Here is a 41,817-nt window from a genome sequence, read left to right as displayed (position 1 = left end):
GCATGCTCAGCAGTGTGGCTACACGGTGGTTCGTGAGTACTGCGGTCACGGCATCGGCACGCAGATGCATGAGCCGCCGCAGGTGCTGCACTTCGGGCGGGCAGGTGATGGCCTGGAGCTAGAGGAGGGGATGACGTTCACTATCGAGCCGATGATCAACCAGGGCAAGGCAAAGGTGAAGACGAAGAAGGATGGCTGGACGGTGGTCACGGCGGATAGAAAACTCTCGGCGCAGTGGGAGCATACCGTCGCAGTTACCTCGGATGGGGTCGAGGTGCTCACGCTCAGGCAAGAAGAAGATTGTCGGTCTGCGTGACACGGGGTCTGCGAGAGGGTGATTCCGCCATTCGGCGAAGAGAACCTGATCCTACGAGGGTGATGAGTCTCGCCCCATGACGATCATAGGTCGAGGTACTCTTAGCCGGCGAGCCGCTCGATACCTGTGGCAATTGGCCGCCTGGCGCAACTCGCCGTCCGCACACACGGACTGACCGTGCGCTATACGGTCGCGACAACAGCGGCTCATCAGCATCCGGTGGAGTTTCGTCTCTTCGCGCCTGGCTACGTGCGCAGGCGTCTGCAAGCACTCGGCTTTCAGACCAGCCACCGTCGGCTCCCCTACGACGCACGGGCGCCTCGTTGGGTACCGGATGTGTTGGGCGGCCACGACGCCTTCCTCGCCAGTCGCCCGCCGTAGGCAGCAAGCGCGCGGCGGGGGCAGGTCGTCCGCATCTGGCGATGACGCTGCCTTGGTGTCAAAGTGGATGCAGGCACAACGGGTGCTATGCGGGGTGCTGCGAGCCCCGGGCACACTGGCTGGAGTAAGAGATGAAGGTCGGAATTCGACTCAGCGTTTTGGCAGGGCTGACCCTACTGTCAGTGGGTGCACAACAGTCCGCATGGGCCTTCGGCGGTGAGGACGTGGCGAACGGTGCCCCTTGGCATCACCTGGACATGACCTTACGAGCCCTCGACGGTGACGGCGGCGACAACGACCAGGGCGTGCGCACGGAGATCGGCCGCAACGCCATTACCAACGAGCGCTTTCGGCGCGAGGAACCTATCGTGGTCTTCGCGGGGGCAGACTTCGGTCGTGCCGCCGCGATGGACGTGGCCTGGGCCGCGGACTACATCGACAGCTACCTCTACAACCCCATCTGGTGGCTCAAGGCCGACGGCAACTGGCAGAACGGACGCTCCTTCGAACGGGGCGGCCCCGAAGGGCGGATTCGCGCCGCCCTGCGCACGACAGAAGATCTGGCCCGCCTGCATCACGACGACTCGAGCAGCAACGCTTCCCTGCACGACAACTGGGAGCGCTACTTCTACGGCACGCTGATCGGGTTGCACTGGGCCATGGCCATGGATGACGTGGAGATCGCCCGCCATCTGCTCGGGGTGTCGTCCCACGCCGTGCAGGACTTCTACGCGCACTCGAACTGGCTGGACGATCCCGCGCGGCGCCACCTCACCTGGCAGGAGGTGCCCGAGGCGGAGCGCCGCCGAATGACCCTCTACACCGGTGCCTACGAGCAACCGGAAGGCCAGGCGCGCCTCCATCACGGTGCGTATTCGGCAGACTGCACCTTGGTCGATCAAGCGTGGAAGGAGCCCATCCTCGAGCCGCTCTGTTCGGGCCTGTCCCCGGTGCAGAACATGCCCATCTGCGACACCTTGAAAACCTGCGAGCGAGGGCGCCCTGTGGAGTTGACCGTCGCCGGCGTCAGTACCGCCGGCAAGGTGGCGCAGGATCCCCCCGGCATCGCCCTGGACAACACCTGGATCGCGCTTCTCGGCGGGCAGTCGCGGGGGCTTCTGGATGTTGCCGGTGCCTACACGGATGGCACACGCACGCGGTACTTCGATGAGCTGGCCACCATCGTCGGCGGCGGGGATGCAGACCCTCGCCTTGCCGGGCAGCTCTGCGTGTCCGTGCTCAACATCGGCGTTGAGTGCATGCACAAGGAGGCGGCCGATCCGTGTCGCCTCACGGACGAGCCCAACCGGGGGCAGTGTGCCGTCGACAGCGACGATCTCTTCGGCAATGCCAAGGCCGTGGCCACCCGCAGCACCACCCAATGGATGGCTCAGCTCGGCGCCTCGATGCAGGCCACGGAGGAGGGCGCAGCCTTCTGGGAGCGGGTGCGCGCCCCCGACGTGCGGCGCGTGAACGACGGGATGGATCAGCGCCGTCGCCTGCGCACGCGCCCCTTCGAGGATCCCAACCAGGCGGCGTTCCAGTTTCTCTCCGCCGGCCCGTACCCGGTCGCCGTGCCCGGCAGTTACGCCAGCACCTCACATGGCCATTATCTGCGCGTGCATATGTTGACGGCGAACGCTGCAGACGCCGGCACCGATGCGGACATCGTGGCGCGGGTGCGCACCACCGCGGGGCCCATGAGTGAGCATGTGCTCGACATGCTGCCGCGCGATGACAAAGAGACGCGCACCCAGAATCCTCTGCTGGTGCACGATGACTTCCAGGCGGGCGATGCGGCGGTGTACGTGCTCGGTCCCTTCAGCGATCCGCCGGCCCATCTGGAGATCTTCAATCGCGCAGCCGACAGCACGGATGTGGCCGAGGCGGCGTGGGAAGACCTGGGCGCGTCGTTCAGTGCAGCCCTGACCGGCATTCGCCGCGCCCTGATCTCGCCGATCGCTGGCAACCCGGACTGGGTGGGCGATCAGGTGCAGGTGCACACGCCCGAAGCGCTACGCAGCCTTGCCGGCAAGACCACTGCGCTCGTGGTAGATGGCGGCGACGATGGCAAGTTTCGGGTCACCCTCGAGGTGGAAGACCGCACGGAGGAGTTGGACCCCAAGTCGAAGTCGCAGCGCACGACGCGTTGGCTGTTCCGAGTGGTGAGCCTCGAGACCTTGCGCGAGGCGGAGATGGATCGACTCACCACGTCCGACGATCCCTTCTTCTTCCTCTCCTTCGCCCCGATCACCGATCGCGCGTCGCGCCTGGAGGGGTACTGGGGCGGGCCCTTCGAAGATCAGGACACGGGCAGCGTGGTGCGCCTCACCAAGAACAACGAGCGCAAGGTCACCATCGTGGAGAGCGGTGCCGTGGCCATCGCCCTGCGCGTCTACGAGAGCGATTCGGAGAACGAGCAGGATCGCCGGGAGTTGTGGCAAACGTTCCTGACGGGCCTCGATGAGCACACGCGGCGGGAATCGCCGCAGCTATTGGATACGCTAGCGGCAGCGATCGGCCCCGAGTGGTCCCTGGGAAGTATCTCCGCTTACGCCTTCTACCGCGGCGAGCGCCCGATGGCGGGCGAGGTGTTGGCACCCACCTCGGGCGGTTGGCTTGCGGACGATGAGTCCCTCGCCTTCCCGCTGGATACGAGCCGCCTGAAGCCCCTACCGGTGGCCGACGTGGCGATCGAGGAGTTGCCCTACGGGCTGGTGCTTCGGCCCCCGCCCGAGGATGACAGTGAGGCGAAGGAAGGGCGCTAGGCGATCAGCGCTGCACGCCCCTACGTCGCTCCAAGCGATGCCATCAGCGCCAACGGGCGATCGTCAGGGTCGTTGAAGAACGCCATCCACTCCTCCGTCCCGTCCTCATGCCGGTGCACCATGTGCGGCGCGTTGACGAACACGACGCCCGCCTCGCAGAGCGTCGCGTGGGCCGCGGTGATATCGGGCACCCGCAGGTAAAGCAGGGACTCGTCGCCAGGCCCCTCCTCGGATTCCATCAGCATCAGGCGCGTGCCGCCGCAGGCAAAGAAGGCGAGCTTGCCGTAGGTGAACAGGTGGTCGAGGCCCACGACGTCTCGGTACCAGGCCTCGGCCTGCTCGACGTCACTCACCGTGCGCGAGACCTGGCCGATGCCGAGATAGCCGTCGAACGCGTCCATGTTGCTCTCCTGCTTTGCGGCGTTGCTCACGCGAGGGACGCCGACCCAATGCTTGAGTTCGCCGCGGCCACCCAGCTGCAGCTTGGCCACGATGTTGGCGACGTGGAACTTCACACCGTCGAGGCTGATGCCGCAGCAGGCCGCGATCTGCGGGTTGGTCAAGCCGTGGCGCACGAGGTGCAGGGTGCGCCACTCGGCGGGCGTCAACACGTCGTCGTAGGCCGGGCGGCCGCGTCGTCTGCTCATGGCACGAACTTAGCGGGCGAGGGGCGGAATTACACTCCCCCTGGCGTGGCTGCTGAGCCGCTCAGGCGTGCTCAACTTCCAGGCCGATCGTCTCCGTAAGCTGGGAGAATTTCCTGCACAGCAGCTCAATCCGCCTCGGCTCTTCGCCGGAGAAGGTGAGCTGCATCCGCAGCGACTCGCGCTCGTCGACGCACTCGACCACCGTCGGCACCATGTAGACGGTCGCCACCAGCCGCACCACGCAGTGGGCAGGCGACGCGCATGGCGAGTCGTCTTGTTCGACGGCCGCGCGTTCCATCAACACGCCCCGACCGCCGCTCGTAGGCCTTGGCGTGTGGGAAGGGAATGTGCTCGCATGCTGAAGCCATGGGTTGCACCGAAAGAGCGGGCAGTGTATTCGCATTGGCGCGAAATACGTTCTTCGCTAAATCGCTTTAGATCATTTAGTTGATGTGATTTACTCAAGTTATCCTAAAATATTGAATAAAATACACGCTCATGCAGCTCGATAGCTTAGACCGCAAGATCCTGCGCCTTCTGCAGTCCGAAGCCGACATCAAGGCGGCCACGATCGCGGAGCGCGTCGGTGCCTCTCAGGCCACCTGCTGGCGCCGCATGCAGCGCTTTCGCGAGAGTGGACTGATCCCCGAGCAGTTCGTGGCCTTGGATCGCAAGCAGGCTGGCTTTCGGGCCATGGTCTTTGCCCAGGTGAAATTGAGCACGCAGGGACGCGCCAACGTGGCCGCGTTCTCGGACGCGGTTCGCAGCTTCCCTGAGGTACTCGAGTGCTATGTGCTGATGGGCAACGTGGATTTTCTGCTGCGCATCGTGGCGGTGGACGTGGAGGCGTACGAGCGATTCTTCTTCGAGAAACTGTCCAAGGTGCCCGGCGTGCAGGAGATAACCTCGACCATGGCGTTGTCGGAGATCAAACGCACGACGGCGCTGCCCATCTGAAGGCTTCAGGCCAGGCGCGTTATAGAGTAGCGGTTGCTTAGAGGCGCCATCGAGCCGACCGTTTTCAACACCCTCCAGCTGTCGACCACGCGACATATCGGCCGAGCGCTATCGGCTGATATCCGTAGATCTACCTACGCGCCGCATAAGTACCCTGGTGAATCCAAAAGCATGTTGTCAGATGTGATCGGATCCTGACCCGCGGTGGTGTGGACTATCCCTATTGAAGCCCTCTCAGTCGAGGCAGACGCTAACACCATGTCTCAAAGCCAACGACGGGGCTGTGCCATGCGCATCGTTTTCGTTCACCCGAACTACCATTCCGGCGGCGCCGAGATCGCCGGCAACTGGCCACCGGCCTGGGTCGCTTACCTCGCAGGCGCCTTGAAGGGCGCGGGCTTCGATGACGTGCACTTCATCGACGCCATGACCAACGACCTCACGGAGGAGCAACTCCGCGAGCAGCTGGAGCAGCTGCAACCGGATCTGGTAGGTACTACGGCGATCACGCCCGCCATCTACGCGGCGGAGCAGGTGTTGGCCGTGGCGCGGGATGTGGCGCCGACAGCCCTGCGCGTCCTCGGCGGCGTGCACGCCACTTTCATGTACAAGCAGGTGCTCAGCGAGTGCGACGACGTCGATGTGATCGTGCGCGGGGAAGGCGAGGAGATCATCGTCAACCTCGTGGAAGCCTTGCATCGCGGTGAGTTCTTCGAACGTCGCCAGGAGATCCAGGGTCTCGCGTTCCGCGATGGCGAGCAGATCATCGCGACGCCGGCCGCGCCCACGGTCAAGAACGTGGACGCCATCGATCCCGATTGGTCGCTCCTCGAGTGGGAGAAGTACATCTACGTGCCCCTCGGAGTGCGCGTGGCCATTCCGAACATGGCGCGAGGCTGTCCCTTCACTTGCTCCTTCTGCTCCCAGTGGAAGTTCTGGCGCGACTACCGCGTACGCGATCCCATCAAGGTGGTGGACGAGATCGAGCGCCTCGTTGAAGAGCACGACGTGGGTTTCTTCATCCTCGCCGACGAGGAGCCCACCATCAATCGCAAGAAGTTCATCGCCTTCTGCGAGGAGCTCATCGCGCGCGGACTCCCCGACAAGATCAAGTGGGGTATCAACACGCGGGTTACGGACATCCTGCGCGATGAGAAGCTGCTTCCCCTCTACCGCAAGGCAGGCCTGGTGCACGTGTCCCTGGGCACGGAGGCGGCGGCGCAGATCAAGCTCGATCTCTTCAACAAGGAGACCCGCGTCGCCGACAACAAGCGCGCGATCAAGCTGCTGCGCGACGCGGACATCTTCGTCGAGGCGCAGTTCATCGTGGGCCTCGATAACGAAACCCCGGAAACCCTCGAGCAGACCTACCAGATGGCGTGGGACTGGCAGCCGGATCTCGCCAACTGGTCCATGTACACGCCGTGGCCCTTCACGCCGCTCTACCAGGATCTGGGCGACAAGGTGGAGGTGTTCGATTTCTCCAAGTACAACTTCGTGACGCCGATCATGAAGCCCCAGGCCATGGAGCGGGAGGAGTTGCTCGATCTCACGATGCGCAACTACCGGCGCTTCTACATGCGCAAGGCGCTGTTCCACTACCCCTGGCGGGGCACCGGCTTCCGGCGAAGGTATTTGTTGGGTTGCTTGAAGGCCTTTCTGAAGGCGGGTTTCCAGCGCACCTTCTATGACCTCGGCAAGGTGGGCTACTGGGGGCCGCAGTCCAAGAAGAATGTGGACTTCCACTTCGACCGCTCCAAGCGCATCTCCCGTGCCCAGATGGAGGATTGGGAGGGCAGCGCCGACCGCGCCGCACGCCTGCGCGCGCGACGTGAGTCCCGCCAGAAGGGCACGCCGGTCCCGACGGAAACCGCCATCCCGGTGGAGTCCATCAAGGTGTGCGGCGGGGGCGAGGAGCAGCTCGTAGAGGACAACGAGGAGTAGGGCCATGGTGGCGACGCCGCACCCTGGCGCGTCCGACAGCAGCAAGATCGGGCCCAACGCGATCTTGCAGTACCTCCCCGTCCTGGCCGACCAGCTCGGCGACGTGCGCATGCGCGCGTTGCTGAACGCCGCACGCCTGGCCGAGATGCCCGACGGCTCGTCGATGATCGACGAGGCAGAGGTTCGTCGGTTGCATCAAACCGTACGCTGCGCTCTCCCCCAGTCCGCGCCCGCCCTGGCGGCGCGGGCTGGCGCAGCGACCGCGCAGTACATCGTGCGCCACCGCATCCCCGCCTTGGTCAAACCGTTGCTCAGGTGGCTGCCAGCGCGTTTGGCGGAACGTTTTCTGGCCAAGGCGATTCGCCAGCACGCCTGGACCTTCGTCGGCTCGGGGGAGTTTCGCGTGGCGAGCACCTCGCCCCTCGTGTTCGAGATCACCCACAACCCGTTGGTGCGTGGGGAGGAGGCGACGCACACCGTTTGCGATTGGCATGCGGCCGTGTTCAGCGAGTTGTTCACGACCCTGCTCGGACGGCGCTACATGGCTTGCGAGACCCATTGCGAGGCCTTCGGTGCCAGCGTGTGCCGCTTCGAGGTTGAGGCGAGCGCCTGAGCCGCGCTGGATTGTCCGGTTGGGGGATCGAGGGCCGACCGATCTCTCCGGTGCTACACCGCACCATCCGCAACGGCGCGAGGGGAGAGTGTCCTCGCCACCGCGGGAGTCTTTGGGCGCGCTACACTGCGGCAGCGCTTTAGCTTCTGTTGGGACCTTCCCGTGTCGATCTACCACTTCCCCCGAGCACCGCTGCTCCTGCTTCTTCTCGTATCCGCTCCCACGGCGAGTGCAACGGACTCGGATGGTGACACCATCCCCGACGGCCTCGACAACTGCGTCCTCGCGGCCAACCCGACCCAGCTGGACGCCGACGCCGACGCCATCGGCACCGCCTGCGACACGGACCTCAACAACGACTGCGGTGTAAACCGCGACGACTTCCTCCTCTTCCGTGATGCTTTCCAAAGCGATACCCCCGAGGCGGACTTCGACGGCAACGGCATCGTCAACGTGGCGGACCTGCGCATCCTCCAGTCCTACGTGGGCCAGGCGCCGGGCCCGACCGCGTTGATCAGTCCTTGCGCCGTCATCGAGGCGCTCCCCGCCACCGCCACGGCCAGCTCTGAATTCCAACCGGCCAGCTTTGCGGTGGACGACGATCCCGCCACGCGCTGGGAGTCGGTACACGGCATCGAGCCCGTCACCCTGACCCTCGACTTGGGGCGCAGCTACCCCCTCGATCGGCTGGAGGTGCATTGGGAGGCGGCGAACGCGGAGACGTACCGCATCGACGGTTCCAACGATGGCGCGGGCTGGACGCTGCTGGCCTCCCTGAGCGGCGGCCAGTTCGGTGATCGAACGGACCTCATCGACGTGGAAGGGGGCTGGCGCTACGTGCGACTCACGGGCGAGCGGCGCAGCCCGGGCAACGTCTACGGCTTCTCCATCTGGGAGTTCGATGTGTTCGGCGACGCCAACGGCGCCTTCGATGCGATCGTCGACCGGGACGGTGACGGTGTCATCGACTCCCAGGACGAGTGCCCCGATACGCCCCCGGGCGATGAGGTGGATGCCCTCGGCTGCACCTTCCCGCCGCGCCAGGAGGTGGGCGAGCGCAACGGCTGGCTGGCCGGCGGCCCGGACTCAGCGCGCCCTGACTTCACCCTCTACGTCTACGATCGCGATCTCGGCGAGATGGGCGGCCAGTGCAACCGCGCCTGTGCGGACGCGTGGCCGCCCCTGCTGGTGGACGACGGTCGCGCTTCGGGGGTGCCTCGCCTGAGCCGCGTTCAGCGCGAGGACGGCACCTGGCAGGCCGCCTACCAGGATCGCCCCCTGTACTTCTTCGCCAACGACGCCACCCCCGACGATGCCCTGGGCGATGGCCTGCAGGGTTTGTGGTCACGCGTGCCCTTCGATCCTAGCCCGGTCCCGCTCTTCGACGAGAACACGCCCCTCGAGCCTGAGCTGCAGGAGCGCACGGCGACGGAACTCATCACGCGCCTGGCCGATCGCGCCCGCGACCGCCATGCCCGCGAGGACGAGTTCCAGGCCTACGATCACTACCTCTCGTTCTATTGGGAAGATCGCACGGTCGAGATCGAGATCATCGATACCGTGGCTGAGGGCGGCGACACCATCACCTTCAACGTGACCAGCCAGTGGCAGCTCGATCCGGTCACCGCCGAGCTGCGCTTCTTCTACCGCGGCATCACCACGGTGGCCGAGTACTACGACAACGGCGTGATGACGCCCATCGATACCACCCACTACACGCGCAGCATCAGCTACAACCCGAAGATGGGGCGGCCCCTGCAGGTGGGCGATCGCATGGAGTTCGAGCTCAGCCAGTTCCTCTTCGCGCCACCTAACGGGCGATCTAACTACTACGGTACCGCCTTCCTCTACATCGTGGGCGAGGGTATCGTGCCCTGGGAGGCGAGGGGCGTGTTCGGCGACGGCAACACGGAGCGCGAGGACTCCTACCCCATCGCGAGCACAGGGCTCACCGGCGGCGGCACCACCCTGACCTACATGTACTCCGGCGAGCCCCGGCGCCATTACCAGCAGATGCCTACCAACCTCGCCCCGCTCAACGGTCAGGTGTTCGTTCGCGGCCGTCGCGTCCACCACACGGACTTCGGCGACGGCAGCCACGACGAGTCCCCTGACAACCCCGTCTTCTCGGCACTCAGTGGCCTCTTAGGCAACCACTACATCAACCGCTCTTGCGTGAGTTGCCACGCCTTGAACGGCCGCGCCCTGCCGCCGTCGCCAGGGCATGCGCTCGATCAGTACGTCGTGCACGTAGGCGATGCGGCGGGCAATCCTGATCCCGCTTACGGTGCCGTGCTGCAGCCGCAGTCTGTGCTGGGGGTCAGCGAGGGCAATGCCGTGCTGAGTGCGTGGATCGAGGCGGACGGCTTGCGCACGCCGGTCTACGCCTTCACGCCGAGCACGCCTGAGGCCTACTCCGCGCGCATCGCCCCGGCCCTGATCGGCGCAGGCCTGCTCGAGGCCATCACCGAGGCTGACATCGAGGCCCTGGCGGATCCGGACGACGCGGACGGCGACGACATCTCCGGGCGCCTCCAGGTGGTGATCGACCCGCAGACGGACGACTTTCGCATCGGCCGCTTCGGCTGGAAGGCGGGCCAGGCCAAGGTGCTGCACCAGGTGGCCGCCGCGTTGAACACGGATCTCGGCGTCATGACCTCCGTGCGACCTTTCCCCGACTGCGGCAGCGAACAGGACGATTGCGGCACGGGCGGCGCCGAGCTCGCTGACGAGCACCTGGAGGACCTGAGCGCATACGTCGCCCTGCTCGGTATCCGGGCTCGGCGAGATCTCGACGACCCCACGGTCCTCGAGGGTGAGCAGCTGTTCGATACGATAGGTTGCACGGGTTGCCATGTCGCCACCTTTCAGACCTCGCCCTTCCACCCCCATGCGGAACTGCGCGCGCAGACCATCCACCCCTACACGGATCTGCTGCTCCACGATATGGGCGCGGGGCTCGCCTCCTCCCTGGGCGAAGGTGAGGCGAGCGGCGCCGAATGGCGAACGGCGCCCCTATGGGGCATCGGGCTGACGGGCGATGTGTCGGGGGCGGAGGCTTACCTCCACGACGGGCGGGCCCGCTCCCTGGACGAGGCGATTCGCTGGCACGGCGGCGAGGGTGCGTCCTCGCGCGACGCGTACCTCGCCCTCGACGAGGATCAGCGGCAAGCGCTAATCGCGTTTCTTGGCTCCCTGTAAGTCCTGGGTGCCGGATTCGAGGGAGCGCCTCGGGATGAGGTGCGCTAATTCCGGGGGAAACGAGCGATTCTGGGTGTTAGCGGTCGGCATTTAGGGCGCGTAAACTGGCATCGAGTAGGCCCATCGGCGAGATCAAACCGTGGCAAGTAAATTCGAACAAATTCAGAGCGATATAGCTTCCCTCACCAGGGAGGAGCGGCTCGAACTGCTCAGGTCGTTGATGTCGGAACTTGATGGGCCATCGGTTCCCGGGGCGGAAGAGCGCTGGGCGGAGGAAGCGCAGCGTCGGCTCAAGGAAATCGAGGAAGGCCGAGTCAAGCCTGTCCCAGGCGAATTGGTGTTCGAGCGCATCAGGAAGCAACTCGGTTGAACTCAATCGAGTTCCACCCGGAAGCTGAGACAGAATTCGCCGAAGCCACGCTGCGCTACCAATCGAAGGTGCCAGGACTCGGAGTGGAGTTCGAGGCTGAGGTTCGCCGGGCGGTCGGCCTGCTCCAGCAGTTTCCGGAGTTGGGTGCGCGAGTGGCCGGGCAGATCCGGCATTTAACACTCCGGCGGTTCAAACACTCGGTGATCTACGTTGCGCAGCCGGAGAGCCTGCTGATCCTAGCTATCGCACATGGTAGCCGAGATCAGCAGTACTGGCTGTCGCGTGCTGGCCGCTAGCAAGCTGGGCAAGGGTTGCAGACAGTGTGGCTGGAGCCGAAGGGCGCGGCTGATGCCTAGGGCAGTGGTGCGTGAGTGGGATGACCCAGCAGCTGACGCTGTAATGCGGCTCACCCGTTCTGGTGTGCGGCATGCCCGCGGAAAACGGCGCGGTAATCGGCTCAGAATGTCCAGCTCGTTTGGAAGTAGCCGTAAGCGGTGTCAGTACCCTGCCCACCGACTGCCTCTTCCTGGAACCGCCCGTTGAACAGGTAGGCGATCCCCGCCTCCAGGCGTACCGTGCTCTGGCGCAAGTTCCAACGTATCCGTGTTTCGACTTGCTGGCCCAGGTGGCGACCGGATGCGCCGCTCGCATCGGTGATGCTGGCGGCGGTCCAGGTGTCCCGGCGACTCGCGAGCCGCAACGCCCGGGTGGCGACGAGCCACTGAAGGTCGCTGCCGGGTTTGAGCTCGAGCCGCAACTCAGGCGATGCGATGTTGCTGCGGGCGATGGCGCCGTAAATGCCAGTTGGCCCGTACTCGAAGCGGCGTGCACCGAATAGGGTGTCGAAGCGCTGGTTATCGGTGTCGTCCGGGTCACGATCACCGCTCGCGAAATCGAAGGCGAACCGCACTCGGGGAGTCCAGGGAGCGCGGAACGTGTAGCCCACCGAGAGGTGCTGGAACCACGCCTGGTGATCCAGGGAAGGGCCCGTCGCGTCGAGGCGTGAGTTGCCGAATTGGTAGGCGGTCTCGATCTCTATATCGAGCTCGCCGGTGGCGGCCGGGCGTCTCAGGCGCACGCCAGGGGTGATGAGCGAGCGGTGACGTGTTCCAGGGGCGTCTTCCTCTAGACCGTAGACGTAGCCCTCCACCTGTAAGGCACCGATCCTGAGCTTGCGCTCGTAGAACCCGCCGAAGAACTGCACGTCGAGGTCTTGATCGTCGAGCTCGATGACGTTGTCGATGGTCGATGCCAGATCATCTGGGCGTCGCCGAACCGGCGTCGTCCAAAACACGTGCGCCGATGAACGCGTATCCGAGGCGACCCATCGCCAGGACGCGCCGGTAAAGGCGTTGATGGTGTTGCGGAAGTTGTTGCGGGCCACGAGGCGGCGGCTGCCCAGGTCGATGGTCTGGCGACCCAAGCGCAGCTGATGACGGGGAAGGTCATTGCCGTTGGTGCCGAAGCGAAACTCCGCAAAGAGCTGAAGGACGTCTAAGGCATTGACGTTCGAAACACTCAGGGCGGAACCCACACCACCTCCGTAGTGCCGCCCATCCATCGCCTCAACCGTGAAGGCGACCGGTGCTGTCTCTATATCGACTCGCAACCTGGTGCGGGAAAACCCGAGATGATCCGAGTCGGTGAGGCGGTCCTGAGCGCGGAACTGACCATCGATTCCTTCCCAGCGAGTGCGCACATCGCCGCTGAGTCGCAGCCGGCTGTCCTGCCTGAGGACGTCTTGAAGTCGCCAGGGTGCAGGCTCGGAGGGAGCGGTGTCAGCAGCACTAGCGAGTTGGCAGGGCAGGGAGCAGGTCAGGGCAACGGCGGCGGCTAGCGCGGGGCGCGCTGGACGTCGCGTGCTGTCTCTGCGTTGCTTCATTCGCTGTGCTGCTCATAGCCGGTTGGTTTCCCCCGCGCGCCTGCGAGTCTATGGGTTTTGCGCCAGCCGAGAGAAGATCGTGGCGTAGCGAATGATAGGGCGACGCTCCACCGACACGAGCTCGAAGCCCCGCGCCACCAGGCCCGCCTCCACCTCCGGCATGTGCAACGCGCCCCAGGGCACGACGATGTGGGCGTAGTCGGCCAACGCGCCGTCCAGGGTTTGCAGCAGCTTCTCATTGCGCAGGGTGAGGATGTCGTGCTCCAGGGTGGTCGGCGGCGGCTCGGAGAAGAGCGCCAGCCAGTCGTCCATGGTGCGTGTTTGCAGGGTCTCACCCAGCTTGCCGAGGTAGGCGATGGTGGTGGGCGAGAACTCTCGCGCATCCACATCGGCGTGGCGGATGTGGGGCCACTGGCTGTCGCTCGGGGCGTCCGGCGCGTCGTCGATGACATCCACATCGTCCGGCGCTAGCAAATCTTCATCCCGCAGTGCCTGTGGGGCCGGTGTAGGACGGCGCGCGTCGAGCACTTCCTGGATCGCGGGTTGTTGGGTGAGGCCAATCGACTGGGCCAGCCCCTGGTAGGACAGGCCGCCGGTCAATACGGCGTCTTCGTCCGTTACGCCTTCCGTGAGCACGACCGTGCCCTGATTGGCGAGGTCCGAGAACAGGTCCTCGTACGTGTCGTGCTCGCCGAAGTGCACCATGCCGATCAGGTCGACGGAGATGTTCCCATCGTCCGCCTCGAAGCGGCGTTGCTCCACCATCATCGCGTCCTGCGAGAAGCTGACGTAGCCGGCGGTGGCCTGAGCGATACCGCCGAGGATTGCCGACGGCACGGCAAGCACGACGAGGGCCACGCTGGCGACCGTCGCCAGCACCGTCAAGCCGGCGCCGCGCCAGAAGCTGGCACGCTTGTGGCCAAGGTCTTCAGGTCCTAACCACCATCGACCGCCGCTGCGACGGTGAACGAAAGCGATGAGCCCCGCCGCGAGCAACACCTGTACCAGCGCCAGGGACTTCATCATGACGCTCGGCGTCATCAACAAGGCCATCGGTGGGGCCCCGAGCGTTGCCCAAGCGGTGAAGGTGCCCGTGACGACGGCCAGGATGGCGGGCACCCGCGGCGTGATGATCCACGCGATCAACAGCAGCTGGCACGCGATCGTGGCGATCAGCGCCAGCGAGTTTCGCGTGCTGGCGAAGGTGCTGCACTGGTCGGCGCACGCGGCGAGCTCATGGGCGGCGGAGAAGGCCGCGTCGAGGGCGAAGAGCCACACGGTGAGGTTGATGAGCGAAGTCACAGGGGGGTGGGTGCGCAGTGGTGGGAGGAGACATCTACGCTACACCAGACTCGTGTGCCCTGCACTGCGGACCGCGCGGCGGTAGCGCCTGGCAGGCGATCGGTGCTTATGTCGCGTTGGTTGGGTATGTGAGGTGAGCAGGGGTGTTCGGTTACACTCGAAGAAAACGCTGGCGCCTTCGCCTCCGGGCCAGCATCCTGCCACGAGCAAGTGGCCGTCTGGCAGACAGGGGAACCCGAGTGCGTAGCGTAATGGCCTGCGGTCTTGTCATCGTCGTGTTGGCGAATCCGGCGCTTGCGGACGAATGCGAGGTGGACACCGAGAGTGCGCTCACTGCGTTGAAGGTCACCGAATCGAGCGATTCCGACGCCGACGCCACCACCACTCCGGTGACGCGCGAATACACGTGGACGGAGCTTCGGGAGGCGATTCCAGGTCTGCGCCGCTACGAGTTGGACTACGGGGCAAACGAGGATGATGAGGGATGCTCGCAACCCGTCTTCATGTTGTGCGCGCGGGTGTCGGTAACGGGGAGCCGCATCAAGCGGCGGCAGTGCCAGCCCTTGCAGGATTACCTGGACTGGGTCGTGTCGGGCCGCGCGAGCCGTGAGCAACGTCAAGTAGCGATTGATATTCTTAGTAGACCTACGGTTGCGCCGCCTCCGAGTACTATCTCAATCAGCGGTGTTCCTTGAAGAACATGGTGCCCCCACGGGCCTCGCTCTGAGGCGCAACAGGAGCCGCCGATGGGCGTCCAGCATATTCCCTTGCTGCAAACACCAGACGCATTGATCGGCCACGCGGTGACGGCTAGCGGCCTCGCCCCCGAGGACGCCCAACGCCACCTGCAGGCACTCGACCGCGATGCCCTCGAAGCGCTCTGCGATGGGTTCGCGCGCAGTCCGCTGCGTTTCAGTTTCTTCGGTCGCAAGCGCGTAGAGCAAGCGGTCATCGACGCCATCGCCAAGCAAGCGCTGCTGCGCCATCACCAGGCGCAGACCCCTTCGCTGGCGACGACGGTACTGGCACCGACGATCGCCATCGTGGCGCCCTTTCGTAGCGGCACCACGCTGCTGCAACGCCTGCTGGCGCAGGACCCCGCCAATCGCTACACCCGCTCCTGGGAAGTGTTTCAGCCGCCGCCGCGCGATCCGATCCTGCAGGGTGATGGACGTTACTTCGTCGAAGACGCGCGCGTCGCCACCACGCGGCGCTTCGTGGAGGGCCTGCACGGGCGCCACCCGCGCCTCGCCGACCTGCACCCGACGGATCCGATGACCGCAGAGGAGTGCTTCGGCCTCCTCGAGACCAGCATGAAATCGCACAGCTTCCTGCTGCACGGGGCGGTGGAGGGCTACCTTCCCTGGCTCGACGCGCTGGGGGCTGAACGCTGGCAGGAGGCGTACGCGGACTACGCGGATCAGCTGCGCCTGCTGCAGTGGTGGTGCCCGGGCGATCGATGGGTGCTCAAGAGTCCCTTCCACCTGTGGCAGCTGGGCGCGTTCGTGCGCGCTGTGCAACCCCGGGTGGTGGTGCAGATCCATCGTCCCGCGGCGCTCTGCGTGGTGTCCTTCTGCGAGTTGATGCAAGCCACCTTCGAGTCCTTAGGCGCGCCGGTGGACCCGCATTGGATCGGGAGAACGGGGCGCGAGGCCATGCGTCGTGCGCTCGCGCGCAACGCGGCTGATCGCGAGGGGCTGGCGCCTGGGTGCTTCCTCGACGTGGACTATCGCGAGTTGGTGCTGGATCCGATCAACGTCGTGCGTCGGGTCTATCGCCAGGCCGAGTTCAGCCTCGATGAGGCGATCGCCGCGCGGATGCAGCAGTGGTTACGGGAGGGCGAGACCCAACCGCGTCGCGGCCACCGTGCAGCGCCGGCGGACTTCGGGTTGAGCGCGGCCGAGTTGGAAGAGGACTTCCGTTGCTACCGGCAGTTCGCCGCCACCTGATCGCTGCTCAGGGCTTGTCCGCGCCCGGTGTCATCGCCTCGTAGCGCTTGGCGAATTCTTCCGCGCTGTTGTAGTAGAGCTCGCCATCTTTGTTCTGCACGATCCAGGCCCCCGCGGGCACCTCCGCCTCCATCTCCAGCCGGCCATCGATTTCGGTGGTGATGTGGGTGGGCTCGCGCACTTGCATCGCCCGAACGGGGGTGACCTTGATGTAGTGGTGCGGCGTGTCGGGCAGGGGTTTATGGGTGGTGAAGAAAACCTGTAGGTCCACGCCGTACTCGGGGGACTCGGAGGTGATCACCATGTGCGGGCCGTCGAATTCCTGCACGCCCCAGGACAGCTCGTAGCGGCGCGGTTCCCACCGCAACTGAGCCTCCTTCGGCCTCGCCTTGGCCACGTAGTAGTCGCTGTTCGAGTCGTCCAACTGTCGAACGGTGTTCATCGGTGTCAGTGAGTTGCTCAGGAGAAGTTCAGCCTATCACGTGCCGACTCATCAGCGGCCGCGTGCGGCCGACGCACCGCCAGTGGCGGTTTCACCCTGATAGGGCGGCGCTGTCGACGACGTGCACCTCGACGTTGCCTGCCTCCCTGGCGAGCCTCACCATCTGCGCCGTGCCGCCCTCGCCGCCTTCCTGCTGGTTCCACAGCACCAACATGCCCGTGCGCGCCGTACGCCACGCGAGGGCCATGCTCATCACCCAGCGATTGCCTCGCGCCCACGGATCGGTGCCGGACTGGGCCAGCCAGCGGGGCAACCCCGGGCGATCGCTCAGTACGCGTATCGAGCGCTTGCCGCGGTCGGCGAGCTGGATGAAGCGGGTGCGCCAATCGTCGAGTTCTCCGAACACTTCGCCGGCGTAGGCATTCGGTGGCATGGGCAAGCACAGGGTGGTGCGGATGCCGAGCGAATCGCAGATCTCGTGGGCGAGGATGTCGGCCCCCGGCGCGCCGGATGCGAGCACGTGGATCTCATGGGTGCCCTGCAGGCGCTCCTGCAGCGCCGTCAGCTCGGCTTTGAGCAGCGCCTTGGCCTGCGCTTCGGCGCTCGCTGGGAACCGCGGGGGTGCGCCCGGGGCATCGATGGTGTGTCCGCCCATGACCAGCAGGTAGGTGTCCTCGCCCGTGGTGGCGTGCGCCCCGGGGTTCGGTGTCTGGGCAGCGTCGACGGTCGCAATGATTTGGCCGGCGAGCTCGGCGTTCACGCCGAGGCGTCGGAACAGATCGAGCTGCCCTCTGGCGGCGCCCCAGGCGAAGGGGTGATCGGCGGGAATCGCATCCTCGTAGGCCTGCACCACGCGTTGGGGGCGCTCGCCGACGAGGAACTGCACGTCCGCCTTGCTGATCTGTGGCCAGGGCGCGGGCGTGGTGCCGTTGGCGAGGTCTGCCTCGATCGCGGCCGGCACGAGCTGCTCCAGGGCGGCGACCTCGCGCGCGAGCTTGCGCTTGTAGGCGTCTGCCTCATCGTCGGTGTCGAAGGCATCGAACCACGTCGGCGCGTGTTGCAGCTCGCCGAGCACACGCCCCATCTGCAGCGCCGTGAGACCGGGGTAGAAGGCGTTCAGATCTCGTAGGTAGGCGCGCCGGTATCCCTCGTAGGCGCCGATGAGTTCCCGGTTCATGGCCACCGCGCGACTGCGCTCCGGACTGTCTTGTGCCTCCACCCGCTGGCGCCAGCGCGTCTTCAGGTTGCGCGCGCGCAGCGCTTCGGCCTCAGCGCGCAGGCCCTTGCTCAAGTCCGCCTGAGCGAGGATCCTGTCGATGGCTTGATCTGAGTGGAGCAGGGTGTCGGGCTGCTGGTCCTGACGGAACAGGCGTTCGTAGATGTTGGCGAGGGCCAGGTTCGCGTCGATGTCGCTGGGGTCGTTAGCCAGGATGCGCGAGTAGTTGTCGCGGGCACCTTCCCAATCCTCGAGCGCCCACCGCGCCTCAGCGACCAGCTTCAGTCCCGACCACTGAAAGCGCATGCCGTGCACCTCATCGGCGAGCAGCGCCAGCCAGCCCACGGCCTTGGCGGCCTTGGCTCTGGCCACTTCCTCCGCGAAATCGGCCGGCGCACCGGTCACCTGGCTGGGGTCGGCTTCGGTGAGGCCCTCCATCATCGCGAAGACCGGGCTGTCGGTGTCGCGGTCGCTGGTCATGGCGGCGCGAAGCACCTGGGTCAGGCTTTCCACGCTGGCGCCCGCGTCAGCGGGGTCGTAGGCCTGGTATCGATCCGTGCGCAGGTCGAAGGGGGTGTCGTCGGCGAAACCGCGCCCGCGGATCATCACCGTGCGCTTCTTGCGCAAGGCGTGGCGAATGCCGAGCTCGTAGAACACGTTGGCGTTGTGCACCGTGATGTCGGCGATTACCAGATCCGCTTCGAGGATCAGCTTGAACATGTCCTCGCGGATGTTGCCGGGTTCGACGATTCGCCCCGTGGTGCCGCCCGCCAGCCCCGCGGCGTCCAGGGCCGGTTGGATCAGCGCGTCGTGGACGTGCTCGAAGTTGATCTCCTTGCCCTTGCGGTCCCGCTTCACGTCAAAGGGGCGGATGACGAATGCCCGTGCCATTGGAGTTCCTTCGCCGGCTGCGTATCGAGAGCTCTACTGTACTCCCAAAGCCCCGTCCTCGATCGCCCTGCTCGATGAACGAGGCGATGTGTTCGCCTAGCTCGCTCGTGCGACCGAACCGGCCGCCGCGCGTCTTGCCGCCGCGCTGTAACAGAAATGCAACGGCAAACCGGTCTAATCCCGGCCGACCCTGACCCCGGACCTACGGAGAGACTCGATCGTGAGAGCACCCCTCGCCTTTCTGGCTTGCGCCGCCCTGCTGGGCGTTCACCTGAGCCTCAGCGCCGTCGCGCAGCAGACCCAGCGAGTCGCCGCCTTCGACAATGCCACCGTACAGCCTGCGGGGGTGCGCCCGGGTGATGCGGGAAGACGGTTCTTCAACATCGAGGGCAGCGCTAACGGCGACTTCGCCAGCTTCGCGGTCGCGGACTTCGATCTCGGTGTGATCACCAGCAAGGTCATCGACGTCACGGAGCTAACGTTGCTGATCACTCAGAGCAACGCAGGCTTCACCACCGACGGCGCGTACGCGGTGTACCGCACGGACGAGACCGGTGTCAGCATCCAGGAATCGGATTCTCCCCTCACCTATCAAGGCGGTGACGGGATTGGCAGCGTCGACCCTCTGCTGACCAATCTCACGCTGCTCGCCACCGTCGACTTCGTGGAGCAGGCCGACGGCGCCCAAGACGTGGCGACGCTCGATCTGGCGCCGATCGCAGCCACGCTGGTGGAGGCGATCAACGCCGGTGAGCCCTTGCGCCTCGTGTTCGCGCCGGAAGCACCCACCGTGGCGGCCACCTACGCCGGTCAGGGCAACAGCGACGGTCCACCGCCCACGCTCGAGGTGACCTTCCTCGCGGACGAGGACCCCCTTGCGGTGTACGACATCCAGGGGCCCGGCCACCGCTCCCCGGTCGAGGGGCAGACGGTCACGACGGGCGGCATCGTGACGGCCGCTGGCACCTTCGATGCCATCGGCGATGCGGATCTACAAGGTTTCTTCCTGCAAGACGCCACCGGCGATGGCGATCTCGCCACCTCCGATGCGGTGTTCGTGGCGAGCGCCGCCAGCGTCGCCGTCGGCGATGAGGTGTCGGTCACCGGCGTCGTGGAGGAAACCGGCTTTCCCCGCGAGCTCACCTACACGCGGATCGGTTCGCCGTCAGCCCCGGCAGCAGTTGTCGTCCTGTCCAGCGGCAACGCGCTGCCTGCCCCAGTGGTGTTGGGTCAGAGCGGTCGCGCCTTGCCGAACGAGGTGATCGACGACGATAACTTCGGTGAGCTGCCCGAGCTTGGCGATTTCGATCCCCTGAGCGACGGCCTCGACTTCTTCGAGTCCCTGGAAGCCATGCGGGTGACGGTGGAAGACGCCATCGCCGTGAGCGCCACCAATCGCTTTGGCGAGATCTTCGCCGTCAGCAACGTCGGCATGAGCGCGACCGGCTTCAGCGCACGAGGCACTTTGAACATCAGTCCCGACGACTTCAATCCGGAGAAGATCCAGCTTGACCCGGGGCGCACGTCCGACGATCCAGCCCTCATCGACCTGCCGGTGGTGGATACGGGCGAGCTCCTCGGCAATGTCACCGGCGTGGTTGGCTACGATTTCGGCAACTTCCAGGTGCAGCCCACCGAGCCGGTAGCAGCTACCCCCGCCGGCCTGGAGCCCGAGATGACTGCGCTGCAGGGTGACGATCGCACCATGACCGTGGCCTCCTACAACGTGCTCAACCTCGATCCGAACGACGCGGACGACAACGCGGATCAGGACGTCGCCAACGGGCGCTTCGACGCCATCGCCGGCCACATCGTCAGCGCCCTGGGAATCCCGGATGTCATCGGCTTGCAGGAAGTGCAGGACAACAACGGCACGGTCGATGACGGCACCGTTGCCGCGGACCAGACCCTACAGTTGCTCGCCGATCGCATCGTCGCCGCCGGCGGCCCGACCTACGCCTTTATCGACAACCCCTTCATCATCGACGGCAACAGCGGGGGCGCGCCCGGTGGCAACATCCGCACCGCCTACTTGTCCAACCCGTCCCGCGTCGAGCTGATCGAGGGGTCGGTGCGCACCGTCGATGACCGCGACGCCTTCGCGGGCGCGCGCTTGCCGCTGATTGCCTCCTTCGCCTTCAACGCAGGCGAGGTCACGATCGTCAACAACCACTTTTCCTCCAAGGGTGGGTCCGCACCGATCTTCGGTACCGAGCAGCCCTTCGAAGCGCTGCAGGAAGATCCCGACGTCAACGGATCTCTGGATTCGCGTCAGCGCCAGTCGCGTGAGGTGCAGGGCTTCGTCTCCGCTGCGTTGGCGCAGGATCCCGAGGCCGCGATCGTGGTGCTGGGTGATCTCAACGAGTTCGAGTTCATCTCCGCAGTGCTGGAGTTTGCGGCGGTGGGCCTTCAGAACCTCACCGATCTGCTCGACGAGAACGAGCGCTACACCTTCAATTTTCAGGGTAACTCCCAATCCCTGGATCATGTCCTCGTGAGCGATGTGCTGGCGCCGCAGGCGCGTGTCGATGCGGTGCACGTCAACAGCGAGTTCGCCGACCTCGCCACCCGCGCCAGTGATCATGACCCGGTAGTGGCGGCTTTCCCCGTTGGGGTCGACAGCGACCTATCACTGGCCTTCGCCGGTGCGGCGATCGGCGCAGGTGCCGACTTCGACCCGCAAGCGGGACGCTTCGTCTTCACCCCTGGGGTTCCGGGCTTGGCCCGCCTGACGCTCAGCGTCACCAACGGTGGCGACGAGGCATCCGGCGTCTACTTCCTGCAGTGTGCTTCGGGCGAGGCGCCAGGGGCTCTCAGCATTCGCCGTGTGCGCGGGGCGCGTCGCGCCGGATTCCGGCCAGCGGATGTGAGCATCGACAACGCCGGGAACCCCCGGGTGCAAATCGGGAGCGATGGATCCCCTAGCGTCATCGGTGTGCCAGCCGGTGAAGCACGGCAGGTGCTGGTGGAGTTCGTGGGGACGGGTACGGGCTTCGATACCCTGAGCTGCTCGCTAGCCGAACAGGATGCCCAGGGCGCGCGCTTCCGCGAAGTGGGCGCCATTCAGGTGGAGGTGGACAACCAGCCGTAGGCGCACGCGCGGTGTATGGTTCGAAGTAAGCTATAGGCCTCGCGATCCACGGAACCAGGCACAGGGAGTCACTGCTATGACCCACGAGGAACGGAATTCGCATCTCTTCGCACCGGGGCCCAAGCGCATCCTGGCGCTCGACGGCGGCGGCATCCGCGGCATGCTGAGCCTGCAGTTTCTCGCACGCTTGGAGGAGATGGTCAGGGACCGGAGCGGGCGCCGGGACGCCACGCTCTCGGACTACTTCGATCTCATCGGCGGTACCTCCACCGGTGCGATCATCGCCACCGGCCTCGCGCTGGGATGGGAAGTGAGCCAGCTCTCGCAGATGTACCAGGTGTTCGGCGGCGCGGTGTTCGATAGCAAGTTCTTCCGCCGCGGACTGTTTCGACCGAAGTTCAGCGAGAAGGTGCTGGAGCAGCAGCTCGAGGCGAATTTCGGCGACGCCACCCTCGGCGGTACTGAGTTGAAGACTGGCCTGGCCGTGGTGATGAAGCGCCTCGACACGGGCAGTCCCTGGGTGGTGCACAACAACCCGCGCGGCAAGTACTACGAGGCGCGCCCGGGCAGCACCGCGACGCCGAACAAGGACTTTCTCCTGCGCGATGTGGTGCGTGCCAGCACCGCCGCGCCCACCTATTTCAAGCCGGAACCGCTGACCGTCGGCGCCGGCCAGGTGGGGGCCTTCGTGGATGGCGGCGTGAGCCCGCACAACAACCCCGCCCTGCAGCTGTTGATGCTCGCCACGGTCCGCGGCTACGGGTTGCAATGGCCGACCGGTCCTGAGCAGTTGCTGCTTGTGTCTGTGGGCACCGGCGGTTTCGAGACGGCAATGGATGCGGAGAAGGCGGTCAAGGCCGTTGCCGTGGCGAATGGCATCCAATCCCTCTCCGCCCTGATGGACGACGCCGCGTCCCTGAACGAGACGCTGCTGCAGTGGATGTCACGCAGTGACACGGCGCGTCAGATCGATCGCGAGATCGGCTCGTTGGAGAACGACTTTTTGGGTGGCGCGCCCCTGTTGACCTATCAGCGTTATCAAGCGTGGTTGGAGAAGGACTGGCTGAAGCGAGAGCTCGGTATGGAGCTCAGCGTCAAGGAGTTGGACGCGCTCGGCAAGATGGACAAGCCGGAAAACCTCGATCGGCTAGCGGAGGTCGGTCAGGCGGCGGCCGCGAGGTTGGTGGAATCGCGTCACCTGCCAGCGGTGTTCGATATCGCGTGAGGAAGTCCCCGTACGCCGCGATGCGAATCCTAGGCGTATCGGTCGGCATGCTGCTCTTGAGCGCATGCCAGCTGGCGCCGAGCACCGAGTCGGCGCCGACCACGGCGTACCCGTTGGATCCGGCGATCGACGGGCGACGCCCCGCAAAGGCACTCCTGGACTGCCTGACCCCCGTGCAGGTGGAGTACGTCGATTTCGATGGCGCTCGCCGCGACGGCGTCATCATCGTCAACCGCGACTTCGCCGAGGGGGTGCGCCAGATCTTCGCGGCGCTGGCTGATCTGGAATTCCCCATCGAGCGCATCGAACCGGTTTCCGCCTACGGCTGGGACGACGAACGCTCGATGCAGGCCAACAACACCTCGGGCTACAACTACCGCAACGTGACCGGTGCTGGGCGCCTCTCGGCCCACGCGATCGGGTGCGCGATCGATGTGAACCCCCGCTACAACCCCTACGTGTTCCCGGCGGACGACGTGCTCGATAGCTTGGTGCAACAGGGCAAGGCCGACGCTGACGGCGAGGTCTTCCCGGAATACCGATCGGAGGCGTTTCACTTCCGCGAAGACGGCGCCCTGGACCTCACCCGCGTGGGCGCCATTCACCCGCGCAACGGCTCCTACACTCGGGACTACGCGGCGCAACCGGGCACGGTGATCGCGGGCACCCCCCTCGGCGATGCCGTCATCGACATCTTCGCCGAGCACGGCTGGACCGTGTGGGGCGGTGCGTGGAATTCCGTCCGCGACTGGCAGCACTTCCAGGTGCCCGGGTGTCTGCGAAAGGCGCAACTCGCGCCCGGCGAACGCTACTGTGAGCCTTGAGGCTAGGGGCTGGCGGAATAGGCGTGGACGCTCCCCAACGTGAGCGTGAACGGGCCATCGCGCTTGTCGTAGATCATCAAGCCCATGCCGCTGATCTTCGCCGTTGCGAGCGACGGCCCTCGCAGGCGTGCCCCTCGGAACTGGGGAATGAAGGCCGAGAAGGGCACGTCCACGGTGGTCCACTCGTCGGCGACGGTGTCGAAGTCCGCCCAGTAGCCCACCGGGCGACCGTAGACCCGCGCGTCGGTGGTCAGGCGCCAGGTGTAGCGGCGCCCATCGCCGTACACCCTGAGCCGCAGGCCGGCGTAGGCGGACAGGTCGAGCGTCAGCGGGCCGCTGCGGATGGAGCTGAAGCCGCCGCCGTTGGTGTTGGTGGCTCCGGTGAACAGGAGCGAGCCTTGCTTGGTCTCAAAGCCGCCCTGGCTGCGCCCGCCCATGACGTTGTCGTTGACCACGTACCAGGCGAGATCGGCGCTCTCGGCGGTGAAGTCTGTAATGAGCCGGTCATCAGCCATAGCGTTTCCCAGGGCGCAGCAGAGCGTGAGTACGGTGATCGCGGGCACCCGCCAGCGCCTCCGCCCAGGCGTACGCGGCGATCGGGCCCAGGCGTGGGCGTTGCAGTGAGCTGGGCGTCGCTGGGTCGGGGTATCCATCCGCGCATCTTATCGGGTCTCGGGCGGCGCTCGGTGTGGTGGCGACCCGGGGCGAGGGCCGGGACAGCGTGTGGCGCCCCAGCAGTGCCTATGGCATGCTCGCGGCCCGAGCACTGCAGCAAGACTACCGCCATGGCGCCCGCGCCGTTTCCACCCAGAGACAGACCCTCGCGCTTGCAGGCATCCCTGCTCGTCGCCTTCGTGCTGCTCGCAGGGGTGGCGCTCGCGGGGCATAGCGCCGAGCACGCCCTCGGCGACGAGCTCACCCATCACGATTGCGCCCTCTGCGAGCACCTCGAGTCTGCCGGCGACGCCGCGCCTGCGCCTGCCTGGTTTAGCCCGCATCCCACCGGCCAACACGTCACGATCCCGAACGCCCGTGTAGTCCGCGTCTCTTCTGACGATCGTCGTTTCCAGCAAGCGAGGGCACCGCCCCTCACCCGCCTGCGCTAGCGTCATCGCCGCGTGAGTGCTGTTGCGTTCACGCCTCCCTGCGGTGGTCCCAGCGCCATGTGAGCGACGATCTCGGCCGCTCCTCGTCTTCCCCGGTTGGGCGGATGCCTGGCGTGTCGAGCCGAACCTACACCGATCCTTAAGCAGACGGAGCCAATCCGCCACCGTCGATCCGGACGCGGTGTGCTTCCAGATCAGAAGAGACTAGTTTAATGAAGACGACTACTTGCAGCGCCACGCTCCATCAGCGTGCAGCCTCGATGGCGCTCGTGGCCATCGCGAGCCTCCCCGCCTTTGCCCAGAGTGCCGACGAGCAGACCCTCGAAGAGGTCTTCGTGGTGGGTGACCGCCGCGCCTACCAGGGCAACATCGAGCCCCTGGAGAATCCGACGTCCGTGCAGATCATCGATCTGGAAGTGCTGCGGGATGTCGGTGCTCTGAACCTGAACGACGCCCTGGACCTCTCCGCCGCCGTCGCGCGCCAGAACAACTTCGGCGGCCTGTGGAACAGCTTCTCGATCCGCGGCTTCAGCGGCGACATCAACCTGCCCAGCGGCTTCCTGGTGAACGGCTTCAACGCCGGCCGCGGCTTCGCCGGCCCGCGCGACGTCGTCGGCATCCAGGCCGTCGAGGTGCTGAAGGGCCCCCGTGCCGCCCTGTTCGGGCGGGGTGAGCCGGGCGGTACGGTCAACCTCATCACGAAGCGGCCGGAGTTCAGAACGGGCGGTGACCTGCGCTTCACCGTCGGTCGCTGGGAGCAACTGCGCTTCGAAGGTGACTACCAAAGCACCCTCGGCGCTGATGAGCAGGTCGGCTTCCGCCTGGTCGGCTTCTTGGAAGATGCTGAGAGCTTCCGCGAGACGGTGGAGACCCAGCGCTTCGGCCTCTATCCGTCGTTCACCTGGAACATCACCGACAACACGCGCTTTACCTACGAGCTTGAGTACACCAACCAGGAGATACCCTTCGATCGCGGCGTCGCCTTCACGGAGGAGTTCGGCTTCACGCCGCGCGAGACCTTCGCGGGCGAGCCGGGTGATGGTCCCATCGAGACGGAGGTGGTCGGTCACCAGGTGGAGTTGCAGCACAACTTCTCCGATAGCTGGAGCGTGCTCGCCGGTTTCGGTCGCCGTGACACCTCCTTCGAGGGTGATGCGTCCGAGACCAACTTCGAAGGTCGCCAGACCCTGTTCCTCGACGGGGAGACCGTGTCACGCTTCTTCCGTCGCCGTGACTTCGACTCGGACTACACCGTGTTCCGCGCGGAGATCGCCGGCGAGTTCAACACCAACCAGCTGCGCCACCGCCTCCTCGTCGGCGCGGACTACGACCGCTTCAACAACAGCCTCAACATCCTGCGCTTCCGCCCCGGCTTCTTCGGGGCGGACACGGACATCAATACGCTGGACCCGGCCGAGTACCTTTTCCTCGACGTGTTCGACCCCGTCTACGGTCAGTTCCCCCAGCCGGTGCCGGGACCGAACACCGATCGCGAAGAGACGCTCGAGGGTTTCGGCTTCTACCTCCAGGATCAGATCGATCTGACGGAAAACTTCCAGGTGCGCCTGGGCCTGCGCTTCGATGACTTCGAGCAGGACCTGACCAACCTGCGGGCTGATCCGGTGAGCACCGTGACGTCTGAGGACAGCCGCGTGTCGCCGCAGTTCGGCGCCGTCTACCGGATTAACGATGGCACCAGCATCTACGCCTCCTACGGCGAGGGCTTCCGCCAGCAGACGGGCTCCGACTTCCAGGGCAACCAGTTCGATCCCAACCTCACCGAGTCGGCCGAGGTGGGCTTCAAGGCCGATCTGGGGCACTACTTCGATGGCATCACCGGCGATGTCACCTTCACCCTGTTCCAGGTGGACCAGAGCAACATCCTCGTCAACGACGACCGACCGGAAGCGGTGGCTGCAGGGTTCTTCTCGCGCGCAGCCGGTGAAGCGCGAAGCCAAGGTATCGAGATCGACGCTGCGCTCAGCACGGACAGCGGCTTCAACTTCTGGCTGTCCTACGCCTACGTCGACGCGGAGTTCACCACCAGCGCCCCGGACGCAGACTTCGGCGCGCCGATCGAAGAGGGCGACCCGCTGATCAACGCGCCCGAGCATCAGCTGAACGTGCAGGCTAGCCAGAGCATTCGCGTGGGTAGCGCGGAGGCGCAGTTCGGTGCAGGCGTGCTCTTCACCGGCGAGCGTCTCGGCTTCACGGGATTCGACTTCTTCCTGCCCAGCTACACGACGGCCCGCGTCTTCGGTCAGATCTCCCTCGACAACGGCTTCGCGATCCGCCTCGACGTGGACAACGTGTTCGACGAGGTGTTCTACACCAACTCCTTCGCCGATGTCTGGGTGGAGCCCGGTGCACCGCGTCGCTACCGTCTCACGGCCGCCTACTCGTTCTAACGGAGCGGCCGGGCCTCGGCGTTCGCCAGAGCGGACGCCGAGGCCAACACCCCGCTATGAGTAACACGACTCAAGCCCCCTCGGCACGCATCGCCTCTATCGACATCATGCGCGGCGTGGTCATCATGCTGATGATGCTCGACCACGTGCGCGAACGTTTCTACATGCACGTGCGCACGGGCGATCCGATCTACGACACGATCGATCCCGACCTCTTCTTCACCCGCCTGCTCACGCACTTCTGCGCCCCGGTATTCATCTTCCTGGCCGGCGTGTCCGCGTGGTTGTACGCGCACCCGGGCGAGGAGCGCTATCGGTCGCCGACCCTGTTCCTGCTCAAGCGTGGCCTCGTGGTCGTGCTCATCGAGGTGGTGCTCTATCGCCTGCTGTGGATCGACAGCTACCCCACCTACCTCTTTCTCCAGGTGCTGTTCGCCATCGGCGTCTGCATGATCGCCTTGGGTCTAGCTGTGTACCTGCCCTATCGGGTGATGGGGGCGCTCGGGCTACTCATCGTCTTTGGTCACAATGCCCTGGAGCCGCTGCAGTTCCAGCCGGGCGAGTGGCTCTACCCCCTGTGGACCGTGCTGCACGACGGGGGCGAAGTCATGGAGATCGCCGGCCTCACGGTCAGCCTCTCCTACCCCGTGTTGCCGTGGTTCGGCGTTATCTTGCTGGGTTACGTTGCTGGGCCGCTCTACGCCGAGTCCGAGGCGTCACCGACCCGGCGCAAGGCGCTGGTGACGATCGGGGTGACATGCCTGGCGCTGCTCCTCGTGCTGCGCGGTTTCAACCTCTATGGCGAGACCTTGCCCTGGGAGCCTAAGGAGACGTGGCTCCGCACCGTCATGTCTTTCGTTAACTACACGAAGTACCCACCGTCCCTGGACTACCTATTGCTCACCCTAGGGGTAGCGCTGCTGGCCTTGGCTGGCCTCGAGGCGGTGCGCAAGCCGAGCAAGCTGCTGGAGGCGATCAGGGCCTTCGGTTCGGTACCGATGTTTCTCTACGTGGTGCACCTGTACGTGCTGCTGGCGGCGTACTGGGTGCTGTTCGCGATCTTCGGCGCCAATCATGGCGAGCGCTTCGGCTTGAACAGCGTGGCGTGGATTTGGGTGGGCACGATCGCCCTGGTGCTCGCGCACTATCCCCTGGCGAGGGGGTTCGCCGCGTACAAGCATCGGGAGAAGCGCAACAAGCCCTGGCTGAGCTACTTCTAGCGTGACAGGGCGCTAGCGCCCGAGGTTTTAGCCGAGGCGGTCTGCGGTCAGCTCACGCACGGCGTAGTCCACCGCTCTCACGGTGAGCGCCATCATGGTGAGCGAGGGGTTCTGGGTGGCGATGGAGCAGAAGCTCGCCCCGTCTGTGCAGAACAGGTTGTCGATGCCGTGGGCCTGATTCCAGCGGTTGAACGCTGAGCTCGCCGGGTCGTCGCCCATGCGCGCGGTGCCCGTCTCGTGCACGCCGGTGCCCAGGGGGTTGCTCGCGATGTGGCTCTTGACGTCTTCGTAGCCGGCGGCGCGCATGAGCGCCTCCCCGGTCTGCGCCGCATGTTCCATCATCGCGTGCTCGTTGGGTGACCAGGCGCAGCTGATGTGCAGCTGGGGGATGCCCCATTTGTCCTTGAGGGTGGGATGCAGGGCCACCTGGTTGTCGGCGCGGGGCAGGGTCTCGCCCTGGCTGTACAGCTGCATGCGCCACGGCCCTGGTTGGCCGAGGCGAGCCTTGAACGTCTCCCCGAAGCCGGCCTCCTGGCCACGCATCTTCCACCCCTCGCGGTAGCTACCGCCGGTGAGGAGGTAGCCGCGCGCGAAGCCCTTGGCGTAGCGCTTCGGTTCGAAGTGGATGTTCGGCAGCACGATGCCACCGGGGCGCCGGCCGGCGTAGTACTCCTCCTCGTAGCCAGGAATGCGGGCGCTGATGGACGCGTTGTAGTTGTGATCCATCAGGAATCGACCGACCACACCGGACCGGTTGGCGAGTCCCTGGGGGTAGTGGCGGTTAGCGGAGTTGAGGAGCAGTTGCGTCGACCCTAGCGTCGAGGCGCAGAGGAACACGAGGCGACCGTGGTATTCACGCGCCTGCAGGGTCTGCTCGTCGATCACGCGGACCCCGCGTACGCGGCGCTGCCCATGGTCGTAGATCAGGCTGTGGACCACGCTGTGGGGGGCGATGTGCAGGCGGGCGGTGGCGAGGGCGGCGGGCAGCGTGGCGCTCTGGGTGGAGAAGTACGCTCCGAAGGAACACCCGTGGCCGCACTGGTTGCGCGCCTGGCAGGCGGACCGGCCGAGGGCTGTCTGCTCCTCGGTCGGCTCGGTGAGGTTGGCGATCCGACTCATGATGACGTGGCGCTCAGGGAACTTCGCACGCACCCGGTCCCGGAAGGTCAGCTCGGGTTGGGTCATCTCGAAGGGGGGCTGGCAGACGCTGTCCGGCAGGTGATCCAGGCCGTCCGCGGCGCCGCTGATGCCGACGAAGCGCTCGACGTAGGCGTACCAGGGGGCGAGCTCCTCGTAGGTGATCGGCCAGGCAGTGCCGTGCCCATCGGTCGCGTTAGCCGCGAAGTCATGGGCGGACCAGCGATAGCATTGGCGCGCCCACATGAGCGACTTGCCGCCGAGCTGGTTGCCGCGAATCCACCGAAACTTGCGGTCCGCCGGGGTACTGTAGGGGAGGTCGCGGTCGTTGCCGTAGAAATGGCGCGTGGTCTCGCTGAAGGCGTAGTTCTGGCTTTGCACGGCGTAGTCGCGATCGATCCTGGCGCGGGTCACCTTGCCGCGCTCAGGCAGGGACCACGGCGGGACGCCCTCGCCAGGGTAGTCGCGCCGGTGCTCGACGACGCGGCCGCGTTCCACGAGCAGTGTTTTCAGCCCTCGCTCGCAGAGTTCCTTCGCCGCCCAGCCGCCGGTCATGCCCGAGCCGATCACGATCGCGTCGAAGACCTCCTCGCTATCGCCGATGAGTGCGTCCTGGAGCTTCATTCGAACCACGCCTTGCCGACGCTGGCGTAGGGCACGGAGCCCCGGTAAGCGCCCGGCAGCGGGTCGTAGGCCAGCAGTTGGGTGGCACCGGCCTCCGAGGTGCAATAGGCGAACACGAGGAGCGATTTCAGGAACTGCCACGCGTCCCGGTGCGTCGACCCGAAGGGCGATGCCCCTTGCTCCATACGTTGCATCAGGGCCGCCTGCTGGGGGGCGGTCAGGCGGTGGAAGGACGCTTCGCCGTAAGCCTCGTCCGCCGCCCCGCGCAGCTGCTGCAGCAGGCGGATCACCTGTTGCTGGCGCAGGGGCGGATGGCATCGGGCCAGGAGGCGATCGACGACGCCGTGGGCGTCGACGTCGGCGGCGCCCGGCGTGTCGGTGGTGGGAATGAGCTGGGCGGCGACGGCGCCGAGGTCCGCCAGGGGCTCGCGGTCGAGCAGTTCGCCAGCTGAGGTGGCCTCACCCGAACGAGCCGTGTCGGCGAGGGCTATCGCCAGCGCCGATTCGCCCCCTAAGGCGGCGAGCGACAGGCCCGCGGCGGCGCTGGCGGCCGCCAGCAACGAGCGACGTGCTGGGTTCACGGCCGCTCGCGCCGCTGGTCGGAGGACTCGCCCTTTGGCGCCGCCTGGCGCAGGGTGAGGCGGCCGAAGACGTCGGCGTCGATGTAGCCCAGGTTGCGGTCGCCGTTCACCGCCTCGATCTCCACATCGCCCATGAAGTGTTGGCGGCCGTTCGCATCATCGGCGTCGCAGTAGGCCACCATGAAGCCGATCTCCTTGCCGGCGCGCAGGGTCACGGGCTCGAGGGGGGCTGCGTCATCGGTGAATCGATGGAGTCGCAGCTTCACCTCCCAATAGAGTGGATAGGGCGGTGTGGCGCTGCGTTGCCAGCGTGCGGTCACGTGCGAGGGCAGTCTCACGACGATCGGTTCGCCGCGCGCGCGTTCTGCCTCGGTGCGGAAGGGGCCGATGTCCACCACCTGGTTATCGAGGCCGATGTGGTAGGCGAAGGCGCTGTGGTTGAACTGGTGGATGCCCCCGCTCGCGTCCTCGTCGACGAAGATCTCCAACGTGTCATCGTTCCAGTAGCTTTCGTACGGGCTCGCGTGGGCGTCGACCAGCACGTCGTCGGTGATCTCCGCGAGCAGGTACAGGTAGTGCGCGTCCCAGGTGACGCGGTAGCGCGCGCTGAAGTCATCGGTCGTGGGGACGGCGCCGAGGATGCTGAAGTCGAGGGCGTACCACGGCGCGGCGGCCCAAGCGCTGTCGTCGGGAACGCCATCGATCACCGGGGGCTCGTCGGTGAAGGTCGCGACGCGTTCCGCGTGGGCAAGGGGCATCGCGATGGCCAGGGCGAACAGGAAGGTGGTGGTCTTCATGGTGCTGAATTCCCCTCATGCAGGTGGTGGAGGGCGTGCAGGCACGCGTCGGCCTGGTCGGCCGTCGTGAGTGCCGGGTCGATGGGGATGACGTCGGGTTCGCCGTCCGTGGGTTGGAAGGCGTTGAACTGGCTGCGCAGGAGGGAGGCGGCCATGAAGTGGCCCTGGCGTGCCTCCAGGCGAGCGGTCAGCAGCTCGAAGCTGCCTTCCAGCAACACGAACGCACTGGACTGTCCCTGCATGCGCAGGGCCGCGCGATGGTGGCGTCGCAGCCCGCTGTGGGCGAGCACCAACGGCTCCCCCGCGTCAGCTGCGGCGGCGAGGCGCGCGCAGACGGCGCGCATCCACGGGGCGCGATCGGTGTCGGTCAGGGGGATGCCGGCGTTGAGCTTGCGCCGGTTTTCGGGCGGATGCAGGTCGTCGGCATCGAGCATGGGGCGCTGCAGGCGATGGGCCAGCTCGATGGCGAGGGTCGTCTTGCCCGCACCGCTCACGCCGATGACCACGATCAGATCCGGTAGCTCAGCCATGACCAGAGGGCAGCCTGACCTGCACGCGGTGGCGGTGGCCGGGGCGCACGCGCAGGACGCCGTCGGGCGGTAGTGGGCCATCCTCTGTGCTTACCTCGGTCGCACTGACATTCGCATCGCGCTCGTAGTGCACGTCCACCGTCGCGTCGCGGAAGGGTCGCTCGATCCGCGCCTGCGCCCATTCGGATGGCAGGGAGGGCGCGATGCGCAGGCCGTCTTCGCATCCGCGCAGGCCGAAGAGGTCTTCGATGATGATGCGGTAGAGCCAGCTGGCCGCACCGGTGTGAAAGAGCTGACTCGAGCGCCCCGCCGTGCGCGGGAGCTGGTGAACGGCGCCACGGTAGTAGTTGGGCACGAACACCGGCAGCTGCTCGCGCCGGGACGCATCGCCTTCGGTCGGGAGCATCTTCTGCAGCTCAGCGTAGGCGAGATCGGCACGGTTGATCTTGTACAGCGCGCGAATGAAGAACGCCGCCGCGTGGTTGTAGATGCTGCCGTTCTCGGCCGTGCCGGGATGCTTCTGGGTGACGCGGCCGATGTCCTCATGCATCCGCGTGTAGGCGGGTGCGAGGATCATCATGCCGTAGGGCGAGGCAAGTTCGCGCTGGGCGGCCTCGATCACGTGCGCCGCCTGATCCTCGCTGGCGATGCCGGCGAGGATGGCCCAGCTCTGGGGGTTGAGGAAGAGTCGGCCTTCCTCATCACGCGCGGTGCCGAATGTGCGGCCCTGATCCGTGATGCCGCGGGCGAACCACTGGCCGTCCCACAGATGCCTTTGCACCGCCTCCGCCATGCGCTGCGCATGGGTGCGCATCTCGTTTGCGAGGGCTTCATCGCCGTGCGCATTGGCGACGGTGCTCCAGGCGCGCAAGGCCGCTACGGTGGCCATCGACAGCCAGCCGGAGACGCCGATGCCAGCCGGGCCGACCATGTTCATAGGGTCGCACCAGTCGCCCTGGGCGATCAGGCTGAGGCCACGGTGGTCGCAGTTATCCATGAGCCATCGCATGGCCAGGGTGACTCGCTCGAACACGGTGGCTGACCGGCCGCGCGCGTCCTCGATCGGCGTGTCGAGCAGGGCGGTGTCGCCGCTCTCGTCGAGGTAGGCCCGCAGGGTGAAGGGCAGCCACACGCAGTAGTCCGTGTGGGGCACGCGGTTGATGTACTTGAGCTGCGCGTCACGGGTCATGGTGACGCCGGCGGGCAGGTTGCCGTCCTCGAGCTGCTGGGACAGGGTGCGCGCGATGGCCTCGGCGCCCTTGGCGGGGGCGAGGAAGCACATGCCCATGGCGTCCTGCAGGTAGTTGCGGGTTTGCGGGTCCGTGGTGAAGCGGTGCATTTCACCGTGGTAGCGCACCTGACGGGCCAGCCAATGGTTGACGAAGTTGTCGAGCTCGCCGTTCGGCGTGTGCAGGCGAGCGCTGGCGATCTCCTCGGCAGCTGCGTGGCCCGTGGGCGCTCGCACTTGGCCTAGATGGCGCTGACCGAGGCGCCGCACTTCGTCCTCGTCGACCGCGGGACCGAACAAGAACTTTAGGGTGAGTCTCTCACCCGGCGCGAGCGTGCGACGATACTGCAAGACGGCGATCGGCGACTCGTAGGCCGCATCGCCGTTGGCCAGGCGCGCCGCGGTGATGCCCTGCGGTGCGCCGATGCCGCCCTCGCCCTCGAAGGCCTCGCGAGAGGCTTCCCAGGAGTCGGGCGGCGTGTCGTGCAGGAGGAAGGTCATGTCCTTGAGCTGGCGAATCGCCGGGTAGTCCTCGAGCTTCTGGTACGGCGTGACGGACCGCGCCAGGATGCCGCCGAGGTCGCCGTCGTAGGCGGCCGCCTGACTCATCCAGCTCATGTAGCCGATCGAGAACATCGGGTACAGGCTGAGCTGGCGCGTGCGCTCCCCCGTGTTGCGCACCTCCAGCTGCCAGATCTCTACCGCGTCGTCCGGCGGGAGCTGCACGGACCAGCGCGTGTCGATGTCCCGTTCCCGGTTGTCCCACCACACGTCCTTGTCACCTGCGGAGAAGCAGAAGGAGGCGGTGGGGTGACGCACGGGCTCATGGGGGACCGAGTAGAGGTGCTCGTCCGCCTCGTCCTTGATGTACACGAAGCGACCCGGGTGATGCGCGTGGTGCGGCAGCTCCGGTTGCATGAAGGTCTTGGCCTCCAGCGACGGTCCATGGGAGTACTTGGCGGGTTCGGGTTGGGCGTGCTGAGCCGTGACGAACCCGCGGCAGTTCAGCTGTAGGATCAACTTGCGATTCCACAGGAAGGTGGTCGCTCGCGGCATGGTGAGCGGCGAGTGCAACATCACGCGCCCGGTGTTGGGGTTATGCGTGATCAAGCTGGGTATCCCGCTGTTCTAGCTCGCCCTGAATCTGCGCGAGTTTGGTGCCGCTGAGGCTGTAGCTGGCGGTCACCACCACGGCCACCAGGGCGAAGAGGCCGGGGATCGCCGTTTGGAGCAGCGCGATGCCGTTTCTCGAGGCGTCGTCCTGGGCCGTGTTGGCCGCGTAGCCGATGGCGGCCAGCATCCAGAGCATGCTCGCGGTGCCTAAGGATCCGCCTAGCTTCTGCGAAAAGGTCGCGGCGGAGAAGGTCATCGCGGTGGCGCGCCGGCCCCTTCTCCACTCGTTGTAGTCGGCGGTATCGGCGTACATGGACCAGGTGAGCGGCGACTTAGGCCCGAGGGCCAGGCTGATCAGGATGTTGAAGGTGAAGATCAGCCAGATCATGTCGCGGGGTACGAAGTAAAAGGCGATCGAGAGCACGCCGACGAGGAGCATGAGGCCCATGAGCAGCTTCGCCTTGTCCACGTAGCGGGTCAGCACCGGGGCCGACAGGGCGCCGCAGGCGTAGGCGAGCATCTGCCACAGGAGGTAGTCGGGCAGCAGCTCCGGGCGCTCGAGGTAGTAGTGGAAATAGTAGTAGGCCGATCCGCCGCGCATGGTGATCGTCATCATGATGATCATGGCGAGGGCGAACAGGATCAGCCACGGGCGGTTGTCGAGGAGATCCCCGATGTCTTGCCGGGCGCTGGCCTGCTGCGCGGGCGGCGGCGCGATGCGCTCACGGGTGCTCAGAAACGTGACGGCAAAGATCACTGCCGCCACCGCGCCGTAGAGCATCATCGTGCGCTGCCAGCCGAGCGTTGCGTCACCGGCGCCGAGGGCGTCCACCAGCGGCAGGGTGCACTTGCCCACCAGGGCGCTGCCCGCGAAGGCGAAGAGAAAGCGCACGCTGATCAGGGTGGTGCGCTCTTCGCTGCGGGCGGTCATGACGCCGGAGAGCGCCGAGTACGGCGTGCTCAGCACGGTGTAGGCCAGCATCATCACCGAGTAGGTGGCGTAGGCCCAGATCAGCTTGCCGGTGCTATCGAGGGTGGGCGTGGTGAAGGTCAGGACGGCGGCCCCCGCCATGGGAACGGCGGCGAACAGCAGGTAGGGGCGGAACTTCCCCCAGCGCGATCGCGTGCGGTCCGCCACGGCGCCCATGAGCGGGTCGGTGAACGCATCCACGATCTTGGTGACGAAGAGCATGGTGCCGGCGGCGGCCGCGCTGATGCCGAACACGTCCGTGTAGAAGGCCGCGAGGAACGATCCGATGGTGGCCCAGTAGAGGTTGAAGCCGAAGTCGCCGACGCCGTAGCCGAGCTTCTCGCGCCAGGCGAGGGTGACTTGCCGCGACGGGACGTCGGCCGCGCCGCTCACCGCTGGAGTCCGTCCTCGACGGGTGCGGGACCGGTGGACTCGCGCACGATGATCTGCGAGTTCATCGTGCGCTGCCCGTCGTCCTCGGGCTCGCCGCCGCGCAGGCGACGGATCAACAGCTCGCCCGCCAGGCAGGCCATCTCCTGCAGGGGTTGGCGCACGGTGGTGAGCGAGGGGTAGAGCTGACTTGCCAGCGGAATGTCATCGAAGCCGGCGAGGGAGATGTCCTCGGGGATCGACAGGCCCGCCTCGTGGGCGGCGCGCATCACACCCGAGGCCATGTGGTCGTTGGCGCAGAAGATCGCCGTGGGGCGACGCTTGCGACCGAGCAGCTTACGCCCGCACTCGAGGCCCGACGCCGCCGTGTTGTCGCCGCGCATGACCATGCGCGAGTCGATGCGGAGATCGCAGGCGCGCAGGCCGTCCAGGAAGCCGTCGTAGCGGCTCGCCATCGCCAGGTGATCCGGATGGGCCTGCACGAAGGCGATGCGCTCGTGGCCGAGGTCAGCGAGGTGCTTGACCACGCCGGCGCTCACCTCACGGTCGTTGGTGCCGACGGTCCACCCGGATGCCGTGGGCGAGGCGGGGGAGATGATGACGTTGGGCGCGTCGATCTCATCCATCAGCTCCATCACCGCTGGCAAGTCGGAGATGGGTGGGATCAACAACAAGCCGTCGACGCGTGGCGATTCGATCAGGTAGCGCAGTTCCCCCATCAGCGCCGGGTCAGTGTAGGCGCAGGGGTGGATGAGCAAATCGTAGTGTTCGCTGCGACAGGCCTGGAGGGCGCCGTTCTGAATGCTCGTGATGTAGCTGGAGTTGGCGTTGTAGATCAGCCCGAGGAGGTAGGTCTTGCGACCGGCCAGCATCCGCCCCGGGGAGTTCGGGCGATACTGCAGGAGGGTCATCGCCTCGCGGATGCGATCGCGGGTTTCCGAGCGTACGGTCGCCTCGCCGTTGAGCACGCGCGAGACCGTCTTTGTCGACACGCCGGCCAATGAGGCAACATCGGTAATCGTCGCCTTGCGAGGGCGTTTGCGTTCACCGTTTTGACGACCGTCCACGTGCATCTCCGATCAAATGACAGCGCACGACACTATGCCAGAGTCACCGTGTTGCCGCGATCATGCGGCGCGGCGCGAGCGTGCCTTGGCAGGCGCGACGGGGTAGGGCTCATGGCTTATGGTGACTGCGCTCGAGTCGGTCATTGGGCTACCAGAACACCCCGTAGAGCCCGACGAGAATCAACACCACGAAGGCGGATCCCAAGGCGTAGGCCGGTGCCGTGGTGAAGGTCACGCCGGCGAGATGGATCGCCCCGGCGTCCTTCTTCTCCCGGGGCTGGCCAAGCAGCACCATGATCGCCAGGCAGGCCAGAAAGACGTAGAGCACGCGATCCATGAACGGCACCTGGGGCAGCCAGATCTTGCCCAGCAGCGACAGCGCCAGGGACGAGACGGCGCTGGCGAGGGCGCCGGTGCTGGTCGCTCGCGGCCAGAACATGCCGAGCAGGAAGATCGCGCAGATGCCAGGCGTGAAGAACCCCGTGAACTCCTGGATGTACTGGAAGGCTTGAGGGAAGTTCCCGAGCAGCGGTTGTGCCACCAGCAAGGCAGTTAGCAGAGCGATAAGGCTGGCGCCACGGCCGACCTGCACCAGGGTGCCCTCGCTCACTGCATCGCGCCGCAGGGCGCGGAAGATGTCGAGGGTAAAGATGGTGGCGATGGAGTTCATCATCGAGCCCAGGGACGACACGATGGCCGCCACCAGCGCGGCGAAGATCAGTCCGCGGATGCCGCTCGGGGCCAATCCCATCAGCGTGGGGTAGGCAGCGTCGGGACGGGTCACCTGCCAGCCACTGGGGTCGTCCTGGGCGAGCACGAACATGGCGATGCCGGGCACCACGATGATCAGCGGCATCAGCAGCTTCAGGAAGGCCGCAAAGACGATGCCCTGCTGGGCCTCGCGCAGGTCCTTGGCGGCGAGGGCTCGCTGGATGATGTACTGATTGAAGCCCCAGTAGGAGATGTTCATCATCCACATGCCGCCGATGAGCACGCCGAGCCCCGGCAGGTTCATGTACTCGGGGTTGTCGCGGCTCAAGATCATGTCGAACTTCTCGGGCGCCGCCTCGCCGAGGCGCGCGAGGCCAGTCCACCATCCGGCGCCGGCCGAGACCTCGTTCAGCGCCAGGTAGGTGAGCAACAGGCCACCGCCCACCAGCAGCACCACCTGCACGATGTCGGTGAGCGCGACCGCCTTGAGGCCGCCGTAGAGCGAGTACGCGACGGCGAGCAACGCCAACAGCACGAGGCCTACCGTGGGTGCCGTGCCCGTGAGGGTGGAGATGGCGGTGGCGCCGAGCCACAGGATCGAGGTGAGGTTGACGAAGGTGTAGAGCCCGAGCCAGAAGATCGACATGACGAACTTCAGGCGTGCGTCGAAGCGCTGTTCCAGGAACTGGGGCATCGTGTGAATGCCACGGGCGAGGAAGATCGGCAGCACGTACTTGCCGACCAGCAGCAAGGTGGCGGCGGCCATCCACTCGTAGGAGGAGATCGCCAAGCCCACCACGTAGCCCGAGCCGGACATGCCGATGATCTGCTCGGCGGAGATGTTGGCGGCGATCAGCGAAGCGCCGACCGCCCACCAGGGCAGGGCCCGGCCCGCGAGGAAGTAATCCTCGCTGTTCTTGCGTTCGCCCGCGGGCTGGCGCGACACCAGGGTGGCGAGAGTGATCAAGCCAATCACGTACAGGGCGACGACCGTGAGGTCGAGAGTGCTCAGAACCATTGTTCGCTACCGCTCCGTGGCCGCGGCCACACTCGGGGTGGGGCACTCGAGGGCGCCTTCCACCGGGGCCAGGGTCGCTTCGTGCAGACCTAACGCCATCGCGCTCTCCGTGTGAATCTGCAACGGCGAACTCACCGCCTGCGCTTGCTCGTCGCTGAGGGCGAAGCAGCGCAGGGGCACCAGCAGCGTGGTCCAGCCTTCGGACTTCGCCGGGAGCAGCGATGCCAGCGACAGCGCCTTGCCACACGGGGTCTGGCAGCCTAAGGAGAGGGTGGCGTCGGCCGCGGTGGCGGATGTCTCGAGCACGAGCTTCAGCGCCATGTCGCCGTTGATGGCCCGTCGCAGGTCCACCGTATGGCCCTCCAGCCGCGCCACGGCATTGGCGTCACCGCCGGTCCAGATGAGTTGGACGGCATCTTCCTGGGCGAGATGGTCGCGTCGGGTCAAGCGTAGGATATCGTTAGGTGATTGCACGCGATGACCGATCGCCGTGGTGCTGCCGCTCGCGTCGTAGAGTTCGAGGTACCACGGGGCCACGGTCGACCCGCGCACCATGAACTCGCGTCCCGCGTCGAGCTGCTCGATGCGCTCGCCGTCGGTCTCCTCGAGCCTCGGCACGGTCACCTCATCGGCGAGGGCGAGGCCGTAGCCGAAGGCGAACAGCGGCGCGTAGGGGGTGTCCCCGCGGTTGAGGTTCGTTTGCCACGGCGTGGCTGGCCAGGAGAAGGAGAGCTTGCCGCTGAAGTCCGTGGGCGAGGAGGCGAGCAGCAGATCAGCGATGCCGCCGCCCTCCGTGCCCGGCAGCCAGGCGGCGACGAAGGCATCGCTCGCGTTCAGGTGCGGGTTCACCCAGAGCGGGCGACCGGAGAGGAACACGCTCACGGTGGGGATGCCCGCCGCCTGCAGTCGCGAGAGTTGCCCGTGCATGTCGCGCTTGTCGATGTAAGCGACGTGGCGGCGGTCGCCCTGGAACTCGGCGTAGGGATCCTCGCCGTACACCACGATGGCGACGTCGGGCTTGCCCTCATAGGTGCCGTCGCCACTCAACTGCGCGGTGCCCCCCGCCGCGGTGACCGCCTCGGCGATGCCTTCCCAGATCGTCTGCCCGTTCGGGAAGTGTTCGCGCGTGTTGCCCGTGCCCTGCCACGACAGGGTCCACCCGCCGGTCTGCTGCTGCATGTCGTCGGCGCCCGGGCCCAGCACCAGCACGTGGCCGTCGGCCGCGATCGGCAGCACGCTCTCGTTGTTCTTCAGCAGGACGGCCGAGCGCTGCACCGCCTCGCGCGCGATGGCGCGGTGCGCGGCGCTGCCGAGCAACCCATCGGCGCCCGCGAAGAGGCGTGCCGAGGGGCGGGGCGCCTCGAACAGGCCGGCGCGCAGCTTGACGCGCAGGATGCGGCGCACCGCATCTTCCAGGCGCGCCGCCGTGATGTCGCCCTCGCGCACGTTGCGCAAGGTGTTGTGGTAGAGGGCGCGCCAGCTGTTGGGCGCCATGAACATGTCGATGCCCGCCATGATCGCTTGCGGGCATTCCTGGGGGCCGCACCCGGGCACTTGCGCGTGGGCGTTCCAGTCGCCCACCACGAAGCCGTCGAAGCCCATGTGTTCCTTGAGCACCGTGGTGAGCAGGTAGCGCGATCCGTGCACCTTGCAGCCTTGCCAGCTGGAGAAGGACGCCATGATGATCTCCGCCCCGGCCTCGAGGGCGGGCGGATACCCGGCGCCGTGGATGCGCGCGAGCTCGTCTTCGCTGGCCTTGGCATCGCCCTGGTCGGCGCCCTCGTGGGTGCCCCCGTCGCCGATGAAGTGCTTGGCGGTGGCGAGGACGCGTCCGCGCTGCAGACGCCTCGGGTCGTCGAGGGCGCCCTGCAGGCCTTCGATCATGGCGCCGGCGTAGGCGGCGACGACGCCAGGGTCCTCCGAATAGCTCTCATAGGTGCGGCCCCAGCGGTCGTCGCGGGCCACCGCAAGCGTGGGGGCGAAGCTCCACTCCTGGCCGGTGACGACGATCTCCAAGGCCGTGGCCTCGCCGATGCGGCGAATCAACGCCGGTGCGCGCGCAGCGCCGAGGCCGATGTTGTGCGGGAACACCGTGCCGCCGACGACGTTGTTGTGGCCGTGGACGGCATCGGTGCCCCACAAGAGGGGAATCACCGGGAGGCGATCGTCGCGCGTGGTGGTGGCGGCGGCGTAGAACTCATCCGCGAGGGCCAGCCACTGCGCCGCCGATGCCCGTACATCGTTCTGCGGCGCCGAGTTGCCGCCGTTCAAGATGGCGCCGAGGCGGTACTCGCGAAGGTCGGACGGGGTGATCGATCCGATGTCGGCCTGGATGAGCTGGCCGACCTTGTCTTCCAAGGACATCCGGGCGAGCAGGGCGTCCACCCGCGCTTCCAGCGCAGGGTCGGGCGCACGCGCGTGCGCCGGGATGGGCCAGCGCTCAATGTCCCGGACACTCAGCTCGTCGTTCGCCAGGTCAGGATCGCAAGCGAGCATCGCGGATGCCGCTAGTAACGGCAGTGAGGAGATAGCCATCGGCGCGTCCGTTCCCCGTGTTCTGTGTTCTCGATTCGCGCTGAGCACACCGCGTCGGCGCATGGAGAGCCTCCCAGATCGCCAGCGAGCTTGTCAATCCATGTCAGCGGGAGACAATTGTCTTGGACGGATTCTGAAAACCGACGCAGATTCTCCGGTGTATTGCGTTCAGAAGATCTTGTGAAGTCATATTTTTCAGTAGCTTATGGCTGGGCGAAGCGGTATTCGCTTAGTTGCAGTGCAAGATGACAGCGTAAGTCTTTTTTGGTCACCATGCGTTCGGGGTGGCGGACTCGTCGGCCCGTGTAATCACTTTTGAGGGTCGGGAGTGCCGTCGTGTGGGCGGCCTCGCAACCGGCAGGG

Annotated in this window: 33 protein-coding genes; 17 read left to right on the top strand and 16 right to left on the bottom strand. The window is 66.2% G+C overall.

Translation table 11 applies throughout. The features are described 5' to 3' along the window. The 3 genes from AAF184_11650 to AAF184_11640 form a co-directional block, all read left to right on the top strand. On the top strand, positions 1-316 hold a 316-nt coding region (locus AAF184_11650), incomplete at its 5' end, for a M24 family metallopeptidase (GenBank protein ID MEO0422985.1). A 177-nt stretch (positions 317-493) separates the two neighbouring features. Further along, on the top strand, positions 494-697 hold the full coding sequence (locus AAF184_11645; protein ID MEO0422984.1) for a hypothetical protein: 204 nt from the start codon (positions 494-496) through the stop codon (positions 695-697). A 131-nt stretch (positions 698-828) separates the two neighbouring features. Further along, entirely contained in the window at positions 829-3,465 is a 2,637-nt protein-coding gene (locus AAF184_11640) for a hypothetical protein (protein MEO0422983.1), read from the top strand. Between the two features lie 20 nt (positions 3,466-3,485). Here AAF184_11640 and AAF184_11635 read toward each other — a convergent pair whose 3' ends face one another. Together AAF184_11635 and AAF184_11630 are read right to left on the bottom strand one after the other, a co-directional pair. Beyond that, complete coding sequence (locus AAF184_11635; GenBank protein MEO0422982.1) at positions 3,486-4,112, bottom strand: LuxR C-terminal-related transcriptional regulator; 627 nt, start codon at positions 4,110-4,112, stop codon at positions 3,486-3,488. 61 nt (positions 4,113-4,173) lie between these two features. Continuing rightward, entirely contained in the window at positions 4,174-4,410 is a 237-nt protein-coding gene (locus tag AAF184_11630; protein ID MEO0422981.1) for a hypothetical protein, read from the bottom strand. A gap of 200 nt (positions 4,411-4,610) precedes the next feature. On the opposite strand from AAF184_11630, the gene AAF184_11625 reads away from it, so the two are divergent. The 6 genes from AAF184_11625 to AAF184_11600 all read left to right on the top strand — a co-directional run bounded on the left by AAF184_11625 (position 4,611) and on the right by AAF184_11600 (position 11,493). Continuing rightward, positions 4,611-5,069, top strand: a complete 459-nt coding sequence (locus AAF184_11625; GenBank protein ID MEO0422980.1) for an Lrp/AsnC family transcriptional regulator — start codon at positions 4,611-4,613, stop codon at positions 5,067-5,069. Between the two features lie 288 nt (positions 5,070-5,357). Then, the gene (gene bchE / locus AAF184_11620) at positions 5,358-7,013 is read left to right on the top strand and encodes a magnesium-protoporphyrin IX monomethyl ester anaerobic oxidative cyclase (protein MEO0422979.1); all 1,656 of its coding nucleotides are present in this window, start codon (positions 5,358-5,360) and stop codon (positions 7,011-7,013) included. Positions 7,014-7,017: 4 nt separating this feature from the next. Then, positions 7,018-7,626 (top strand): bacteriochlorophyll 4-vinyl reductase, encoded by a 609-nt coding sequence (gene bchJ / locus AAF184_11615; protein MEO0422978.1) that lies wholly within the window; start codon positions 7,018-7,020, stop codon positions 7,624-7,626. Between the two features lie 162 nt (positions 7,627-7,788). Beyond that, complete coding sequence (locus tag AAF184_11610; GenBank protein ID MEO0422977.1) at positions 7,789-10,827, top strand: di-heme oxidoredictase family protein; 3,039 nt, start codon at positions 7,789-7,791, stop codon at positions 10,825-10,827. Between the two features lie 139 nt (positions 10,828-10,966). Continuing rightward, positions 10,967-11,197, top strand: a complete 231-nt coding sequence (locus AAF184_11605) for an addiction module protein (GenBank protein MEO0422976.1) — start codon at positions 10,967-10,969, stop codon at positions 11,195-11,197. After that, entirely contained in the window at positions 11,194-11,493 is a 300-nt protein-coding gene (locus tag AAF184_11600; protein ID MEO0422975.1) for a type II toxin-antitoxin system RelE/ParE family toxin, read from the top strand. Before AAF184_11605 ends, AAF184_11600 begins: the two co-directional genes overlap by 4 nt. Positions 11,494-11,654: 161 nt before the next feature. Here the strand turns inward: AAF184_11600 and AAF184_11595 are convergent, their stop codons facing one another. Next, positions 11,655-13,079: an alginate export family protein gene (locus AAF184_11595; GenBank protein ID MEO0422974.1), complete on the bottom strand. Its 1,425-nt coding sequence runs from the start codon at positions 13,077-13,079 to the stop codon at positions 11,655-11,657. Between the two features lie 48 nt (positions 13,080-13,127). Continuing rightward, positions 13,128-14,381 (bottom strand): hypothetical protein, encoded by a 1,254-nt coding sequence (locus AAF184_11590; GenBank protein MEO0422973.1) that lies wholly within the window; start codon positions 14,379-14,381, stop codon positions 13,128-13,130. Positions 14,382-14,620: 239 nt separating this feature from the next. On the opposite strand from AAF184_11590, the gene AAF184_11585 reads away from it, so the two are divergent. Together AAF184_11585 and AAF184_11580 are read left to right on the top strand one after the other, a co-directional pair. Further along, complete coding sequence (locus AAF184_11585) at positions 14,621-15,076, top strand: hypothetical protein (protein ID MEO0422972.1); 456 nt, start codon at positions 14,621-14,623, stop codon at positions 15,074-15,076. 51 nt (positions 15,077-15,127) lie between these two features. Further along, the gene (locus AAF184_11580) at positions 15,128-16,330 is read left to right on the top strand and encodes a sulfotransferase (protein MEO0422971.1); all 1,203 of its coding nucleotides are present in this window, start codon (positions 15,128-15,130) and stop codon (positions 16,328-16,330) included. 7 nt (positions 16,331-16,337) lie between these two features. On the opposite strand, the gene AAF184_11575 is transcribed toward AAF184_11580, so the two are convergent. Together AAF184_11575 and AAF184_11570 are read right to left on the bottom strand one after the other, a co-directional pair. Next, on the bottom strand, positions 16,338-16,772 hold the full coding sequence (locus tag AAF184_11575) for a hypothetical protein (protein ID MEO0422970.1): 435 nt from the start codon (positions 16,770-16,772) through the stop codon (positions 16,338-16,340). A 91-nt stretch (positions 16,773-16,863) separates the two neighbouring features. Then, positions 16,864-18,879, bottom strand: coding sequence for a hypothetical protein (locus AAF184_11570; GenBank protein MEO0422969.1), 2,016 nt, complete (start codon positions 18,877-18,879; stop codon positions 16,864-16,866). Between the two features lie 220 nt (positions 18,880-19,099). Between AAF184_11570 and AAF184_11565 the strand changes: the two genes are divergently transcribed. The 3 genes from AAF184_11565 (at position 19,100) to AAF184_11555 (ending at position 24,019) form a co-directional block, all read left to right on the top strand. Continuing rightward, a complete protein-coding gene (locus tag AAF184_11565; protein ID MEO0422968.1) occupies positions 19,100-21,970 on the top strand; it encodes an endonuclease/exonuclease/phosphatase family protein in 2,871 nt (956 codons plus the stop codon). A gap of 76 nt (positions 21,971-22,046) precedes the next feature. After that, on the top strand, positions 22,047-23,195 hold the full coding sequence (locus tag AAF184_11560) for a patatin-like phospholipase family protein (GenBank protein MEO0422967.1): 1,149 nt from the start codon (positions 22,047-22,049) through the stop codon (positions 23,193-23,195). Next, the gene (locus AAF184_11555; protein ID MEO0422966.1) at positions 23,192-24,019 is read left to right on the top strand and encodes a M15 family metallopeptidase; all 828 of its coding nucleotides are present in this window, start codon (positions 23,192-23,194) and stop codon (positions 24,017-24,019) included. Before AAF184_11560 ends, AAF184_11555 begins: the two co-directional genes overlap by 4 nt. Before the next feature lie 2 nt (positions 24,020-24,021). On the opposite strand, the gene AAF184_11550 is transcribed toward AAF184_11555, so the two are convergent. Then, positions 24,022-24,534 carry a CIA30 family protein gene (locus AAF184_11550; GenBank protein ID MEO0422965.1) on the bottom strand — a complete coding sequence of 171 codons (513 nt, stop codon included), beginning with the start codon at positions 24,532-24,534 and terminating at the stop codon, positions 24,022-24,024. A 312-nt stretch (positions 24,535-24,846) separates the two neighbouring features. Between AAF184_11550 and AAF184_11545 the strand changes: the two genes are divergently transcribed. The 3 genes from AAF184_11545 (at position 24,847) to AAF184_11535 (ending at position 28,753) form a co-directional block, all read left to right on the top strand. Further along, positions 24,847-25,125, top strand: a complete 279-nt coding sequence (locus AAF184_11545; protein ID MEO0422964.1) for a hypothetical protein — start codon at positions 24,847-24,849, stop codon at positions 25,123-25,125. 212 nt (positions 25,126-25,337) lie between these two features. Beyond that, the gene (locus AAF184_11540; GenBank protein ID MEO0422963.1) at positions 25,338-27,533 is read left to right on the top strand and encodes a TonB-dependent siderophore receptor; all 2,196 of its coding nucleotides are present in this window, start codon (positions 25,338-25,340) and stop codon (positions 27,531-27,533) included. A 56-nt stretch (positions 27,534-27,589) separates the two neighbouring features. Next, entirely contained in the window at positions 27,590-28,753 is a 1,164-nt protein-coding gene (locus AAF184_11535; protein ID MEO0422962.1) for a heparan-alpha-glucosaminide N-acetyltransferase domain-containing protein, read from the top strand. A gap of 27 nt (positions 28,754-28,780) precedes the next feature. Here the strand turns inward: AAF184_11535 and AAF184_11530 are convergent, their stop codons facing one another. The 9 genes from AAF184_11530 to AAF184_11490 form a co-directional block, all read right to left on the bottom strand. Further along, positions 28,781-30,514, bottom strand: coding sequence for a GMC family oxidoreductase (locus AAF184_11530; GenBank protein MEO0422961.1), 1,734 nt, complete (start codon positions 30,512-30,514; stop codon positions 28,781-28,783). Next, on the bottom strand, positions 30,511-31,095 hold the full coding sequence (locus tag AAF184_11525) for a gluconate 2-dehydrogenase subunit 3 family protein (protein MEO0422960.1): 585 nt from the start codon (positions 31,093-31,095) through the stop codon (positions 30,511-30,513). Before AAF184_11525 ends, AAF184_11530 begins: the two co-directional genes overlap by 4 nt. Then, on the bottom strand, positions 31,092-31,892 hold the full coding sequence (locus AAF184_11520) for a CBM9 family sugar-binding protein (protein MEO0422959.1): 801 nt from the start codon (positions 31,890-31,892) through the stop codon (positions 31,092-31,094). The genes AAF184_11525 and AAF184_11520 overlap by 4 nt, the downstream gene beginning before the upstream one ends. Then, positions 31,889-32,422 carry a gluconokinase, GntK/IdnK-type gene (locus tag AAF184_11515; GenBank protein ID MEO0422958.1) on the bottom strand — a complete coding sequence of 178 codons (534 nt, stop codon included), beginning with the start codon at positions 32,420-32,422 and terminating at the stop codon, positions 31,889-31,891. Before AAF184_11515 ends, AAF184_11520 begins: the two co-directional genes overlap by 4 nt. Beyond that, complete coding sequence (locus AAF184_11510; GenBank protein ID MEO0422957.1) at positions 32,415-34,760, bottom strand: hypothetical protein; 2,346 nt, start codon at positions 34,758-34,760, stop codon at positions 32,415-32,417. Before AAF184_11510 ends, AAF184_11515 begins: the two co-directional genes overlap by 8 nt. After that, a complete protein-coding gene (locus AAF184_11505; protein MEO0422956.1) occupies positions 34,747-36,126 on the bottom strand; it encodes an MFS transporter in 1,380 nt (459 codons plus the stop codon). Before AAF184_11505 ends, AAF184_11510 begins: the two co-directional genes overlap by 14 nt. Continuing rightward, the gene (locus AAF184_11500) at positions 36,123-37,190 is read right to left on the bottom strand and encodes a LacI family DNA-binding transcriptional regulator (protein ID MEO0422955.1); all 1,068 of its coding nucleotides are present in this window, start codon (positions 37,188-37,190) and stop codon (positions 36,123-36,125) included. Before AAF184_11500 ends, AAF184_11505 begins: the two co-directional genes overlap by 4 nt. Positions 37,191-37,338: 148 nt before the next feature. Then, positions 37,339-38,919: a sodium/solute symporter gene (locus AAF184_11495; GenBank protein MEO0422954.1), complete on the bottom strand. Its 1,581-nt coding sequence runs from the start codon at positions 38,917-38,919 to the stop codon at positions 37,339-37,341. Positions 38,920-38,925: 6 nt separating this feature from the next. After that, on the bottom strand, positions 38,926-41,454 hold the full coding sequence (locus AAF184_11490) for a glycoside hydrolase family 3 N-terminal domain-containing protein (protein MEO0422953.1): 2,529 nt from the start codon (positions 41,452-41,454) through the stop codon (positions 38,926-38,928). Positions 41,455-41,817: the final 363 nt, after the last annotated feature.

The organism is Pseudomonadota bacterium (genome assembly GCA_039815145.1).
In the GTDB taxonomy this organism is placed as follows: Bacteria; Pseudomonadota; Gammaproteobacteria; order Steroidobacterales; family JBCBZW01; genus JBCBZW01.
This window is presented reverse-complemented; position numbering and strand designations above follow the sequence as displayed.

Bases quoted from the DNA above. Each gene is read 5' to 3' on its own strand.
- AAF184_11490 (MEO0422953.1), bottom strand. From the start codon at position 41,454: ATGGCTATCTCCTCACTGCCGTTACTAGCGGCATCCGCGATGCTCGCT.
- AAF184_11640 (MEO0422983.1), top strand. From the start codon at position 829: ATGAAGGTCGGAATTCGACTCAGCGTTTTGGCAGGGCTGACCCTACTG.
- AAF184_11625 (MEO0422980.1), top strand. From the start codon at position 4,611: ATGCAGCTCGATAGCTTAGACCGCAAGATCCTGCGCCTTCTGCAGTCC.
- AAF184_11595 (MEO0422974.1), bottom strand. From the start codon at position 13,079: ATGAAGCAACGCAGAGACAGCACGCGACGTCCAGCGCGCCCCGCGCTA.
- AAF184_11575 (MEO0422970.1), bottom strand. From the start codon at position 16,772: ATGAACACCGTTCGACAGTTGGACGACTCGAACAGCGACTACTACGTG.
- bchE (MEO0422979.1), top strand. From the start codon at position 5,358: ATGCGCATCGTTTTCGTTCACCCGAACTACCATTCCGGCGGCGCCGAG.
- AAF184_11630 (MEO0422981.1), bottom strand. From the start codon at position 4,410: ATGGAACGCGCGGCCGTCGAACAAGACGACTCGCCATGCGCGTCGCCT.
- AAF184_11560 (MEO0422967.1), top strand. From the start codon at position 22,047: ATGACCCACGAGGAACGGAATTCGCATCTCTTCGCACCGGGGCCCAAG.
- bchJ (MEO0422978.1), top strand. From the start codon at position 7,018: ATGGTGGCGACGCCGCACCCTGGCGCGTCCGACAGCAGCAAGATCGGG.
- AAF184_11580 (MEO0422971.1), top strand. From the start codon at position 15,128: ATGGGCGTCCAGCATATTCCCTTGCTGCAAACACCAGACGCATTGATC.
- AAF184_11515 (MEO0422958.1), bottom strand. From the start codon at position 32,422: ATGGCTGAGCTACCGGATCTGATCGTGGTCATCGGCGTGAGCGGTGCG.
- AAF184_11540 (MEO0422963.1), top strand. From the start codon at position 25,338: ATGAAGACGACTACTTGCAGCGCCACGCTCCATCAGCGTGCAGCCTCG.
- AAF184_11535 (MEO0422962.1), top strand. From the start codon at position 27,590: ATGAGTAACACGACTCAAGCCCCCTCGGCACGCATCGCCTCTATCGAC.
- AAF184_11550 (MEO0422965.1), bottom strand. From the start codon at position 24,534: ATGGCTGATGACCGGCTCATTACAGACTTCACCGCCGAGAGCGCCGAT.
- AAF184_11520 (MEO0422959.1), bottom strand. From the start codon at position 31,892: ATGAAGACCACCACCTTCCTGTTCGCCCTGGCCATCGCGATGCCCCTT.
- AAF184_11530 (MEO0422961.1), bottom strand. From the start codon at position 30,514: ATGAAGCTCCAGGACGCACTCATCGGCGATAGCGAGGAGGTCTTCGAC.
- AAF184_11495 (MEO0422954.1), bottom strand. From the start codon at position 38,919: ATGGTTCTGAGCACTCTCGACCTCACGGTCGTCGCCCTGTACGTGATT.
- AAF184_11570 (MEO0422969.1), bottom strand. From the start codon at position 18,879: ATGGCACGGGCATTCGTCATCCGCCCCTTTGACGTGAAGCGGGACCGC.
- AAF184_11635 (MEO0422982.1), bottom strand. From the start codon at position 4,112: ATGAGCAGACGACGCGGCCGCCCGGCCTACGACGACGTGTTGACGCCC.